51 protein-coding genes and 1 tRNA gene (1 of these 52 running past the window's edge) are annotated in these 57,671 nt (G+C 59.2%); 26 read left to right on the forward strand and 26 right to left on the reverse strand.

Annotated features, from left to right (window positions below; translation table 11 throughout):
* Positions 1–335: 335 nt before the first annotated feature.
* The 4 genes from ACIOWE_RS01530 to ACIOWE_RS01545 form a co-directional block, all read right to left on the reverse strand.
* Positions 336–872: a hypothetical protein gene (locus ACIOWE_RS01530; RefSeq protein WP_201238205.1), complete on the reverse strand. Its 537-nt coding sequence runs from the start codon at positions 870–872 to the stop codon at positions 336–338.
* A gap of 76 nt (positions 873–948) precedes the next feature.
* Positions 949–2,868, reverse strand: coding sequence for a PAS domain S-box protein (locus ACIOWE_RS01535; protein WP_401386500.1), 1,920 nt, complete (start codon positions 2,866–2,868; stop codon positions 949–951).
* Between the two features lie 5 nt (positions 2,869–2,873).
* Positions 2,874–5,189 (reverse strand): ATP-dependent DNA helicase, encoded by a 2,316-nt coding sequence (locus tag ACIOWE_RS01540; RefSeq protein WP_401386503.1) that lies wholly within the window; start codon positions 5,187–5,189, stop codon positions 2,874–2,876.
* A complete protein-coding gene (locus tag ACIOWE_RS01545; protein ID WP_401386506.1) occupies positions 5,186–6,838 on the reverse strand; it encodes a VRR-NUC domain-containing protein in 1,653 nt (550 codons plus the stop codon). Before ACIOWE_RS01545 ends, ACIOWE_RS01540 begins: the two co-directional genes overlap by 4 nt.
* Positions 6,839–7,032: 194 nt before the next feature.
* On the opposite strand from ACIOWE_RS01545, the gene ACIOWE_RS01550 reads away from it, so the two are divergent.
* The 3 genes from ACIOWE_RS01550 (at position 7,033) to ACIOWE_RS01560 (ending at position 7,931) form a co-directional block, all read left to right on the forward strand.
* The gene (locus ACIOWE_RS01550; RefSeq protein WP_201238209.1) at positions 7,033–7,257 is read left to right on the forward strand and encodes a YgdI/YgdR family lipoprotein; all 225 of its coding nucleotides are present in this window, start codon (positions 7,033–7,035) and stop codon (positions 7,255–7,257) included.
* A gap of 145 nt (positions 7,258–7,402) precedes the next feature.
* A complete protein-coding gene (locus ACIOWE_RS01555; protein WP_401386510.1) occupies positions 7,403–7,648 on the forward strand; it encodes a type II toxin-antitoxin system ParD family antitoxin in 246 nt (81 codons plus the stop codon).
* Positions 7,641–7,931 carry a type II toxin-antitoxin system RelE/ParE family toxin gene (locus ACIOWE_RS01560; protein ID WP_401386513.1) on the forward strand — a complete coding sequence of 97 codons (291 nt, stop codon included), beginning with the start codon at positions 7,641–7,643 and terminating at the stop codon, positions 7,929–7,931. The genes ACIOWE_RS01555 and ACIOWE_RS01560 overlap by 8 nt, the downstream gene beginning before the upstream one ends.
* 56 nt (positions 7,932–7,987) lie before the next feature.
* Here ACIOWE_RS01560 and ACIOWE_RS01565 read toward each other — a convergent pair.
* The 7 genes from ACIOWE_RS01565 to fdnG form a co-directional block, all read right to left on the reverse strand.
* A tRNA-Sec gene (locus tag ACIOWE_RS01565) sits at positions 7,988–8,083 on the reverse strand.
* Between the two features lie 6 nt (positions 8,084–8,089).
* Positions 8,090–10,006, reverse strand: a complete 1,917-nt coding sequence (gene selB / locus ACIOWE_RS01570; RefSeq protein WP_401386516.1) for a selenocysteine-specific translation elongation factor — start codon at positions 10,004–10,006, stop codon at positions 8,090–8,092.
* The gene (selA, locus tag ACIOWE_RS01575) at positions 10,003–11,406 is read right to left on the reverse strand and encodes an L-seryl-tRNA(Sec) selenium transferase (RefSeq protein ID WP_401386927.1); all 1,404 of its coding nucleotides are present in this window, start codon (positions 11,404–11,406) and stop codon (positions 10,003–10,005) included. The genes selB and selA overlap by 4 nt, the downstream gene beginning before the upstream one ends.
* Positions 11,407–11,466: 60 nt before the next feature.
* Positions 11,467–12,393 (reverse strand): formate dehydrogenase accessory protein FdhE, encoded by a 927-nt coding sequence (fdhE, locus tag ACIOWE_RS01580; RefSeq protein WP_401386519.1) that lies wholly within the window; start codon positions 12,391–12,393, stop codon positions 11,467–11,469.
* A 3-nt stretch (positions 12,394–12,396) separates the two neighbouring features.
* Positions 12,397–13,062 carry a formate dehydrogenase subunit gamma gene (locus ACIOWE_RS01585; protein WP_401386522.1) on the reverse strand — a complete coding sequence of 222 codons (666 nt, stop codon included), beginning with the start codon at positions 13,060–13,062 and terminating at the stop codon, positions 12,397–12,399.
* Positions 13,059–13,994 (reverse strand): formate dehydrogenase subunit beta, encoded by a 936-nt coding sequence (fdxH, locus tag ACIOWE_RS01590; RefSeq protein ID WP_401386525.1) that lies wholly within the window; start codon positions 13,992–13,994, stop codon positions 13,059–13,061. Before fdxH ends, ACIOWE_RS01585 begins: the two co-directional genes overlap by 4 nt.
* Positions 13,995–17,060: a formate dehydrogenase-N subunit alpha gene (gene fdnG, locus ACIOWE_RS01595; protein WP_401386528.1), complete on the reverse strand. Its 3,066-nt coding sequence runs from the start codon at positions 17,058–17,060 to the stop codon at positions 13,995–13,997.
* 335 nt (positions 17,061–17,395) lie between these two features.
* Between fdnG and ACIOWE_RS01600 the strand changes: the two genes are divergently transcribed.
* Both ACIOWE_RS01600 and ACIOWE_RS01605 read left to right on the forward strand, forming a co-directional pair.
* A complete protein-coding gene (locus tag ACIOWE_RS01600) occupies positions 17,396–18,550 on the forward strand; it encodes a MalY/PatB family protein (protein ID WP_401386531.1) in 1,155 nt (384 codons plus the stop codon).
* 146 nt (positions 18,551–18,696) lie between these two features.
* Positions 18,697–19,476 (forward strand): TSUP family transporter, encoded by a 780-nt coding sequence (locus ACIOWE_RS01605; protein ID WP_201238216.1) that lies wholly within the window; start codon positions 18,697–18,699, stop codon positions 19,474–19,476.
* Here the strand turns inward: ACIOWE_RS01605 and nudC are convergent.
* From nudC to ACIOWE_RS01625, 4 genes are all read right to left on the reverse strand, one after another.
* Positions 19,444–20,274, reverse strand: a complete 831-nt coding sequence (gene nudC, locus ACIOWE_RS01610; protein ID WP_401386534.1) for an NAD(+) diphosphatase — start codon at positions 20,272–20,274, stop codon at positions 19,444–19,446. The genes ACIOWE_RS01605 and nudC overlap by 33 nt on opposite strands.
* 6 nt (positions 20,275–20,280) lie before the next feature.
* The gene (locus ACIOWE_RS01615) at positions 20,281–21,093 is read right to left on the reverse strand and encodes a crotonase/enoyl-CoA hydratase family protein (RefSeq protein WP_401386537.1); all 813 of its coding nucleotides are present in this window, start codon (positions 21,091–21,093) and stop codon (positions 20,281–20,283) included.
* Positions 21,094–21,296: 203 nt separating this feature from the next.
* The gene (locus ACIOWE_RS01620) at positions 21,297–22,220 is read right to left on the reverse strand and encodes a magnesium transporter CorA family protein (RefSeq protein ID WP_401386540.1); all 924 of its coding nucleotides are present in this window, start codon (positions 22,218–22,220) and stop codon (positions 21,297–21,299) included.
* A gap of 7 nt (positions 22,221–22,227) precedes the next feature.
* Positions 22,228–23,802 (reverse strand): RimK family protein, encoded by a 1,575-nt coding sequence (locus ACIOWE_RS01625; RefSeq protein ID WP_401386543.1) that lies wholly within the window; start codon positions 23,800–23,802, stop codon positions 22,228–22,230.
* Positions 23,803–23,894: 92 nt separating this feature from the next.
* Between ACIOWE_RS01625 and rimI the strand changes: the two genes are divergently transcribed.
* Positions 23,895–24,995 carry a ribosomal protein S18-alanine N-acetyltransferase gene (gene rimI / locus ACIOWE_RS01630; protein WP_401386546.1) on the forward strand — a complete coding sequence of 367 codons (1,101 nt, stop codon included), beginning with the start codon at positions 23,895–23,897 and terminating at the stop codon, positions 24,993–24,995.
* A 137-nt stretch (positions 24,996–25,132) separates the two neighbouring features.
* Here rimI and ACIOWE_RS01635 read toward each other — a convergent pair whose 3' ends face one another.
* Together ACIOWE_RS01635 and ACIOWE_RS01640 are read right to left on the reverse strand one after the other, a co-directional pair.
* Complete coding sequence (locus tag ACIOWE_RS01635; RefSeq protein ID WP_401386549.1) at positions 25,133–26,278, reverse strand: PQQ-dependent sugar dehydrogenase; 1,146 nt, start codon at positions 26,276–26,278, stop codon at positions 25,133–25,135.
* Positions 26,279–26,329: 51 nt separating this feature from the next.
* Positions 26,330–26,647 (reverse strand): hypothetical protein, encoded by a 318-nt coding sequence (locus tag ACIOWE_RS01640; RefSeq protein ID WP_401386552.1) that lies wholly within the window; start codon positions 26,645–26,647, stop codon positions 26,330–26,332.
* A gap of 189 nt (positions 26,648–26,836) precedes the next feature.
* Here ACIOWE_RS01640 and ACIOWE_RS01645 point away from each other — a divergent pair, with 189 nt between their 5' ends.
* Entirely contained in the window at positions 26,837–27,697 is an 861-nt protein-coding gene (locus tag ACIOWE_RS01645; RefSeq protein WP_401386555.1) for a Ku protein, read from the forward strand.
* A 133-nt stretch (positions 27,698–27,830) separates the two neighbouring features.
* On the opposite strand, the gene lpxO is transcribed toward ACIOWE_RS01645, so the two are convergent.
* Positions 27,831–28,730 (reverse strand): lipid A hydroxylase LpxO, encoded by a 900-nt coding sequence (gene lpxO / locus ACIOWE_RS01650; RefSeq protein WP_401386558.1) that lies wholly within the window; start codon positions 28,728–28,730, stop codon positions 27,831–27,833.
* Between the two features lie 381 nt (positions 28,731–29,111).
* Between lpxO and ACIOWE_RS01655 the strand changes: the two genes are divergently transcribed.
* A complete protein-coding gene (locus ACIOWE_RS01655) occupies positions 29,112–30,698 on the forward strand; it encodes an ABC-F family ATPase (protein WP_201238225.1) in 1,587 nt (528 codons plus the stop codon).
* A 278-nt stretch (positions 30,699–30,976) separates the two neighbouring features.
* Entirely contained in the window at positions 30,977–32,164 is a 1,188-nt protein-coding gene (locus tag ACIOWE_RS01660) for an MFS transporter (protein WP_401386561.1), read from the forward strand.
* A gap of 133 nt (positions 32,165–32,297) precedes the next feature.
* On the opposite strand, the gene ACIOWE_RS01665 is transcribed toward ACIOWE_RS01660, so the two are convergent.
* Together ACIOWE_RS01665 and ACIOWE_RS01670 are read right to left on the reverse strand one after the other, a co-directional pair.
* Positions 32,298–33,335: a dienelactone hydrolase gene (locus ACIOWE_RS01665; protein ID WP_201238227.1), complete on the reverse strand. Its 1,038-nt coding sequence runs from the start codon at positions 33,333–33,335 to the stop codon at positions 32,298–32,300.
* Positions 33,336–33,571: 236 nt separating this feature from the next.
* Positions 33,572–34,183: an FMN-dependent NADH-azoreductase gene (locus tag ACIOWE_RS01670; protein ID WP_201238228.1), complete on the reverse strand. Its 612-nt coding sequence runs from the start codon at positions 34,181–34,183 to the stop codon at positions 33,572–33,574.
* Positions 34,184–34,310: 127 nt separating this feature from the next.
* Here ACIOWE_RS01670 and ACIOWE_RS01675 point away from each other — a divergent pair, with 127 nt between their 5' ends.
* Both ACIOWE_RS01675 and ACIOWE_RS01680 read left to right on the forward strand, forming a co-directional pair.
* A complete protein-coding gene (locus ACIOWE_RS01675) occupies positions 34,311–35,219 on the forward strand; it encodes a LysR substrate-binding domain-containing protein (protein WP_401386565.1) in 909 nt (302 codons plus the stop codon).
* Positions 35,216–35,575: an MmcQ/YjbR family DNA-binding protein gene (locus ACIOWE_RS01680; RefSeq protein WP_103302080.1), complete on the forward strand. Its 360-nt coding sequence runs from the start codon at positions 35,216–35,218 to the stop codon at positions 35,573–35,575. Before ACIOWE_RS01675 ends, ACIOWE_RS01680 begins: the two co-directional genes overlap by 4 nt.
* A 119-nt stretch (positions 35,576–35,694) precedes the next feature.
* Here ACIOWE_RS01680 and ACIOWE_RS01685 read toward each other — a convergent pair whose 3' ends face one another.
* Positions 35,695–36,123 carry a DUF1294 domain-containing protein gene (locus tag ACIOWE_RS01685; RefSeq protein WP_401386568.1) on the reverse strand — a complete coding sequence of 143 codons (429 nt, stop codon included), beginning with the start codon at positions 36,121–36,123 and terminating at the stop codon, positions 35,695–35,697.
* Positions 36,120–36,950: an undecaprenyl-diphosphate phosphatase gene (locus ACIOWE_RS01690; protein WP_401386571.1), complete on the reverse strand. Its 831-nt coding sequence runs from the start codon at positions 36,948–36,950 to the stop codon at positions 36,120–36,122. The genes ACIOWE_RS01685 and ACIOWE_RS01690 overlap by 4 nt, the downstream gene beginning before the upstream one ends.
* A gap of 303 nt (positions 36,951–37,253) precedes the next feature.
* Between ACIOWE_RS01690 and ACIOWE_RS01695 the strand changes: the two genes are divergently transcribed.
* The 9 genes from ACIOWE_RS01695 to ACIOWE_RS01735 all read left to right on the forward strand — a co-directional run bounded on the left by ACIOWE_RS01695 (position 37,254) and on the right by ACIOWE_RS01735 (position 45,588).
* Complete coding sequence (locus ACIOWE_RS01695; RefSeq protein WP_401386574.1) at positions 37,254–38,888, forward strand: methyl-accepting chemotaxis protein; 1,635 nt, start codon at positions 37,254–37,256, stop codon at positions 38,886–38,888.
* 286 nt (positions 38,889–39,174) lie between these two features.
* Positions 39,175–39,738: a nicotinamide riboside transporter PnuC gene (gene pnuC / locus ACIOWE_RS01700; RefSeq protein ID WP_401386577.1), complete on the forward strand. Its 564-nt coding sequence runs from the start codon at positions 39,175–39,177 to the stop codon at positions 39,736–39,738.
* Entirely contained in the window at positions 39,735–40,259 is a 525-nt protein-coding gene (locus ACIOWE_RS01705; protein WP_401386580.1) for an AAA family ATPase, read from the forward strand. Before pnuC ends, ACIOWE_RS01705 begins: the two co-directional genes overlap by 4 nt.
* A gap of 344 nt (positions 40,260–40,603) precedes the next feature.
* Positions 40,604–41,053: a hypothetical protein gene (locus ACIOWE_RS01710; RefSeq protein ID WP_201238236.1), complete on the forward strand. Its 450-nt coding sequence runs from the start codon at positions 40,604–40,606 to the stop codon at positions 41,051–41,053.
* Position 41,054: 1 nt separating this feature from the next.
* Positions 41,055–41,627: an adhesin gene (locus tag ACIOWE_RS01715; protein ID WP_401386583.1), complete on the forward strand. Its 573-nt coding sequence runs from the start codon at positions 41,055–41,057 to the stop codon at positions 41,625–41,627.
* 68 nt (positions 41,628–41,695) lie between these two features.
* Positions 41,696–42,700 (forward strand): heme utilization protein, encoded by a 1,005-nt coding sequence (locus ACIOWE_RS01720; protein ID WP_401386586.1) that lies wholly within the window; start codon positions 41,696–41,698, stop codon positions 42,698–42,700.
* A gap of 63 nt (positions 42,701–42,763) precedes the next feature.
* Complete coding sequence (locus ACIOWE_RS01725) at positions 42,764–43,444, forward strand: C39 family peptidase (protein WP_401386589.1); 681 nt, start codon at positions 42,764–42,766, stop codon at positions 43,442–43,444.
* Between the two features lie 44 nt (positions 43,445–43,488).
* Positions 43,489–44,235 (forward strand): hypothetical protein, encoded by a 747-nt coding sequence (locus ACIOWE_RS01730; RefSeq protein ID WP_401386592.1) that lies wholly within the window; start codon positions 43,489–43,491, stop codon positions 44,233–44,235.
* A gap of 45 nt (positions 44,236–44,280) precedes the next feature.
* On the forward strand, positions 44,281–45,588 hold the full coding sequence (locus ACIOWE_RS01735) for a hypothetical protein (protein ID WP_201238241.1): 1,308 nt from the start codon (positions 44,281–44,283) through the stop codon (positions 45,586–45,588).
* A gap of 89 nt (positions 45,589–45,677) precedes the next feature.
* Here the strand turns inward: ACIOWE_RS01735 and ACIOWE_RS01740 are convergent, their stop codons facing one another.
* Complete coding sequence (locus tag ACIOWE_RS01740) at positions 45,678–47,003, reverse strand: sigma-54 dependent transcriptional regulator (protein WP_201238242.1); 1,326 nt, start codon at positions 47,001–47,003, stop codon at positions 45,678–45,680.
* Between the two features lie 355 nt (positions 47,004–47,358).
* Between ACIOWE_RS01740 and ACIOWE_RS01745 the strand changes: the two genes are divergently transcribed.
* The 3 genes from ACIOWE_RS01745 to nhaB all read left to right on the forward strand — a co-directional run bounded on the left by ACIOWE_RS01745 (position 47,359) and on the right by nhaB (position 50,813).
* Complete coding sequence (locus ACIOWE_RS01745) at positions 47,359–47,625, forward strand: hypothetical protein (protein WP_401386596.1); 267 nt, start codon at positions 47,359–47,361, stop codon at positions 47,623–47,625.
* 282 nt (positions 47,626–47,907) lie between these two features.
* Positions 47,908–49,197 carry a hypothetical protein gene (locus ACIOWE_RS01750; RefSeq protein ID WP_401386599.1) on the forward strand — a complete coding sequence of 430 codons (1,290 nt, stop codon included), beginning with the start codon at positions 47,908–47,910 and terminating at the stop codon, positions 49,195–49,197.
* Between the two features lie 113 nt (positions 49,198–49,310).
* Entirely contained in the window at positions 49,311–50,813 is a 1,503-nt protein-coding gene (gene nhaB, locus ACIOWE_RS01755) for a sodium/proton antiporter NhaB (protein WP_401386601.1), read from the forward strand.
* Between the two features lie 124 nt (positions 50,814–50,937).
* Here nhaB and ACIOWE_RS01760 read toward each other — a convergent pair whose 3' ends face one another.
* The 3 genes from ACIOWE_RS01760 to gnd are packed head-to-tail and all read right to left on the reverse strand — an operon-like array spanning position 50,938 to position 54,256.
* The gene (locus ACIOWE_RS01760; protein WP_401386604.1) at positions 50,938–51,759 is read right to left on the reverse strand and encodes an HAD family hydrolase; all 822 of its coding nucleotides are present in this window, start codon (positions 51,757–51,759) and stop codon (positions 50,938–50,940) included.
* Positions 51,756–53,279: a glucose-6-phosphate dehydrogenase gene (zwf, locus tag ACIOWE_RS01765; RefSeq protein ID WP_401386607.1), complete on the reverse strand. Its 1,524-nt coding sequence runs from the start codon at positions 53,277–53,279 to the stop codon at positions 51,756–51,758. The genes ACIOWE_RS01760 and zwf overlap by 4 nt, the downstream gene beginning before the upstream one ends.
* Positions 53,276–54,256, reverse strand: coding sequence for a phosphogluconate dehydrogenase (NAD(+)-dependent, decarboxylating) (gene gnd, locus ACIOWE_RS01770; RefSeq protein ID WP_201238248.1), 981 nt, complete (start codon positions 54,254–54,256; stop codon positions 53,276–53,278). The genes zwf and gnd overlap by 4 nt, the downstream gene beginning before the upstream one ends.
* A 274-nt stretch (positions 54,257–54,530) precedes the next feature.
* On the opposite strand from gnd, the gene ACIOWE_RS01775 reads away from it, so the two are divergent.
* The 3 genes from ACIOWE_RS01775 to ACIOWE_RS01785 all read left to right on the forward strand — a co-directional run.
* A complete protein-coding gene (locus ACIOWE_RS01775) occupies positions 54,531–54,713 on the forward strand; it encodes a DUF6026 family protein (RefSeq protein WP_103302099.1) in 183 nt (60 codons plus the stop codon).
* Positions 54,714–54,926: 213 nt separating this feature from the next.
* Positions 54,927–56,675 carry a phosphoethanolamine transferase CptA gene (locus tag ACIOWE_RS01780; RefSeq protein WP_401386611.1) on the forward strand — a complete coding sequence of 583 codons (1,749 nt, stop codon included), beginning with the start codon at positions 54,927–54,929 and terminating at the stop codon, positions 56,673–56,675.
* Between the two features lie 147 nt (positions 56,676–56,822).
* Positions 56,823–57,671 carry the beginning of a TonB-dependent siderophore receptor gene (locus tag ACIOWE_RS01785; RefSeq protein WP_401386613.1) on the forward strand. Its footprint extends 1,398 nt past the window's final position, so only the first 849 of its 2,247 coding nucleotides appear in the window; the start codon lies at positions 56,823–56,825; the stop codon falls past the right edge of the window.

Here is a 57,671-nt window from a genome sequence, read left to right on the forward strand (position 1 = left end):
GTCTACTGGAGTAGACATCGTATCGCCCGAATCGACTTGAACTTGCAGATCGTGACGGCAGGTAAGAAGATCTAAAACCGTCCACCATGTCTCCGAACATGTGTCCACCATGTCTCCGGTACATACACTCCCCGAGGGAGAGGGAACTGACCGAGTTGCTTTTGATAGCTACATCGACCTGAACTTTCGGGTCGATCTGACGCTTGAAAAACACGAAGACGTGCAGCCTCGAAATACCGAGCCGAGCGCTGGCTGTGAGGAATATGCAAATCTGCTCCCTTTCCCCCTCTCCCTCTGGGAGAGGGCTGGGGTGAGGGGCTTTTGATCTTGAGCGTTCATCCGCCCGGATTGGTCACCTGGATAAACACCGCATAACTCCCCAGCAACACCCAGAACGTCGCAAAAATCCACGGCGTGCGCACCGAAAACAGCAGCGACTTGCGATAGCCTTTGTGGCTCGACTCCATCTCGCTGAACAACGGTGATTCGTCATACGCCAAACCCATCAATGGCTCGCTGAGCAGCAGATGACTCTGCTTGAAGTGCCAGTGATCAATGATGTCATACGCCGCGCGAATGCCCGGCCAGGCATTGAGCGAGCTGAGCAGCCCCAGCAGCGCCAGAAACGGTGGCACCACCAGCGTAAACAGCTTGCCCCACTCCGGGTTGAGGTTGGCCATGCACGACGCAAAGGCAATCACCAGAAACGACTGCGCCGCCAGATAGGCGTCGGTGCGATTGGCGAGGATGCTGGTTTCGTACTGGATCTCCCGGCGATAGAAATCCAGTCGTTCCTTGGGCGAACCGAACATCTTCGCGTCATGTTCGGCCTGGGTTTCTTTAGCGGTTGAGTGGGTCAGTATGCGAGGCAAGAGACGCATGCTCCGGGGCAGGGAAAACCTTTAGAAGCGCCCCGTTGCAGACTAGTTCAGCCGGATGTGCCCCCGTTCATTTCATCGCCTGGGCAATGATCTCCACCAGATTCAATTGCGTGAACGGTTTGGGCAAGCGCGGCAGTTGCGCGCCGAAGCCTTCCAGACGTTCGGCGTAACCGGTGGCGAGGATGATCGGCAGGTCCGGTTTGAGCAGGCGCACCGCGTGGGCCAGTTGCGCGCCGCTCATCTGTGGCATGGCCATGTCGGTGATCATCAAATCGATGACCTCGCCCTGATCGAACAACGCCAACGCTTGAGCGCCCGATGTGGCGCTGACCACGCGATGACCAAGGTCTTCGAGCAGCAGGCTGGTGCTGGTCAACACCAGCGAGTCGTCGTCGACCACCAGCACGCTCAGTCGTGGCACCACAACCGGCGCGGAAGGTGGGTACAAAGGTTTGACGGCGGCGCCCTCGACGGCCACCGGTATCCACAGTTCTGCCGTGGTGCCGTGATCTTTTTCGCTCTTGAGGATAAAACGGCCACCCAGTTGTTCGATAAAGCCGTGGACCATCGACAAACCTAGCCCGGTGCCTTTGCCCACGCCCTTGGTGGTGAAAAACGGATCCCTGGCCGAAGCCAGTGTTTGCGCGTCCATGCCTTCGCCGCTGTCGGCCAGACTCAGGCAGATGTAACGCCCTGCCGGCAGTTCCGAATGGGCCAGCTCAAGCACGACTTCGGGCTGTGCGGCGATGGTCACTACGCCGCCCTCAGGCATCGCATCACGAGCGTTGGTGGCAAGGTTGAGCAACGCCAGTTCCAGTTGGTTGGTATCCGCCAGGACCGGTTCCAGATCTGCGGGAAAGTTCGTCTCGATGCGAATCCCCGGGCCCATTGAACTGCGCAACAGCCCGGTGATGCCTTGCACCAGTTGCGGGATGTCGACCGACTCGGTCTTGAGTTCCTGGCGGCGGGCGAACGCGAGCATGCGCTGGGTCAGTGACACGCCACGCAGCGCGCCTTGGGTAGCGTTTTCCAGCAGACGGGTGATTTTCGGGTCGTCGCCAATGCGCTTCTGGACAATCTCCAGATTGCCGAGAATCACCGTCAGCAGATTGTTGAAGTCATGGGCGATACCACCGCTGAGTTGACCAATGGCCTGCATCTTCTGCGCCTGGGCCAAGGCCTCTCGGGTCTTTTCCAGGGCTACCTGGGCTTGATGGGCTTCGGTCACGTCGCGGGTGATCTTGGCGAAACCGAGCAAGGTGCCCGTCTCTCCGCGAATCGCATCAACCACCACATGCGCGAGAAACCGCGTGCCATCCTTGCGTACGCGCCAACTCTTGTTTTCGAAACGGCCTTCTTTAGTGGCAATCGCCAAGGCCCGTTGCGGCTCGCCGAGTTCACGGTCCTCGGGGGTGTAAAACACCGAAAAGTGCTGGCCGATGATTTCTTCCGGCAGATAGCCCTTGATCCGCTGCGCCCCCTGGTTCCAGTTACTGACGCGACCCTCGGGGCTGAGCATGTAGATCGCATAGTCGGTCACGCCCTGCACCAAAAGGCGAAACTGCTGCTCACTTCGCTTGAGGGTTTCCTCGGCCATCTTGCGATCGGTCAGGTCGCGGGTGATCTTGGCGAAACCGAGCAATTTGCCGTCGGGGTCGATGATTGGATCGATCACCACATGCGACCAGAAATTGGTGCCGTCCTTGCGCACCCGCCAGCCCTCACCTTCGAACCGGCCCTCGCGGATCGCCGTGTCGAGCGCCCGTTGTGGCAACCCGGCGGCGCGGTCGTCGGCGGTATAGAAGCGCGAAAAATGTTCGCCGAGAATTTCCGCCTCTTCATACCCCTTGAAGCGCTTGGCGCCGGAGTTCCAACTGGTGATGATGCCGTCCGGGTCGATCATGTAGATCGCATAGTCGACAACCGCATCGATCAACAGCCTGAAACGCATGTTCTCGATCGCTGCGGTCTTGTAGTTTTCGCTCATCACACTCACCGGCCACTGTCATGAGCAGAAGTATGGGGCAATCCGGCCAATTGGGAAGCCGCTTCGTTGTTGATGGTCCACCAGCGTGGCAACAATTGTTTTATCCGGCTCTCGGCAAAGCGGTCGTCAATCAGCATCACCACGCCGCGATCCTCGCGGGTACGGATCACTCGTCCGGCAGCCTGCACCACTTTCTGTACGCCGGGATACAGATAGGTGTAGTCGTAACCGGCGCCGAATATTGCCGCCATGCGTCGCTTCAACTGCTCGTTGACCGGGTTGAGTTGCGCCAGCCCCAGCGTGGCGATGAAGGCGCCGATCAAGCGTGCGCCGGGCAAGTCGATGCCTTCACCGAACGCCCCGCCCAACACCGCGAAGCCGACGCCCTGGCTGTCGGCGGTGAACTGATTGAGAAAAGCCTGCCGCGCCCCTTCGACCATGCCCCGCGATTGCTGCCACAGGGTGATCTGCGGATGGCGTTCGGCCAACAATGTCGCGACTTGCTGCAAGTAATCGAAACTGCTGAAGAACGCCAGGTAGTTGCCCGGCCGTTCGCTGAACTGGCGGGCGATCAGCTCGACGATGGGTTCCAGCGACGCCTGTCGATGGTTGAAACGCGTCGATATGCGACTGACGATCTGCACCTGTAGCTGCTCGGCAGTGAACGGCGATTCGACGTCGATCCACACCGTGTCGACCGGCGTGCCCAGCAAGTCGGCGTAATAGTGGCGTGGGCTGAGGGTCGCGGAAAACAGCACGCTGCTGCGCGCAGCTTTCAGGCGTGGGCCGATAAACGCGGCCGGCACCACGTTACGCAGGCACAACTGCGACAGCGGACGTTTGCGGTCGAGGTCGCGTTTGCTGATGTCGAACAGATAGTGCTCGTCGTACAACTCCGCCACTCGGCCGAACTGCAGCAGATCGAAATAGAAGTTCTGCAGACCGCTGTCGAGGCCTTGCGGATGATCGTTGAGGTAATCACCGATCGCGGCGCAACACAGGGAAATCGCCTGGAGCAGTTTTTCCGGCGCCTTGTCATAGGCCTGATACGCCGCCAGTTGCGGTGCGTGCAGCGCATTCCACTCCCGGTTGACCCGTTGCAGTGAATTTTTCAACGTTTGCGGTGCAGTTTTGCGCACGCTGCCGAGGGTGGCCTGATCAAGGCTGGCGCTGTACATCTGCCGACCACGCTCGACCAGGTTGTGCGCCTCATCCGCCAACACCGCGACTTTCCACTGATTGAGCTGCGCGAGCCCGAACAGCAGCGCACTGAAATCGAAGTAATAGTTGTAGTCGGCGATCACCACGTCCGCCCAACGGGCCATTTCCTGACTCAGGTAATACGGACACACCGAGTGCTGCGCGGCGACTTCGCGCATCGCCGCCTGATCAAGCAGGCTAACGCGGCTGGCCGCTTCACGGGCGGCGGGCAGGCGATCATAAAACCCTTGGGCCAACGGACAGGACTCGCCATGGCACGCCTTGTCCGGATGTTCGCAGGCCTTGTCCCGGGCGACCATCTCCAGTACCCGCAAGGGCAACGTGGCCGATTGATCGAACAACACCTGGCTGGCATCCAGCGCCAGTTTGCGTCCGGGGGTCTTGGCGGTGAGAAAGAACACCTTGTCCAGTTGCTGCGGCGCCAACGCCTTGAGCATAGGGAACAGCGTGCCAAGGGTTTTGCCGATGCCGGTCGGGGCCTGCGCCATCAGGCAACGCCCGGTGCTCACTGCCTTGAACACCGATTCCGCCAGATGCCGCTGGCCGGGACGAAAGTCCGCATGGGGAAACGTCAGTTGCTGCGCGGCACGATTGCGCGCCTCGCGATGGGCCATTTCCTGCTCGGCCCAATGCAGGAACAGCGTGCATTGCGCCTCGAAAAAAACCTGCAAGGTCTCGACGCTGAACGCTTCGACCAGACAGGTTTCCTTTTCGCTGACGATATCGAAATACACCAGCGCCACATTGATCTGCTGCAGATCGAGTTTGCGGCACATCAGCCAGCCGTAGACTTTCGCCTGTGCCCAGTGCAACTGGCGGTGATTGTCCGGTTGCTTGCTCAGGTCGCCACGGTAGGTTTTGACTTCCTCCAGGCAATTCTGCGCCGGATCATAGCCATCCGCCCTGCCCTTGACCTTCAACTGGCGGAATTCGCCTTCCAGCGCCACTTCGCTTTGATACTGGTCATTGCGCCGCGAGGCCACCGTGCGATGGCCGGCAATACCTTCCATTGCCGTCGGTGACGGCGTGAAGCGCAAGTCGAGATCACCGGTTTTGGCGGTGAACTCACACAACGCCCGCACTGCAATGCTGTAGCTCAAGCGCTCTGCTCCGCCCATTGCACGTAACACACGGCCACCGGCATCTGATGCTGGTGGCAGAACTCCAGCCAGCGCAGTTGGTTATCCTGCAAGCGGTCGCCCGGGCCTTTGACTTCGATCATCCGGTAGGTTTTGTCTTGCGGCCAGAACTGGATCAGGTCAGGCATCCCGGCGCGGTTGGCCTTGATGTCGAGCAGCAGGCGATTGAACCAGTGCTTGAGGTGTGCGGCGGGCAGGCAGGCCAGCGCTTGCTCCAGAAGTTGTTCATTCAGCGCGCCCCAGAACACGAACGGCGATTGCACCCCCCATTTCTCGACGAATCGGCCACGGATAGTGTCGGCATAACGGCCGTCGTCGAGTTCGCCGAGGCAGGCCTCGAAGCGTTCGGCGCGGCGTTGCTGGAAGTCTTCGTTGAGCAGATCCACCGGCCCGCGCTGGAACGGGTGAAAGAACGCCCCCGGCAGCGGTGCAAAAATCGCCGGCCAGCACAACAGACCGAACAGCGAGTTGATCAGGCTGTTTTCGACGTAATGCACCGGGCCATCCTCGGCGTGCAGATGCGCCTGCACATAAAACTCCACCGACAGCGCCGGATCGGTACGCGGCAAGTGCAGATCAAGACGCTCGACCGGTTTTGCCACGGCGCGCTTGAGCGGCGGGCCACCGAGTTTGCGCCGCAGCCGAGGCACAATGCGTTGCAGGCCTTGCTGTTCGGTGGCGCTTTCCGGCGCCTGTTCGGCGAGCGTGCCGAGTTCCAGGGCCAGGCCGTATTCGCCGCAGCGCTCCAGCACGCGGACCCTCCGCAATCGAGCGCCGGGGTAAGCGCATGTCCGGTAAATGCTCAGGGCCAGGGCAAACTCGCTGATGCGTTCGCAATATTGGCCAATCTGGAACAACAGCTTGCCGCGTCGGCGTTGCAGCCACGGGTTATCGAAATGCAAGGCACTGACTTGAGCAACGATGGGGTCCAGCGGCTCACCGGCCTCGAAACGCAATTGGCATTGGTGCAGGAACAGGCAGGCGTCGACGTCCTCACGGCTGCGCAGGCCTCGGGAATCGGCGCAGAACTCGACCTTTTCGTAGGTGAAGATGCCGAGGTCGGCGAGCACGAATTCCGACCAGTCCTGATACAGATTGCCGAAGAACATCAGACGCAAGCGGTCGCACAGGTCCATGATAGTCAGGCTGAACAGGCGATCGGACAGCATCGGCGCCCAGTCGCGCAGGCTTTGTGCCTGGGGAAATTGCTCGGCCAGCACTGGCAGCCAATCGTCCTTGCGGCCCTTGGGTTGCTCGATAAAGGTGCCGAACGCTTGCAGGATTTCGGCCTTGAGCAACACATTGAACAATTCTGCGATCGTCAGCGGCGCGTGCTCGTCGATCCAGCCGTGCCCCAGCAACGGCTGCGCCGCTTGGAGGATATCGCCGATCTCGGGATAGCTGAGCTTGCCCGCACGAAAGTGCAGGCCCTTGCGCATCACCATCCGCACCAGCAAACCCTGCGAGGCTTTAGGCAATGCCTTGAAGTCGCCGATAAACGCCTGTTCCGTTTCGCTCATCACATCGGCATAGCGAAGCTCAAGCCAATCAATGACTTGCAGGAAGTTGTTAAGGTAATAGAACGGATCGTCGAGGGGATTGGCAGTCACGGGAATTCAGGGCCATGGCGAGCGAGTACTGGTTATGCGTACAGATACCAGCTCTTCCCCACCCGGCGCAAACAGAAAAAGATCAATGGCATTTTTTCACCGGTCCATCGAACTTTTCCCGGCACAATGGCACCAACCGCGTTAGAACGCCGACAATGTTCGGTATCACATGGAAAGAGGAATTTGAGGTGGGTATGAAAATCAAGACATTGGGTATTCCTTTGGCAGTCGCCGCGCTGTTGGCATTGGGTGGTTGCTCGACCCAGACCGTGGTGACCTTGCAGAACGGCACCCAATACCTGACCAAGGACATGCCAAAGACCAAAACCAAGGATGGCTTCTATGAGTTCGAAGACATTTCCGGCGCCAAGGTAAAAGTACGCGCCGATGAAGTCGCCACCGTACGCAAGGAAGACTGACGGCTCATCGTCTGCGCAGGCATAGCCGAAGGTTGCGATGTTTTGCGTTTGATATGGCGGAAGGCAGCCGGAGGCTGGATGCTCGATACAGCACCAATAGTATGATAGTTTCCACGAGAGTCGATCATTCTCCTGGAGGCCGAGCATGGGTACCGTGCGAAAAACCATTACCGTGACTGACCAGCAAGACAACTGGATCAAAGCGCAGATTGAAGCAGGAAACTACACCAACGACAGCGAATATATCCGCGATCTGATTCGGCGTGAGCAAGAGCGCAACGCTGAGTTAGAGACAGTGCGGGCTGCTCTTCGGGAAGGTGAATCCAGCGGAAAACCTCGCTCTTTCGATCCCGTTGCATTCAAGCAAAGAATGTTGACGGCGCATGGGTGAATACCGACTGACACCTGCCGCCGAAGGCGACCTTGAGGCTATCTGGAGTTATACCGCACGTCAGTGGGGCCAGGATCAGGCCAGTCGCTACATTGACATCATGACTACAGCATTTGCGCAGTTGGCCGCGCATCCAAAAACAGCGCCAGCCTGTGATGCTATCCGCCCCGGCTATCGACGCTGCAGTGTCGAACGGCACACGATTTACTTTCGAATAACGGCGTACGGAATAGCGATCATTCGCATACTGCATGAACGTATGGAAGCGCAGCGCAACCTCTGAGTGTAAATGATTGCGCATTGGCTCTTGGCAAGGGGCCAAGATTTCTGCGTTTGATATGGCGGAAGGCAGCCGGAGTCGAACCTGCCCGGGAACGGATGCCGTCCCCAACCGGGTTTGAAGCCCGGCCGCGCCACCGGGCGCGATTGCCTTCCTTTAACTCAGGGGGCGCCGGGGTTGGCCAGCGCGTTGTCGTGGCGGATCAGTCGGTGTTCGCCGAGGCGTCGGGTCAGGCCGAGGCGGTCAAAGTATTCGAGAAACTGAATACAGCGTTTGCGTCCCAAGCCTAGCGCATCGCGGACGCTTGTCACCTGGATCTGCGGATTTTCCTGCGCCGTTTGCAGGAGCATCGCCGCCATTTGCCGCAATACGATGTCGGTGACAAACAGATCGCGCACCACTTGGTGAGTCAACCCCAGACGCGCCAGTTTGCGCAGCAACAGACGCACATTGGCATCTTCCTCACCGACGGCTTTGGCCAGATCGCGAACCCACGGTGGGTCGAAGCGGGCCTGTTCGAACAGCGGTTGCAGTTGTTGCCAGAGGATTTCGTCTGCGGCGCTCAGGCGTACCTGGTGATCCGGCAGGTGCAGCCATGGCCCGCTGGCGTTGATCGAACCGGCGGCGAGCAGTTCATCGAGCAGGCTGATGAACGTCGAGCGCTCCAGCGGCAACGCACTGAAACGCCGCAGCCGATCCCGGTCCGGGCCCATCTGGTCGGGCTCCAGTTCATGCAAGCGTGCCAGTTGCTCCAGCAAGGTGAATTTGAGCATGCCCCAACGTTGCACGTTGAATAGCAACGGGCCCTGGCGGGTGTCGATCAGGCGCACGTTTTGCGGCAATGACCAATCAGCGCGCGGGTAATTGAACTGGCGTTCCAGGCGCAACGGATCAAGCCCTGTCGCGCTGTGGTTGAGCAGCAGCGGCAAGGTGTGTTCGAGCGTCTGGTTGAGCGCCAGCGCTTGCAGTTGCGCCAGACGTTCAGGGCTGCGGCGATGCCTGGCCGGAGCAAACGGGTCGAGCACCTGACCGCCACCGAGAGTGCGTTGTGCGCTCTGGTCGCGCAGGATCAACCGATCACCCTTCACCGCATGCACCGGCGTGTTGATCAGCAATTGCGCGAACATGCGTTCGCCAGGGCTCAGTCGTGCACCTTCGAGCAATGCGACGCGGGCGATCACGTCTTGCGTGCCGAGGTGCAGGTGCACCGGGTGAAAGTGTTCGAAGGTGCGCTCGCCGGGCAGCAGTTGAAAGTCGATGTCGATTCGTTGGGTCGGCGCATGCAGCCACTCCGACAACAGCCATTGGCCGCGATGGATTTGCGCCAGTTCGAGTCGTTCGCCGCTCAGATTGAGGGCCACGCGTTGCCCGGCAAAGGCTTGCTCGGCGGTCTGATTCTGCGCATGCAGCCCGCGCACCCTTACCGATTTGCCGGACGGTCCGAGCGCCAGTTTATCGCCCACCGTCACCACGCCGGACAACGCCGTGCCGGTGACCACAATCCCCGCACCGGCCACGCTGAAGGCGCGGTCGATGGCCAGACGAAAGCCGCCTTCACGGTTGCGCTCATGCACTTGGTGTTGCGTCTGCAATAACGCTTCGCGCAACACATCGATGCCCTGCCCGCTGACGCTCGACACCGCCAATATCGCTGCCTTGGCGAATGGCCCCGGCGCCAACAAATTTGCGATCTGCTCACGCACCGCCGTCACCCTGCCTGGCTCGACCCGATCACACTTGGTGATCGCGACTAATGCCTGCGGGATGCCCAGCAGTTCGACAATCGCCAGATGCTCGCGGGTTTGCGGCATCACGCCGTCGTCCGCCGCCACCACCAGCAACACCAGATCGATGCCTTGCGCACCGGCGAGCATGTTGTGGGTGAATTTCTCGTGGCCAGGCACGTCGATGAAACCGCTGAGGCCGCCGCCGGGCGCCAGTTCTGCGTAAAGGTAACCGAGGTCGATGGTCATGCCGCGCTCGCGTTCCTGCGGGCGGCGGTCGCCGGTTTGCCCGGTCAGCGCTTGCAGCAGCGAGGTCTTGCCGTGGTCGATGTGCCCGGCGGTGCCGACGATCACGGATCGACCTGCAACTGCGCCAGCTGCGCCAGCCACGCGGGTTCGTCGTCGAGTTGGCGCAAGTCGAGCCACAGGGCATCGTCGTCGATGCGCCCGAGCACTGGAATCGGCAAGGTCCGCAATGCTGCTTCAAGACTCAGCAGATAGCGCCCGCGCAAGCGCTTCGACACTTGCGGACGCAAGCAAAGCGCCGCGCTGGGCAATCGCGCCACCGGTTGGCTGCCGCTGCCGATCATGCCCAGCGCCGGGATCGCGCTGACTGACCACGGCTCGCCCAAGGTCTGCGCCAACAACGGTTGCAGGCGTTGCGCCTGAGCGAGAATGTCAGCCTGCGGCCGGGTCAGCAGACGCAAGCTCGGCAAGCGCTCGGCCAGTCGATCCGGATCGCGGTACAGGCCGAGCACCGCCTCCAGCGCCGCCAAGGTCAGCTTGTCCACGCGCAGCGCCCGTTTCAGCGGATTCTTCTTGATCTTTGCGATCAGCTCTTTGCGACCCACGATCAACCCGGCCTGCGGCCCGCCGAGCAGTTTATCGCCGCTGAAGGTGACGATATCCGCGCCATCGAGCAGCGCCTGGCGCACCGTCGGCTCTGCCGGCAGCCCCCAGCGCGTCAGGTCGAGCAGGCTGCCGCTGCCCAGATCCTCCAGCAGCGGCAAACCATGACGGTGGGCCAGCTCGGCCAGTTCCGCCGTCGGCACCCGAGCGGTGAATCCTTCGATGCTGTAATTGCTCGCATGCACACGCATGATCAAACCGCTGCGCGGGCTGATCGCCGCTTCATAGTCGCGGGCATGGGTACGATTGGTGGTGCCGACTTCATGCAGACGCACGCCGGCGCGGGCCATGATGTCGGGGATGCGAAAGGCGCCGCCGATTTCGATCAGTTCACCGCGCGAGATGATGCCTTCCTTGCGTGCGCCAAGGCTGTTGAGCGTCAGCAGCACGGCGGCGGCATTGTTATTGACCACGGTGACGGCTTCGGCGCCGGTCAGTTCGCGGATCAGGCCTTCGATCAAATCATCGCGATCCCCGCGTTTGCCGCTGGCCAGATCGAATTCCAGATTGAGCGGATAACGGGCGGCCATTTGCACGGCTTCGATGGCTTCGTCCGGCAATAGCGCCCGGCCGAGATTGGTGTGCAGCACCGTGCCGGTGAGGTTGAACACCCGCCGCACCTGGCTGCGTTGCTGCTGCGCCAGACGTTCACCGACGCGGCCGGCGAGCACTTCGGGGCTGATTTCAATCGCAGACAATTGCCCGTTCAACACACTGGACCGCAGTTCATCCAGCAACTGGCGCAAACTGGCCAGCAGCGATTCACGCCCGTGACGCTCGAGTAAAGGCACACACGCCGGATGACGCAACAACCCATCAATGGAAGGTAACCGCAGGGACATCAGCCACTCCTGGAGACAGATCACTGCGCCCGGCAGTGAAAAAAAGAAGTGTAGACCCTGCTGTCATTCGTCTCCCGGGGCCAGTAACAGATTCGGTGCCAGGCGCTGAAAACCATCCTGGGCCAGACGCATATCCAGCAGCAAACTGGAGAGATCCGCCGACAACGCCTCGGCGTCGGCATCGTTTTCCAGATAGATCAGTTTCAGATAGCTGTTACAGCCCGGACAGACCTCCGCACGCAGCGGCGCCTGATTGGCCGCATGGCGATCATCCTCAAGGCTCAGGTAGTCGAGGCCTTTGCTGGATTCGCAATACACGCACTTGACCCGCACCACATGCCATTCGCAGGCGCACAGCGAACACACCAGATAGCGCAAGCCGTTGTGTTTGCCGCGATGACGGATCACCCCGGCCATCGCCGGTGAACCGCAGGCCGGGCATTGGCTGAGGCTGTCGCCGGGTTTCAGTTGCAGATTGGTCGCGCTGAGCAGCCAGTGACTCCACGCCGTTTGTAATGCGGCACCGAGAAACGGCACCAACGCCGCTGGCACCATGGTGTATTGGCCGCTGATCAAAGCGACCGCCCACGCGCGCAACTGGCCGGGACTGGCAACGCGCAACGTGGTCACGGCATCGACCACGGCGGGTTGCGCCAAGGGATCGTAGCGTTGCAGCAAGGCGTCGAGATAACGCTGCCAAGCGTCTTCGCGCACCAGCGTGTCGGCGGCAAACGGCGGCAAACCATGTTGCTGGCACGCCTCGATCCGTTGCTGATCGAACGGCGCGGTCAGCGGTGGATCGTCGAATACCTGCTGCTGAACCCGGCACAACCCGGCAATCAAGCGCAGATACTCGGCCAGCGGATGCCCTTCGGCCAGTTGCTCCAAACGTTGTGCACGCAAAGTGAAGAGGTTATGCGGTGGCAGATGCAGAAACGGCGGCGAACTGGCCGCCGCCTCGATTTCTCCGGGTTCAAGAATGGTTGCCAAAGGTCAGCCCTTTTTGGTGATCGGTCGCTCCGGCACGTCGTTCTGACGTTCATCGCGGGTGATTTCGCGGTACCAGAGTTCGTGGTGTTTTTTCGCCCAGGCGCGACTGACCCAACCATGCAGCATCGCGTCGATCGAACCCTTGATCCACAACCCGGCGTAGATGTGGATGATGATGCTGAGGATCAGCACAAACCCGGCCAGTGCGTGCAGCAGCATCGCCCAACGAATCACGGTGATGCCGAAGAACGCACTGAAATACGCCCGCCAGATCACCAGCCCGGTGAACAGCAATCCGAGCATGCACAGCAGTAAAGTCCAGAACAGCATCTTTTGCCCGGCGTTGTATTTACCCACGGGCGGCACGCTTTCTTCGTCGTTGACCAGCACCCGGTCGATGCGGCGCATCCACTTCCAGTCGTTGTCGATAAAGAAATTCGAGCGCCAGAAGCGAAACACCAGACCGAGGAAAAACATGAACATCAGCACGCCCATGAACGGATGCAGAATCCGCGTCCATGGGCCACCGCCGAACAGGTTGGTCAGCCAGAACATCGAGGGATGAAACAGCGCCAGCCCGGACAGCCCGGCCATGAAGAACAGAATCGCCACCAACCAGTGATTGGTCCGCTGGTTGGCGGTGTAACGCAGGATCGTCTTGTTGCTCATGGCCGGTCCTCCCCGCGTGGATCGAAGGTGTGCACCGCCGGATCAACGACATGCACCGAGGTGTCGGGCGCTGTCGGATGTTCATCCTCTTCGACGCGATTCGGCCCGATGCGCACGTAATGGAAGAACCCGGCCAGCACCGCCGCGCCCATGGCCAACAGGCCCAAGGGTTTGCTGATGCCTTTCCACAGGCCCACCAACGGGCTGATGGTCGGATCCTGCGGCAGATTGGCGTAGATTTTCGGTGTGTCGGCGTGGTGCAGCACGTACATCACATGCGTACCGCCGACGCCAGCCGGATCGTACAGGCCGGCATTTTCAAAACCACGGCTTTTCAGGTCGACGATGCGTTCGGCGGCGTGTTCCTTCATGTCTTCCTTGGTGCCGAAGACGATGGCGCCGGTCGGACAGGTTTTCACACAGGCCGGCTCCAGCCCCACCGCCACCCGATCGGAACACAAGGTGCATTTGTAGGCCTTGTGGTCCTTCTGCGAAATACGCGGAATGTTGAACGGGCAACCGGTGATGCAATAACCGCAGCCGATGCAGTGATCCTGATCGAAATCGACGATGCCATTGGCGTGCTTGATGATCGCGCCGGGACTCGGGCACGCCGCCAGACATCCGGGCTCGGCGCAGTGCATGCATCCGTCCTTGCGGATCAGCCATTCGAGGTTGCCGGCATCGGTTTCATGTTCGGTGAAGCGCATCAACGTCCAGGTTTCCGCGCTCAGATCCTGCGGGTTGTCGTAGGTGCCGTGGTTGTGGCCGACCTCGTCGCGCAGCTCGTTCCATTCCGAGCAGGCCACCTGGCAGGCCTTGCAGCCAATGCATTTGGTAGTGTCGATCAGCTTGGCCACCGCCTCCTGATTCCTTACCGACGGCGGCACAGTCGTGGTGGCCGAGCGGGCAATAATGTCTTGGCTGGCCATTTACAGTTTCTCCACGTTGACCAGGAATGACTTGGATTCCGGGGTCTGGGTGTTGCCATCGCCGAGGAACGGCACCAAGGTGTTGGTCAGATAACCGTGACGCGTCAGCCCGGTGAATCCCCAGTGCAGCGGGATGCCGATCTGATGCACGACCTGGCCGTTGACCTGCAACGGCCGAATGCGTTTGGTCACCACTGCCACCGCTTCGATAAAGCCGCGTTTGCAGCTGACGCGTACACGATCACCGGCAGCGATGCCCTTCTCTTTCGCCAGCACTTCGCCGATCTCGACAAACTGCTCGGGCTGAGCAATCGCGTTCAACTTGCAGTGCTTGCTCCAGAAGTGGAAATGTTCGGTCAGCCGGTAACTGGTGCCGGCGTACGGGAAGTCCTTGGCCTCGCCGAGGGTTTCCCAGACTGAATCGAAGATCCGCGCCGCCGGGTTGCTGGTGGCTTTCTTGTTTTGCGGGTGCAGCGGGTTGATGCCGATCGGCGTTTCGAACGGCTCGTAATGCTCGGGGAATGGCCCCTCGTTCATCTTGTCGACGGCGAAGAACCGCGCCACGCCTTCGGGGTTCATGATGAACGGGTTCATCCCGGCTTCCGGCGGCACGTCGGCCTTATAGTCCGGCACGTCGGTGCCACCCCAGGCCTTGCCGTTCCACCACACCAGCCGTTTTTTCGGATCCCACGGATTGCCTGCGACGTCCGCCGAAGCACGGTTATAGAGAATCCGCCGGTTGGCCGGCCAGGCCCACGCCCAGCCCTGATGCTGATGCATGCCATACGGGTCGGAATTGTCGCGGCGAGCCATCTGGTTGCCGGCCTCGGTCCAGCTGCCGGCGAAGATCCAGCAACCGGACGCGGTGCTGCCATCGTCCTTGAGCAAGCCGAACCCGGCCAGTTGCGAGCCGGCCTTGACGGCGGCGCCGGTCGCGTCGGTGAAGTCGGCGACAGCGTTGCCGTTGATTTCCTTGGCCAGTTCCTCCGGCGAAGGTTCGTCGGCAATCTTGTACGGCCACGACAGCTTCAGCAGCGGATCGGGGAATTTGCCGCCCTCGGCCTGATAACGCTTGCGCAGGCGCAGGAACAGTTCGGCCATGATGCGAATGTCGGTCTGCGCTTCACCCGGGCCATCGGCGCCTTTCCAGTGCCATTGCAGCCAGCGGCTGCTGTTGACCAGCGAGCCGTCTTCTTCGGCAAAACAAGTGGTCGGCAGGCGAATGACTTCGGTCTGGATCTCCTCGCTTTTCACATCGTTGTACGGCCCGACGTTGTGCCAGAACTCCGAGGTTTCGGTGGCCAGCGGATCCATCACCACCAGCCATTTCAACTTGGCCAGTGCGCCCATCACGCGATTCTTGTCCGGCAGCGCGGCAATCGGGTTAAAGCCCTGGCACATGTAGCCGTTGACCTTGCCCTGGCTCATCAGGTCGAACATCTTCAGGACGTCGTAGTTGGGAATGTCGAGTTTCGGCAAATGGTCGTAGAGCCAATTGTTCTCGGCCGTGGCATTGGCGCCGTACCAGGATTTCATCAGGCTGACGTGGAATTTGCTGTAGTTCTGCCAGTACGACAATTGCCCCGGACGCAGCGGTACTTGCGTGCGTTTCTTGATGAAGGTGTTGTAGTCCTGCTCGGTGTCGGTGCCCAGCGTCAGATAGCCCGGCAACGAGTTCGACAGCAGCCCGAGATCGGTCAGCCCCTGAATGTTCGAGTGACCGCGCAAGGCATTCACCCCGCCACCCGGCATGCCGACGTTGCCCAGCAACAGTTGCACCATCGCCGCGCTGCGAATGATCTGCGCGCCAATCGAGTGCTGGGTCCAGCCGAGCGCGTAGAGAATCGTCATGGTCTTGCCCGGTGTCGAGCAAGTGGCGATTTCGTCCCAGATTTTCTGCATGGCATCGACCGGCATGCCGCAGATCTGGCTGGCAAGATCGATGTTGTAGCGGCTGTAATGCTGCTTCATCAATTGATAGACGCAGCGCGGGTCTTGCAGCGTCGGGTCGACTTTGGCGAAGCCGTCCTCGCCCAACTCGTAACCCCAGCCGGACTTGTCGGTGTAGCTGCGCTTGGCCACGTCGTAGCCGCTGAAGATGCCGTCTTCAAAGCCATATCCGGCTTTGACGATGAACGACACGTCGGTGTAGTTGCGCACGTATTCGTGCTGGATCTTGTCCTCGGTCAGCAGGTAATTGATCAGGCCGCCCATGAAGGCGATGTCGGTGCCGGTACGGATCGGCGCGTAATAGTCGGCCACCGAAGCGGTCCGGGTAAAACGCGGATCAACGACGATCAGCCTTGCGGCGTTATGCGCCTTGGCCTCGGTCACCCATTTGAAGCCGCACGGATGCGCTTCTGCTGCGTTGCCACCCATCACCAGGATCAGATTCGCGTTGGCGATATCGGTCCAGGTATTGGTCATGGCACCACGGCCGTACGTCGGGGCAAGACTTGCCACCGTCGGGCCGTGTCAGACACGCGCCTGGTTATCGAACCCCAGCATGCCGAGACTGCGAATCACCTTCTGGGTGATGTAGCCCGCTTCGTTGGACGCTGCCGACGCGGCGAGGAAACCGGTGCTCAGCCAGCGATTCACCGTTTGCCCGTTGGCATTTTTCTCGATGAAGTTGGCGTCGCGGTCGATTTTCATCAGGTCGACGATGCGGTCGAGCGCTTCGTCCCAACTGATCCGCGTCCATTCACTGCTGCCGGGCTTGCGCGTTTGCGGGTAGAGCAAGCGGCCCGGGCTGTGAATGAAGTCCAGCAGGCCTGCGCCTTTCGGGCAGAGGGTGCCACGGTTGACCGGGTGGTCGGCGTCGCCCTCGATGTGAATGATGCTTTGCGCTACGTTCTTCGCTCCATCGCCCTGGCTGTACATGATCAAGCCGCACCCGACCGAACAATACGGACAGGTGTTGCGGGTTTCATGGGTGTGGGCAAGCTTGAAGTGGCGCACCTGCTCGGCGAAGGCCAGCGTCGGGGCCATGCCCAACGCGCCCAGGCTTGAGCCTGCAAGGCCGATACCGGCGACCTTGAAGAACTGACGACGGCTGAGATCCATCGTGCACTCCTGATCAGGTGGAACCCGGTACTTGAGCCGGGCTTTGTCTGGACAATCACGGTTGCGGCAAACGTGTGCCGACTTTTTCACTGTAGACAAAGACCCTACAGTCTGTGCGAAAACCGACCGTCGGCCGTTTGTCGGGCAATCTTTTGCGCTGGTACAAAAACTTGTGGGAGCTGGCTTGCCAGCGATAGCGGTGGTTCAGTCACCATCATTGTTGGATGTGCCGATGCCATCGCTGGCAAGCCAGCTCCCACAGGTTTTGTGTGCTCCAACAGGGTCATGGGCTTAGAATGCCCGGCAGGACCAATCCCGCCTTCACGAGACCGCGCATGACTTTCGATTTTGATCAGGTATTCGACCGCCACAACACTGGCAGCACCAAGTGGAGCCGCTATTCGGCTGACGTGCTGCCGATGTGGGTCGCTGATATGGATTTCGCCGCGCCACCGGTGGTGATCGAGGCACTGCAACAGCGTCTGCTGCACCCGCTGGTCGGTTACAGCGTGGCGCAGGACAACCTGCGCGAGGCCATTGTTGCCGACCTCTGGAACAAGTTCGCCTGGAAGGTCCAACCGCAGGAGCTGATTTTCCTGCCGGGCGTCGAGTCCGGTTTCAACATGGCGCTGAAGGCGTTGGTCCAGCCACAGCAGAACGTTGTCGTGCAAGTGCCGAACTATCCGCCGCTGCGTCATGCACCGGGCCACTGGGGTTTGAACAAGGTCGAACTGGAATTCGTCGCGCAGGCCGACGGCACCTACGCCACGCCGCTGGAGGTATTGCGCGACTCGCTGAACGGCGGCGGCGCGCTGCTGCTGAGCAATCCGCACAACCCGATCGGCAAAGTGTTCGGCCGTGAAGAGTTGCAAGCCGTGGCCGATATCTGCGTGGCGCAAGACGCCTGGATCATCTCCGACGAAATCCATGCCGAGTTGTGCTTCGACGGTCGCGTGCACATTCCGACTGCGTCGCTGAGTGCGGAAATCGCCCGGCGCACCATCACCCTGATGTCGGCCAGCAAGGCGTACAACATCGCCGGCCTCAAGACTTCGTTCATGATTATCCAGGACGCCGCCCTGCGCGAACGCGTCAACCATGCTCGGTGCGGCATGGTCGACAGCGTCAACCCTTTGGGCATGGAAGCCACCCGCGTGGCTTACAGCGAAGCCGGACCGTGGCTGGCCGAATTGAAAACCTATCTGCAGGCCAACCGCGATTATCTGGTCGAAGCGGTACGCAGCCGCTTGCCCGGCGTGAGCATCCAGGTGCCGCAAGGCACTTACCTGGCCTGGCTCGATTGTTCGGCACTGGATCTGGGCAATCCGCAGCAGTTTTTCCTTGAACAGGCCAAAGTCGGTTTGAGCGCCGGTATTGATTTCGGCGATCAGAGCCAGCAGTTCGTGCGCCTGAACTTCGGCTGCCCGCGTTCACTGCTGGAGGAAGGCATTGCGCGGATGGAGCGTGCATTGGCCAGCCGCCCTGCCTGAGACAACCAGATAGCGGTTGAGAGGGCTGGCCTCTTCGCGGGCTTGCTCGCGAAGGCGTCAGTCGACTCGCCGCAACACTTGGAAATGAGTAACATGGCTGCCCTTCCCGCAGCCCTACTCTGCGCCTTGCCGAATAAGCCGATTCCATGCCTTTCGAACTCAGCGTTGACCTGACCACCCTGGCCATTCTGGCCGTTGTCGCTTTCATTGCCGGTTTCATTGATGCCATCGCCGGTGGTGGTGGTCTGCTGACCACGCCGGCGCTGCTGACGGCCGGCCTGCCACCGCACCTGGTGCTGGGCACCAACAAGCTGAGTTCGACCTTCGGCTCGGCCACCGCCAGTTTCACCTTCTACCGACGCAAACTGTTTCATCCACGGCAGTGGGTGCACGCGATTGTCGGCACTTTGGTTGGCGCGCTGACCGGTGCCATCGTCGCTCATTACCTGCCAGCGGAATGGCTGAACAAAATGCTCCCGGTGATCGTCTTCGCCTGTGGCCTGTATCTGTTGTTCGGCGGCACGCCAAAAGCGCCGCTGGACAGCGACGCACCGATCAAGAAGAAATGGCAATCGAGCCAGGGTTTCAGCCTCGGTTTCTATGACGGCGTGGCGGGTCCCGGCACGGGCGCGTTCTGGACGGTCAGCAGCCTGCTGCTCTACCCGATCGACCTGGTCAAGGCCAGCGGTGTGGCGCGCAGCATGAACTTCGTCAGCAACATTGCAGCGCTGTCGGTGTTCGTGTTTTCCGGGCAGGTGGACTGGATCATTGGCCTGAGCATGGGCCTGTCGGTGATGGTCGGCGCATTCTTTGGCGCGCGCACCGCGATCAGCGGCGGCGCCAAATTCATTCGTCCGGTGTTCATCACCGTGGTGTTGGGTCTGACCGTGCGCCTAGCCTGGCAGCACTGGTTCAGCGTGGCCTAAGCGCCGCGCCACATAGACGTCGATCAGGTAACGGGCAATCGACTTTGACGCCGGCAACGGCGGCAGGTCGTGCACGTTGAACCACTGGGCGTCTTCGATCTCGTCTTCCTGACAGACAATCTCGCCACCGGCGTACTCGGCATGGAAGCCGAGCATCATCGAGTGCGGGAACGGCCAGCACTGGCTGCCCATGTATTGAATGTTCTTCACCTCGATCTGTACTTCTTCGCGCACTTCCCGAATCAGGCAGTCTTCAGCTGACTCGCCGGGCTCGGCGAACCCGGCCAGCGTGCTATAGACACCAGTGACGAAACGCGGCGAACGCGCCAACAGAATCTCGTCGCCACGGGTCACCAGCACAATCATGCTCGGCGAAATGCGCGGGTAACTGCGCAAGTCACACGGCTGGCAATACATCGCTCGCTCGCGTGGCACCTGGGTCATGGCCTGCCCGCAGTTGCCGCAGAAGCGATGTTCCCGCGCCCAGGTACCGATTTGCGCGGCGTAACCGAGCACTTTGTAAACCGTGTGATCGCCCTCGAGCATGAACGCCCGCAGGCCTTTCCAGTTGCACCCCGGCACCTCGCTGTGACTGCGCAGTTCCAGCAGATACACCGGCTCGCCATCGAGATGGCCGATGCCGTGTTCGGCAAGGATCGACAGGTCCTGACGCTTGAGCCATTCCCGCGGGAACAGCGCGCCGTTGTCATCGAACAGAAAACCTTCGGGGCTGCGTGCCACGGCCCAGCCGCCAGGTTGATCGGTGTCCAGTACTGCAGTGGTCCAGCGAGATGTCATGGTTTCTCAGTCCAGAAATTCGGGTTTCTGTTTGCTCATATGGGCGGCCATGGCCACGCGCAAGTCGGTGGATTGCAACATGGCGGCGTTCCAGGTGGCAACGTATTCGAGGCCGTCGTCGATACTATGATCGCGCATGTAGCTGATCATTGCCTTGGTACCGGTGACTGCTATCGGCGATTTGCCGGCGATGTCGCGAGCGATATCAAAGACGCCTTCAAGCAACACGTCCTTGTCGCTGAACACACGATTGACCAGGCCGATGCTGCGCGCCTCTTCGGCACCAAAGGTGCGACCGGTGTAAGCCAGTTCACGCAGCATGCCGTCACCGATGATCCGTGGCAACCGTTGCAACGTGCCAACGTCAGCGGCCATGCCGATGTCGATTTCCTTGATCGAGAATTGCGCGTCCTCGGCGGCGTAACGCATGTCGCAGGCGGCGATCAGATCGATTGCGCCGCCGAGGCAGTAGCCTTGAATCGCCGCAAGCACAGGCTTGCGGCAGTTATCGACGGCATTGAACGAAGCTTGCAAGGTCAGGATCTTTTTGCGCAGCAGGCGTGCGTTGCGACCGACGTCCTTGCCCAGTTCATTGGCAACGCCGGCGAGCATCATCAGGTCGATGCCCGAGGAGAAATGTTTGCCATTACCGCTCAGGACCACCACCCGGACTTCGTCGGTGTCATCGATCCATTGGAAGATCTCGATGATCTCGCTCCAGAACGCGGCGTTCATCGAGTTGATCTTTTCCGGACGATTGATCTGAACATGGGCGATGTTGTCGGCCAGTTCGACACTGAAGGCGGTGTATTGAGTCATGGCAGTGATCCTTTACCGGGCAGAAATTGAGGCCCGAACTATAACAAGGCATCACGGCGGCGGTTCGGCCAAATGCGGGACTGTCTTGAGTTTCGCTTTGCCTGTGCCGGCCTCATCGCGAGCAGGCTCGCTCCCACAGTGGAATGCATTTCAAAATGTGGGAGCGAGCCTGCTCGCGAAAGCGCCGGCTCAATCACCACATATCATCGAGCCAGACGCCTTAGCCCGAACAACATCCCCCCTGCCCCCAACAGCATCACCGCCAAAAACAGCGGATAGGAAATCCACCACGCTGTCCCCGCCGTCATCATGCTGAACTCCGACATGCCGCCAATGCTCGCAATCAGGTTCAACGGCAGAAACACCACATTGATCAACGTCAGCTTGCGCAGCAGGTTGTTCATGCTGTTGTTCATCAGGTTGCCACGCGCATCGATCAGCCCGGAAAACACCGTCGAGTAAATCTCCGCCTGTTTATAGCACTGGTTGTTTTCAATGATCAGGTCGTCGATCAGGCCAATCGCTTCGCTGCCGAAATGCTGTTTCTCGGCGTGGTTACGCAAACGCGTCAATACGGCGCCGTTGCTGTGCAAGGCGTTGATGTAATAGATCAGGCTTTCACTGAGGTTGAACATCTGCACCAGATGCTGGTTTTGCATCGAGGCGTTGAATTTCTGCTGCAACTCGCGGGCGACCAGTTTGATCACCTTCAAGTGCCCGAGGTAGTGATGGATATTGTTGAAGAGCAAATCCAGCAGCACATCCAGTGGCGTGTTCAATGGCTGGCGCGTACCGAGGCCGTGCAGCGGCGTGTCGTCGGTGGCGATCACCAGCAGTTGTCCCGGCGCGAACAGCAAACCGCAAGACGACACTTCGAAGGCCAGACTGCCGCCACCGGAATAGTTTTCCGGACGCTTCCAGATCAGGAACAGATGATCCGGGTGAAACTCGATCCGCGACACCTCGTCCGGGTCCAGCGCCGAGGCCAAGGCATGTTCATCGACTTTGTAGTGACTGTGCAGCAAATCGCGTTCGGCGGCGTCAGGGTTGCTGAACAGCATCACCTCGGCGTCCAGCCGTTCGACGCGCTGCAGGGCGCCGTGGCTCAGAGTAAAACTGCTGATCATCGGCGAGTCACCAGGCCTGGCCGCGACGTTTCAGCTCCAGCCGCCGCACAAACTCTTCCAGCACCAGTGAATACAGATCGTCCTGCAAATAAGCGTCTTCAATCCCGGCGTCGAGGTTCGGATTGTCATTAACCTCGATCACCACGACTTTATCGCCGGCCTGTTTCAGGTCGACGCCATAGAGGCCGTCGCCGATCAGGTTGGCGGTCTTCACGGCCAGTTCCACCACCGCTCGTGGTGCCTCGTGGATCGCCAGTGTCCGGCATTCGCCATTGACGTCCTGGCCCTTGGCCTTGTGGTTGTAGATTTGCCAGTGGCCCTTGGACATGAAGTATTGGCAAGCGAAGATTGGTTTGCGGTTAAGCACGCCGATGCGCCAGTCGTACTCGGTGTAGAAAAATTCCTGGGCCAGCAACAGCACCGAATGTTCGAACAATTGCGCCGTGGCTTCGAGCAGCGCCTGCTGGCTTTCCACCTTGATCACGCCTCGCGAGAAACAGCCGTCGGGGATCTTCAGCACCAAGGGAAAACCCAGGCGTTCGCCGACCCGCTCGAAGTCTTCGGGTCGCTCCTTGTAGAGAATCTCGGTGGCGGGCATGCCCAGTTGATGGCTGTTGAGCAGGTCGGTGAGGTAGACCTTGTTGGTGCAGCGCAGAATCGAGGCCGGATCGTCCATTACCACCAAGCCTTCGCTTTCGGCCTTCTTGGCGAAGCAATAGGTATGGTTGTCGACGCTGGTGGTTTCGCGGATCAACAGGCCGTCGTACTCGGCCAGGCGCGCATAATCCTTGCGTTCGATCAGTTCGACGTCGATGCCCATGGTCTTGCCGACCCGCACGAAATTCTCCAGCGCCTTGCTGTTCGACGGCGGCAACGCCTCTTGCGGATCGTGCAGAATCGCCAGGTCGTAACGCGCCACTTGCCGGGAGCGTGGCATGCGCCAGACTTTACGGCTGAAGCCATCCAGCGCGTTGGCGAACTGATCTTCCTGGTCGTCGCGCAACTTGTGCAAGGCACCGGATTTTATACCTTCGATGTGCCAACCGTTAGTTCGACGAAACTCAACTAACAGAATCGGACAAGGGAACACTTCAAACAACTGTCGGGCCAAATCCTGTAAAGGCTCGATATGCGTTCTGCCGAAATAAAGTGTCAGAGTGAATCCTTCGGTATCACTGTAGAGGTGATGACTGAGGGCTTTTTCCAGTGTTTTATCGAGATCGTCGAGTGCCAGTCCGTAGAGTGATTTTTTCGTCAGTTCGCTGATGGTGCGCACCGACGGAATCACCTTGTGCCCTCGGGCTTCGGCCAGCAGCGAGCAGTAATATCCGTGGCCCAGGTACTTGTAACTGCGACACAGGTTGATCACCTGCACGCGCTTGCCTGACTCGCTGTCTCGGGTTTGCTCCAGGTATTCCTGCGCCGTGATGATGTCTTCGCTGGGAAAATAAGACGCCCAGTCTTCCTTGCGTTCGACAATGATCAGCACTTGACTGGAGCTTCTAACCGTTGAGTTTAAATAAGTTGCCGCCGGCAAACTTTGCTCGGATACTTCGCGCCAATGACCCTGTACCGCTGACATAGAGATTGATCCGTTGGAGAACAAGACCATTTCTATTAAGCACGAAGTTTTTCGAAAGTCCCGTTTCGTTACGCAACTTTTACGGTGGTCATATGAGTGCTGTTTTTCGATTGGCGGTAGTTGAAGACCTGCCGGCATTGCTGGCATTGGAAATGCAATGTTTTACAACTGACCGGCTTACCAGCCGCAGTTTCCAGTGGATGATCACCAAGGCGCACGCACAGTTGCTGGTCGCCGAACGGGATGGTCAATTGCTCGGTTACGCGTTGGTGTTGTTCCATCGCGGCACTTCACTGGCGCGGCTGTATTCCATCGCCATCGCTGCCCAGGCGCGTGGCACGGGGCTGGGCAAGCAACTGCTGCAGCGCATGGAAACCTGCGCACTCGAACATGATTGCGCCTATCTGCGTCTGGAAGTGCGTACCGACAACCCCGCCGCTATTGCTCTGTACGAACGCAACGGCTACCGGCGCTTCGCGCTGATTCATGATTACTACGAAGACCACGCCGATGCATTGCGTCTGGAGAAACGCATTCTCCAGCACCGGGATTCGCGCAGTATCAAGGTGCCCTACTACCGGCAAACCACTGACTTCACCTGTGGTCCGGCGTGTCTGTTGATGGCCATGGGCGCGCTGCAGCCTTTGCGTTTACTGGAGCGCCGCGAAGAACTGCAAATCTGGCGCGAAGCGACCACCGTGTTCATGACCTCCGGCCATGGCGGATGCAGTCCGCAGGGATTGGCACTCGCGGCATGGCGGCGGGGTTTTCGCGTGCGTCTGCAACTGAGTCTGACGGGGCCGTTGTTTCTCGATGGTGTACGCGATGAGCATAAAAAAGACGTCATGCGCCTAGTGCATGAAGAGTTCACCGAACAACTGGACCAGAGCGACGTCGAGCGTGTGATCGGTGCGCCGCTGGATCTGCCGCGATTACTGGATGAGGGTGGACAACCGCTGGTGTTGATCAGCAGCTATCGCCTGACCCGATCGAAGTCTCCGCATTGGGTGGTAGTGACGGATTGCGATGCAGATTTTGTTTATCTGCATGATCCCGACGTTGATCACAGCCAGCATCGGCAAGCCATGGACTGCCAGCATGTGCCGGTCAGTCATGGCGAGTTTGAGAAAATGTGCCGGTTTGGGCGTGGGAAGCTGAGGGCTGCGGTGGTTTTGTACGCCCGCAATGAGTAGGTCAGGCATTAGTGCTTTTGTGGCGAGGGAGCTTGCTCCCGCTGGGTTGCGCAGCAGCCCCAAGGAAACTTGTGAGCGCTGCGCACTCAAGCGGGAGCAAGCTCCCTCGCCACAGGTTGTGTGTGTGAATTACAAATTTACTTCAGGCCAATCTTGTACAGCGAGCCATTGTCCTCATCTGTCAGCACGTACAGATAACCATCCGGTCCCTGCCGTACATCGCGAATGCGCTGTTTCAACTCGCCGAGCAAGCGCTCCTCATGCACGACTTTGTCGCCATCGAACTGCAAGCGAATCAACTCCTGACTCACCAGCGCCCCGATAAACACGTTTTGCTGCCATGCTGGGAAGCGGTCGGCATCGTAGAACGCCATACCGGTCACGCCAGGGGATTTTTCCCAGACATGATGCGGATCAACCGCGCCTTCAACACTTTTGCCTTTGGCTTCCGGGATCGGTTGCAGCGAATAGTTAATGCCATGGGTCGCCAACGGCCAGCCGTAGTTTTTCCCCCGCTCAATGATGTTTACCTCATCGCCGCCACGCGGGCCGTGTTCGTTTTCCCAAATCGTGCCGTTCCACGGATTGAGCGCCGCACCCTGCGGGTTGCGAATGCCGTAAGCCCAGATCTCCGGACGCACGCCGGATTGCCCTACGAACGGGTTGTCGTCCGGGACTTTGCCGTCTGCAAAGATCCGCACGATCTTGCCTTGCAGCTTGTCGAGATCCTGCGCGGTGGGCCGATCGTTGTTTTCACCCAGGGTGATGAACAGATAACCGTCACGATCAAACACCAGCCTCGAACCGAAATGGTTGCCGGTCGACAGCTTCGGTTCCTGACGGAAGATCACTTTGAAATCCTTCAGGGTTTTCAGGTCATCCGACAGATATCCGCGCCCTACCGCCGTCCCGGCCTTGTCGCCCGCACCGCCACCTTCGGCGTATGACAGATAAACCAGCCGGTCCTGTTTGAACTCCGGCGACAGCACGACATCGAGCAAACCGCCCTGCCCCTTGGCCCAGACCTTCGGCACGCCACTGATCGGCGCCGAGAGCTTGCCGTCCGCACCGACCACACGCAAATTGCCCGGTCGTTCGGTCACCAGCATGCCCTGGCGATCCGGCAGAAAAGCCAGCGCCCATGGATGTTCAAGACCTTGGGTGATCGTGGTGACTTCAAGGGTGCCCTGCTCGCTTTGCAGCTCTTTGGGGGCGGCGGCGAATACCGGCGCACTGATCAGAGCGCCGGCGCACAGGCTGGCTAGAAGAGTTTTACGCAACATGCACGATTCCTTTTGCTGGTTTCAAAGCTGGCAGCACCGCAGTACCGCCGTTCAACGGGTGTCAGTGCTTCGTGACGGTGGGTTGGGAATGAAGGTGGGCGGTGTACTCGGCACCGAACGAATGGGCTGGCCATTGCCAATACCGCGATTTTCGACGGTGGGCTGACGCGGCGTCGGCACGGTGTTCGGCCCGCGAATGGGCGGAGCGCTGGGCTGGGTGCCCTGCATGCTGTTGGGATTGGCCCGGTGAATCGGACTGTTGTAAGGGTTGTTGCTGTTGCCGGTCGGACTTTGCGCAAGCACAACGTCCGCATGAACCAGGCCGCCACTGAGTGTCAGGACGGCGATGCCAAGCATGAATCGGTTCATGGGGGTGCCTCTCGATGTGCAGGGAGTAGAGCCTTCGAGTCCACGCTACGCCCTGGGTTCGGATTTGTTAACCCGTGCCGCTTAAACAACATGTAACACGGCTTGACCAAGTCGTCTGAAACCGGCGCATTCACTGGAAACTTTCGCGCCGGCGCACAGGTCACCTGAACATCACGCGGAGAACTCACCATGGCTCGGGCAATCTGGAAAGGCGCGATCAGTTTCGGACTGGTACACATCCCTGTCGCGCTGGTTTCAGCGACGTCGTCGCAAGGCGTGGACTTCGACTGGCTCGACAGCCGCAGCATGGACCCGGTGGGCTACAAACGGGTCAACAAGGTCACCGGCAAGGAAGTCACCAAGGAAAATATCGTCAAGGGCGTGGCTTACGAAAAGGGGCGCTACGTGGTGCTCAGCGAAGAGGAAATTCGCTCGGCGCACCCGGTATCGACGCAGACCATCGACATCTTCTCCTTCGTCGACGCCGAGCAAATCCCGTTGCAGAACATCGACACGCCCTACTACCTCGCCCCGGACAAACGCGGCGGCAAGGTTTACGCGTTGCTGCGCGAAACCCTGAGCAAGACCAATAAAGTCGCCCTCGCCCGGGTCGTCCTGCACACGCGGCAATATTTGGCGGCATTGATGCCGCTGGAGTCGGCGCTGGTGCTGGTCAAGCTGCGCTGGCCGCAGGAAGTTCGTGGCCTCGATCAGTTGGAACTGGGCAGCGAAGTGACCAAACCACAGTTGGCCAAGGGCGAACTGGACATGGCCAAACGGCTGGTTGAGGACATGAGCGGCGACTGGAGTCCTGATGATTACAAGGACGAGTTCGAAGACAAGATCATGGCGCTGGTGGAGAAAAAGGCCCATGAAGGCAAGATCGAGGATGTCGAGTCGGTGGGGGGTGAGGAAGAGCGCAAGTCAGCCGATGTCATCGATTTGACCGAGCTGCTTAAACGCAGTCTGGGTGGCAAGGCACCCGCCAAGTCCAAGGCTAAAGCGACGACTAAAGCGGCACCGGCGAAGAAGACCAAGAAAGCGTCCTGAGCATGACAACTGAAGGATTGTCAGGCAACTGACAGGTTGCTTTTGCGACAGTCATCGCTGGCAAGCCAGCTCCCACAGTGGTCGGTGTGATGCGCACACCTCCAACCCTGTGGGAGCTGGCTCACAGCAATATTCAGATCAGAATGAAGATCGCCAACAAGCTACCGAAGATCGCCCACTTTTCCATGTAGTAGCGCTTGCGATTACGCTTTTTCAGCTGTTTACCACGCAAGCGGATCTTGTAGATCCGGGTAAACAAGCGGTTGATCCCACCCGTACGGTCACCGGCATCATTCGGCGCGCCGGCGGCGGACATCACGGTGCGGCTGAACCAGCCATTGAATGCAGCTGCCCAGCGGTACTTCATCGGCCGCTCAATGTCACAGAACAGGATGATGCGGTTCTTGTCCGTGGTGTTTTCTGCGTAATGGATGAAGGTTTCATCGAACATCACCGCTTCACCGTCACGCCAGTGATAGTTCTCGCCGTCGACATTGATGTAGCAACCGGCATCGTTCGGCGTTTCCAGGCCTAGGTGATAGCGGTAGGAACCGGCATACGGGTCGCGGTGACGCACCAGTTTCGAGCCGGGTGGCAGCTCGGCGAACATCGCGGCCTTGATCGAACCGATGCTCTGCACCAGTTCAGTGGTGCGCGGGCACAGCTTCATCGCCGACGGATGGCTCTCGCCGTACCACTTGAGGTAGAAACGCTTCCAGCCGCTCTTGAAGAAAGAGTTGAAGCCGACATCGTCGTACTGGTTCGAGCGTTTGATCTCACCGGCACGCAGCAAATTCTGACCTTCTTCGCGAATCTCCTGCCAATGTGCCTGCAACGGGCTGAGATCAGGAAACTCTGCTGGATTCAGATACGGCGTATTCGGCTTCTTCGAAAACAGGTAGAGGAAGCAGTTGATCGGTGCCAGAAAGGTCGAATGGTCGCTCAACTGTCGACCCAGTTTGTGGCGCACACGGCCACGCAAGTGAACGTATGCAATGGAAATGACATAAATAGCAGCAATGATGAGTTTCACGGAAATCGTCACACGTCAGAAGTGAACAAACTGCGCGCATGGTGGCCTGAAGCCCAGCGTCTGATGCAGTGGTCTGAGTACAAATGGCACGTCCTTGAGCCCGCGCCATCGTAGGGCGCTGGGTGAATGGATGGCATTTTAGCCACAGTTTGTAACCGATAGTGAACCTTCATCTGTGAAAATCTGTCCCGCGATTGCGCCAATCGGCGTTCACAGCGTCATCGCGCTATCGTTTAAAGAGCCAGACCAGTACAATCGCCGCCAAACTTTACGCGCCCCCCTTGGTTGATGACGGGAACTCCCCGCTTCAGCGCACTTTGACTCGGGCCCAGCGCTGCAGCCGCACCCTCGCTTTTTAAGAATGCTTCGCAGGAAAAACTCTTGATTTCTACAGCTAACATCACGATGCAGTTCGGCGCCAAGCCGCTCTTCGAAAACGTTTCGGTCAAATTCGGCGCGGGCAACCGTTACGGCCTGATCGGCGCCAACGGTTGCGGCAAGTCGACCTTCATGAAAATCCTCGGCGGCGACCTCGACCCGTCCGCCGGCCAGGTCATGCTCGAGCCGAACGTGCGCCTGGGTAAATTGCGCCAGGATCAGTTCGCCTACGAAGAATTCACCGTGATCGACACCGTGATCATGGGTCACGAAGAGCTGTGGAAGGTCAAGGCTGAACGCGACCGCATCTACTCGCTGCCGGAAATGAGCGAAGAAGACGGCATGGCCGTGGCCGAACTGGAAACCGAGTTCGCCGAAATGGACGGCTACACCGCCGAATCCCGCGCCGGTGAGCTGTTGCTGGGTCTGGGTATCGGCATCGAGCAACACTTCGGCCCGATGAGCGAAGTCTCGCCAGGCTGGAAACTCCGTGTGTTGCTGGCGCAGGCACTGTTCTCCGATCCGGAAGTGCTGTTGCTCGACGAACCGACCAACCACCTGGACATCAACACCATTCGCTGGCTGGAAAACGTCCTGACCCAGCGTAACAGCCTGATGATCATCATCTCCCACGACCGTCACTTCCTGAACAGCGTGTGCACGCACATGGCTGACCTGGATTACGGCGAGCTGCGTCTGTTCCCGGGCAACTACGACGAGTACATGACCGTGGCGACCCAGTCCCGCGAGCAACTGCTGTCGGACAACGCCAAGAAGAAAGCGCAGATTTCCGAGCTGCAATCGTTCGTCAGCCGCTTCTCGGCCAACGCCTCGAAAGCCAAGCAGGCCACTTCCCGTGCCAAGGCGATCGACAAGATCCAGTTGGCCGAGGTCAAGCCTTCGAGCCGCGTGAGCCCGTTCATCCGCTTCGATCAGAACAAGAAGCTGCACCGCCAGGCGGTCATGGTCGAAAAAATGGCCAAAGGTTTCGATGGCAAGACGCTGTTCAAGGACTTCAGCTTCCAGGTTGAAGCCGGCGAGCGCGTGGCGATCATCGGCCCGAACGGTATCGGTAAAACCACCCTGCTGCGTACTCTGGTCAACGAGCTGACGCCGGACGCCGGTAGCATCAAGTGGACCGACGCCGCGGAACTGGGCTACTACGCTCAGGACCACGCGCACGATTTCGAAGACGACGTCACGCTGTTCGACTGGATGGGTCAGTGGACTCAGGGCGAACAGATGATTCGCGGTACTTTGGGGCGCATGCTGTTCTCCAACGACGAGATCCTCAAGTCGGTCAAAGTGATTTCCGGTGGTGAACAAGGTCGCATGCTGTTCGGCAAGCTGATCCTGCAGAAGCCGAACGTGCTGATCATGGACGAACCGACCAACCACTTGGACATGGAATCGATCGAGGCGCTGAACCTGGCGCTGGAAAACTACCCGGGCACGCTGATTTTCGTCAGCCACGACCGTGAGTTCGTATCGTCCCTGGCCACGCGCATCATCGAGCTGAGCCCGAATGGCGTGACCGACTTCAGCGGCACCTACGACGACTACCTGCGTAGCCAAGGTGTAGTGTTTTAAAAGCAGCTATTAGTTTTTAGCTGCAAGCTGCAAGCAAAAGCCCTGTCCATGTGACGGGGCTTTTTGTATTCAAGAGATGAAGGAGTGGTGGTGCGGATAACTTCGCGAGCAGGCTCGCTCCCACAGGGGAACGCATTTCAAAATGTGGGAGCGAGCCTGCTCGCGAAGGGCCATCAGCAGCGATACCAATCCTCAGGAAAATAGTTAGCCTGCTTTCTTTTATCTGACACCCACGCCATGATGCGAGCTCTCCTACCGCCGCCCGCGAACGAGTTCTCATGTCTGCGCAGCAACAGCCACCGCAAAGCTCCATGGCGATCACCCTGCAGATCGTCTCCATCGTTTTTTATACCTTTATTGCCTTCCTCTGCATCGGCCTGCCGATCGCGGTATTGCCCGGCTACGTGCATGAGCAACTGGGTTTCAGCGCGATCATCGCCGGGCTGGTGATCGGTTCGCAGTATCTGGCCACGCTGCTCAGCCGACCGATGGCCGGGCGCATGTCGGACACCATCGGCACCAAACGGGCGATTGTTTATGGCTTGCTGGGGATTGTGCTCAGCGGTGTATTGACGCTGATTTCAACGCTGTTGCAAAGCTTCCCGCTGACCAGCCTGCTGATTCTGATCGCCGGGCGTTTGCTGCTTGGTATCGCTCAGGGCCTGATCGGTGTCGGCACCATCAGTTGGTGCATGGGTCAGGTCGGCGCTGAACACACGGCGCGCTCCATCGGCTGGAACGGCATTGCCTCGTATGGCGCGATTGCGATTGGGGCGCCACTGGGCGTGGTGATGGTCGCCGATTATGGTTTTGCCAGTCTGGGGATTGCGCTGACGGCATTGGCGGCGATCGCGCTGGTGCTGATCCGTAACAAACCGTCAGTGCCGGTGGTGCGCGGTGAACGCCTGCCGTTCTGGGCAGTGTTTGGCCGGATCGCACCGTTTGGCGCCAGTCTGAGCCTGGCGTCGATCGGTTACGGCACGCTGACCACGTTCATCACCCTGTATTACCTCAATCGCGGATGGAGCGGCGCGGCGTATTGCCTGACGGTGTTCGGCGTGTGCTTCATCCTTTCGCGCCTGATGTTCATTTCGGCGATTGCGCGATTCGGCGGCTTCACTTCGGCGATTGCCTGCATGACCATCGAAACCGTCGGGCTGACGCTGTTGTGGCTGGCGCCCTCTACCGCGTATGCGCTGATCGGTGCGGGGCTGGCCGGGTTTGGATTGTCGCTGGTATATCCGGCGCTGGGCGTCGAAGCGATCAAGCAAGTGCCCAACTCCAGCCGTGGTGCGGGGTTGAGCGCTTACGCCGTGTTCTTCGATCTGGCGCTGGCGGTAGCCGGGCCGTTGATGGGCGCGGTGGCGTTGAACCTGGGGTATTCGTGGATTTTCTTTTGCGCGGCATTGCTGTCGGTGACCGGGCTGGGATTGACCTTGCTGCTCAAGCGCCGGGCCAAGACCTGAGGCCTGGCGAAATCCTTGTAGGAGTGAGCCTGCTCGCGATAGCGCAGTATCAGTGTAGGAAATGTCGACTGGTACTCCGCTATCGCGAGCAGGCTCACTCCTACAGTGGATTAACGGTGTTTGTGGGATCGGGTTATTGATCGGCAGTTTGCATCCCCGCCCGCGTCGGTTTGCCCAGTGCATGCGCAAAGAACCGCCCGGCTTCGGAAATCAGGTTGCGATGGATGTCTTCGCGATCCACACCATCGGCGTCGGTGCACAGCGCCGGCATGGCGAGGATCTGCTCTTCAGTGCACGGCGCCATGAACACGAAGTGCCCTGCCCCGGCGAGTAACTTGAAGTCCGGTGCGGTCGGCAGTTTGCGCGCCAGTGCGGCAGCGTTTTTGTCGAACGCGACGAGTTTGTCGCCGTCGCCGCTATAGAGCAGCACCGGCACATGCACATCGGCCAGAGTATGACGGCCGAATTTCAGGCTCAACGGCGCCATCAACAACAACGCGTGTACGCGCGGATCGGCGACCGGTTGCAGATCATCTCGATCAACAATCAACTCGCCTTTGGTATTGCAGGCGTCACGGTCGTCCGGACGCTCCTGGCAATAGCGGCGCAGGCGATCCAGATCCGGTTGCGCGCCCGACAGAATCAGCGCCGTCTCGCCGCCTGCCGAATAGCCGATCACGCCCACCTGATCAGCATTGACGAACGGCGCCAGCATGCGGTCGCCAAGGGTCGCGGTAATCGCTTCGGAAATCTGGATCGGTCGGCCGTAGAGATTGCTCAGGGTGCCGAGGCGGCTGTGATCCTTGGAGTTGTCGCCGGGGTGAATCACCGCCACCACGACAAAACCTTTGCGGGCCAGCGAAGTGGCGAGATCGTGCAGCGCCAGGGGCGTGCCGGTGTTGCCATGCGACAGCATCAGCATCGGAAAGCGGCCCATGGCGACTTTGGTGTCTTCACCGGCTGCGACCGAATAGCCTTCGAGCAGGCTCATGTGCTCGCGGTCGCTGGAGGGATAGAACGCGATGGCGCGCATCGGTTGCAGATCCAGCGGATCGAGGAAGGTCATCTCGTGATAACCGACGCTCCAGACAGGGTGCAGCCCCGGCGCAGCTTGCACTGAATTCAGGCTGCCGAGCAGGCAAATCAGTAACGTTGCACAAAGACGCATCATGGGATGCCCCACCCTGTTGTTACTCAATCGAAAGATCCGTTGCGTTGTCAGGCCGGAACGCCGGGGATTCGGCGGTCCGTTACGACACTGCACTCAGACGCTGATCGTTTGACTGCATAACCCGGGCCAGATTATGTAACAGTCAGAAACAAAAAACTCCGTATTCGGCCCTTGCAGAACCAGAATACAGAGTTTTTTGGGTATTACCTGAACCTCAGCTGTTCTTTACGCAAGCCTTACGCAGCGGCGAACAGTTGCTCGCTGATTTTAGCTTGAGCCGCGGTCATGGCGTTGTTGCGCACTTCATCACCATACGCCAGGCCTTCGGCACGGACGATTTCGATGTCGGTGATGCCGAGGAAGCCCAGAACCAGCTTCAGGTATTCTTCGTGGGCGATGCCGCTGGCCTGCCCGGCATGGATACCGCCGGAGGTGGAAACAATCACCACTTTCTTGCCACCGCACAGGCCTTCAGGGCCGGCTTCGGTGTAACGGAAGGTCTGACCGGCAACGGCCACACGGTCGATCCACGCCTTGAGTTGGGTCGGTACAGTGAAGTTGTACATCGGCGCAGCAATCACTACGGCGTCAGCCGCGATGAACTCGGCCAGGGTCGAAGCGCTCAGCTCGGCTTCGTGCTGTTGCGCGGCGTTGCGCAGTTCAGCGGTGGTGCCGGCAGCGACCAGGGTAGTCGAGGAGAAGTGGCTGATGGCGTCGGCGGCCAGATCGCGGTAAGTCACCACGGCGCCCGGCTCAGCGGCTTGCCATGCTTTGACGACTTGGCTGCTCAACTGACGGGAAGCCGAGTTGTCGCCCAGAATGCTCGAATCGATATGCAGCAGTTTCATGTGGAATCTCCTGGAATGAATCGCCGGTGGCGACGGAATGGAGAGAATCCTACGCAAGAAACCAATGGATGATTAGACGGCGACAATGCGATAGTTTGTCCCACTGATAGAACAGTTGGAATTCCTGATGCAAGACCTCAACGATCTCTACTACTTCGCCAAAGTCGTCGAGGCTGGCGGCTTTGCGGCCGCCGGCCGATTGCTGGGCATTCCCAAGTCACGGCTGTCGCGGCGCATCGCCGAACTGGAAGAGCGTCTCGGCGCCCGCCTGCTGCAACGCACCACCCGCCAACTCAACCTCACGGCCGTGGGTGAGCGTTATCTGCGTCATTGCCAGGCCATGTTGCTCGAAGCGGAAATGGCCGACGAAGCCGTCGCCAGTATGTCCACCGAGCCACGCGGTCGCCTGCGCGTGTCGTGCCCGACCGGGCTGGCCCGCGAAATGCTGCCGTGGGTGATCAGCGATTTCCTCGGCAAATTCCCCCAGGTGCAATTGGAAGTCGTGCTGCTCAACCGTCGGGTGGATCTGGTTGCAGAAGGTTTCGATGTTGCCTTGCGTGTGCGGGAACTGGGCGACGAAGATCCGTTACTGGTCACCCGCCGTTTGCGTCAGGCGCAAATGGTCGTGGTGGCCAGCCCGACGTTTATGCAAGGGCAAGCGATCAATCATCCGCAAGACCTGAAAAACCTGCCGGTGCTGGGGGCGCTGGAGGCCGATCGCATGGTGCATGTGCGCCTGCTTGATCAGCAGGGCCACAGCTTCGAACTGAACATGGAAGCGCGTCTGGGCATCGACGATTTCGTAGTGCGCAAGACCTGCGTCCTCGCCGGTCAGGGTTTTACCCTGTTGCCGATGATGTATTGCGAAGCGGAGCTGGAAAGCGGCGCACTGGTGCAGTTGCTCCCCGAATGGTCGCTGCCCGGCGGCTGGCTGCAAGCGGTGTATCCGCATCGGCGTGGCGTGATGCCTGCCGTGCGTGCGTGGATCGATCACTTGGTCGAATCGTTCAATGCCTGTGGGGAGCGGTTGTTATGAAGAAGGGAAAGATGAGCGAAGCGGACGTTGCTGCGTTCTGCCTGGCGTTGCCGGGTGCGCGGGAAGACTACAAATGGGGTGGCGTGCGGGTATTTTCGATTGCTGGCAACAAGATGTTTGCCTTGCAGGGTTTGCGCGGTGACTCGCTGGCGTTCAAGGTCGACAAGGATCTGTTTCTCGGTCATTGCGACCGCCCGGGCATCCATCCTGCGCCGTATCTGGCCCGGGCACAGTGGATCATCATGCACCCGCCCTACCCGCTGGGCGCCGAGGAATTGCAGGGATTGCTGCAGCGCTCGCATCAGTTGGTGGTGAGCAAGTTGCCGAAGAAAACTCAGGTGGGATTACTGCTCTAACCCCAATCCCCTGTGGGAGCGAGCCTGCTCGCGAAAGCGGACTTTCATTCAACGATGATGTTGTCTGACACGGCCTCTTCGCAAGCAGGCTCGCTCCCACATTGATTCTTTGCAGCGCTTTAGAACAGGTTCAGCAGGTTCAAGCGGAGGAACAGTTGGTCGATCCAGAACACCTGGTGCAACAAAACGATGACCCAGAACAAAATCTGAAACGACACCTTGCGCGTCTTGTGCCGGAATACTTGCTGAGCAATCAACGCGCCCGGCCAGCCGCCCGCCAGTTCCACGGCATGGAGGATGTTTTCCGGCGTGCGCCAGGCATCCGCCCGGGCCTTGCGTTTGTCTGCCCAGTACAGAAAAAACGCCAACACGCTGACGATTCCATACGCCGCCAACGGCACCAGTGATATCCCGCGCAGCCACATCGACAGCGAGCCGAACAACGGCAAGGCGCAGACGATCATCAGCACCAGCAGTTTCAATTTCAGATACTGAATAGGGCCGCCCGACGGGCGACCTTCCGGGCGGCGTGCGCGTGAATCACTCATGGTTTTGCCGCTGCCCAGTCCACCCAGCCGAACTGCCACGTCGCCAGAATGAACAGACCAAAGATGATCCTATACCAGGCGAAAGCTGCGTAACTGTGGCTGGCGATAAACTTGAGCAACCCGCGCACCGCGATCATCGCGAAGATGAACGCGGTGACGAAGCCAATGGCGAACACCGGAAAGTCCGCCGGGACAAACAAATGGCGGTACTTGTAGCCCGAGTACACCGCAGCACCGACCATGGTCGGCATGGCGAGGAAGAACGAGAACTCGGTGGCGGTCTTGCGCGACAGGCCGAAGAGCAAGCCACCAATGATCGTCGAGCCGGAACGCGAGGTCCCCGGGATCATCGCCAGACACTGGGCGAATCCGACCTTCAATGCGTCTTTCCAGGTGATCTCGTCGACCGTTTCGGCGTGCACTTCATGCTGACGCTGTTCAGCCCACAACATGATGATCCCGCCTACAACCAAAGCCGTCGCAACGGTAATCGGGTTGAACAGGTATTCATGGATCAGGTCGGCAAAGATCACACCCAGCACGACGGCGGGCAAAAACGCGATCAGCAGGTTGGCGGTGAAACGCCGTGCGCTTGGCTGTGTTGGCAAACTAACCACCACATCGAGAATCTTGCGGCGGAATTCCCAGACCACCGCGAGGATCGCGCCGAGCTGGATGATGATGTTGAACGCCATGGCCCGTTCGCCGCCGAAATTCAGCAAGTCGGCGACAATGATCTGGTGTCCGGTACTGGAAATGGGCAAAAACTCCGTCAGCCCTTCTACAACTCCTAGTATCAGTGCCTGCAAGGCGGTCCAAAGATCCATCAATCCCCCAAAGAGCGATGCACACGGGCATGCTCCGATAGTATTTTTTTACGTTCACTGCGATCAGCGTAGCTGGTTTTGCTGTACCGATTCCGCGCGCACAGGATCCACACGGAAGGGTCAAAATTCCGTGAAATATCAACTTGGATTCAGGTTTTCACGCGCGGGGCCGAAATCCTAACAGACAAGCCTTAATAGCGCTGCCGCGTTATACGACTTGGGTCGCGTATGCCCGCTCACAAAATCGTGGTTGGATGCTGGCGGTCGTTTATTACAAGAAAAAGAATCCGGAGTGACAGCGTTATGAACAGCTTGCGCAGTGTGTCGATCAGCCGACGCTTGTGGCTCATTTTGGTGGTGGCGGTGGTCATGTTGCTGACCTTGGGCGTGCTGATGCTCCAGCAGATCCACGATGACCTGTATCGCGCCAAGGCCCAGAAAACCCAGCATGTGGTGCAGACCGCCAGCGGTTTGCTGACCTATTACCACGACCTGGAAACCGCCGGCACCCTGACCAAGGAGGCTGCGCAGAAGCAGGCGCTCACCGCCATCCGTGGTCTGCGTTATGACCAGAGCGACTATTTCTGGATCAACGACCTTACCCCCGTGATGATCATGCACCCGACCAATCCCAAACTCGAAGGCCAGAATCTCTCGGCGATTCGCGACCCGGATGGTTTCGCGGTGTTCAACGAAATGGTGGCGATTGCCCGGTCCAAGGGCGCCGGCATGGTCGATTACCGTTGGCCGAAACCCGGCGCCAGTGAGCCGGTGGCCAAGACTTCATACGTCAAACTGTTCGAGCCTTGGGGCTGGGTGCTCGGTTCCGGCGTGTATGTGGACGATGTGCAGGTCGAATTCCAGGGCCAGGTGATCAAGGCCACGGTCATTGGCCTGGCCATCGCCGTGATCATGGCATTGCTGGTGATCCTGATTGCACGCAGCATCGTCCGTCCGTTGCAGGAAACCGTGAACGCCATGGCCAACATCGCCAGCGGCGAAAGCGACCTGACCCGCAGCCTCGATACCCATGGCAAGGATGAAGTGACTGAGCTGGCTCATCACTTCAACGCCTTTACCGCCAAACTGCGCCGGGTGATCGGCGACTTGCAGATCTCGGCCAGCGCGCTGGGCCAGTCGTCCAGCGAACTCGGCAACGATGCGTCGCAGGCCCAGCAGCGCAGCCAGCAGCAATCGCAGCAGATGGAACTGGTGGCCACCGCGATCAACGAGGTGACCTACGGTGTGCAGGACGTGGCGAAAAACGCCGAGCATGCAGCCGCCGAAATGCGTGATGCCGAGGCGCAAGCGCAACAGGGCCAGATCAACATTGACGGCAGCCTGCAGCAGATCGACAAGCTGTCCGGCACCATCGATCAAGCGGTAGAGGTGATTCGCACATTGGCCGCCGAAAGCACGCAGATCGGCAGCGTGCTGGAAGTGATTCGCTCGATTGCCGAGCAGACCAATCTTCTGGCACTGAACGCGGCCATCGAAGCGGCCCGGGCCGGTGAACAGGGTCGTGGATTTGCCGTCGTGGCGGATGAAGTGCGCTTGCTCGCGCAGCGTACGCAGAAGTCGACGGCAGAAATCCAGTCGATGATCGAGCGTCTGCAAAATCACTCCGAGGCCGCGGTCAAGGTGATTGGTGACAGCAGCAAGGCTTCGCAACTGACCATCGAGCAAGCCGGACTGGCCGGCGCCAGCCTGAACGCCATCGGCCAGGCGCTGCGCAACCTCAATGGCCTGAATGCGTCGATTGCCAGCGCCACGTTGCAGCAGGCGCATGTGGTCGAGGACATCAATCAGAACGTGACCCAGGCCGCCGGTCTGTCGCACAGCACGGCCATCGCAGCCGAGCAGTCGAGTGCAGCCAGTGTGCGACTCGGCCAGTTGAGCGAACAACTCAACGGCCTGCTGCGCCAGTTCCGCGTCTAGCACCGCCCCACCATAAGAGTGAGCCTGCTTGCGATGGCTTTGTGTCAGCCAATATCTACCGTGCTGACATACCGCCATCGCTGGCAAGCCAGCTCCCACAGAGATTTGTGTAATGCCCAAGATGGGTGGGCATCGCACAAATCCTTGTGGGAGCTGGCTTGCCAGCGATGAGGTCGGAATATTCAACACCATTGTTGACTGTGCCGAAGCTATCGCGAGCAGGCTCACTCCTACAGGTTTTCTGGGTACAATCCGCCCCCTCCTCAACTCCCCCCAAGGAACCCACATGTCCGGGCTTGAACTGTTTGCCGCCGCCCTCGGTGTGATCGCCGTCTGGCTGACGGTCAAACAGAATCCGTGGTGCTGGCCGATCGGCCTGGTCATGGTGTTGCTCTATAGCTGGGTGTTCTTTGAAGTGAAGCTGTATTCGGACATGTTGCTGCAAGTGGTCTATGCCGCGCTGCAAGTCTATGGCTGGTGGCAATGGACGCGCGCCGGGACGATGCACGACGGACGTCAGGTCACGCGTCTGGACACTCGCTCGATCTTGTTGGGGCTGAGCGTCGGCGCCATAGGCAGCGTGTTGCTTGGCGCCGCCATGGCGCATTGGACTGACGCCGCGCAACCGTGGCTGGACGCGGCGCTGACCGGTTTCAGTCTGGTGGCGCAGTTGTGGATGGCGCAGAAACGCCTGCAATGCTGGGCGCTGTGGTTCGTCCTCGATGTGATTTTCGTCGGTCTGTTCCTTTATAAGGGCCTGTACCTCACCGCAGCGCTGTACGCCTTGTTCACGCTGATTGCGATTCAAGGCTGGCGCGAATGGCGCGCCGATCCGGCGTTGCGCACATGAAAGTAGTCGTTCTGACGGGCCCCGAGTCCTCCGGCAAGAGTTGGCTGGCCGCCGGCTTGCAGCAACGGTTCGGCGGGTTGCGGGTCGACGAGTACGTGCGCTGGTTTATCGAGCAGAACCCTCGCGACACCTGTCTGGCCGATATTCCCGAGATCGCTCGTGGGCAACTGCGTTGGGAAGATCAGGCGCGGGCGCAACGTCCGCCGCTGCTGATTCTCGACACCCACTTGCTTAGCAACATGCTCTGGAGTCAGACGCTGTTCGGCGATTGCCCAACGTGGCTTGAGCCGGAGTTGCTGGCGCGGCATTACGACCTGCACCTTCTAATGTCTCCCGAGCAGATCGACTGGACCGATGACGGCCAGCGCTGCCAGCCGGATCTGGATCAGCGCCTGGCGTTTTATCAGGCTACGCGCGAATGGCTGGAACGCCATGACCAGCCCTTCAAGATCATTCAAGGCAATTGGGCTGAACGCCAGGCGCGAGCCTTCGCAGCGGTAGAAGCACTGCTCGGGCAATAACCGGTCTTTGTGGGTCTGCTGACCCGGTTTTGGGGGCAAAGTGTCCGTTCCTGAAACACCTCCCCGCGTGCAAAGGGCCAGTTTCAGCGGATTGATCGCTTTGCCCCTGCCGTTGTTACGCTGCTGAAACACTGCGCCGCAAACCCTTGTCCCAGAGCATTGTTCAGCAAAAAGACAGGTCAGCGTCGCAGTGTCTGTTTCATCGCTGAAACAGCTTGTGTATCAAGTACGCGCTCTCTCCGCATAACTCATTGAAAATTCTAAACAATTAAAAAGCGGCACAGCTTTCGCTCTCTCCTTCACAACGCTGACAAGGGCAGCCCACTGAAGAAGGAATTGCAGCCGTGGGGAACTTCAATAAAAACCTGACCTGCCTCCTGCTGATCGGATCAGCAGCCAGTGCATTCATCAGTTTCAACGTTCAGGCCGAAGGCAATGGCGTGATCGTCCTCAACCGCGACGTCCAGCCGATCCCTATCGGTCGCAGCGGTGGCAAAGACCCCTACCCGACCACTGTCAACGCCAATCCTTCGGCACGCATCGATCAAGCGATGACCAGCACCGAACTGAATGACGGTGACTTTGCCAGTGTAGCCAGTGGCTCTTCGATTCGCGGCACCATGTCGACAACCGTCGGTGGCCTGCCGGGCACCAATGTTCTGACCAACCCCAACGGTCTGCCCGGCATGAGTGGCGGTCATGGCGGCGGCAACGGCAGTTCGATCTCCAACACCATCAATCGGTCGCTCAGTACCGGCCTTGCCCCGCTGACCCGCATGGCTGGAGGCCAATAAGATGAATCGCACCCTCCTTCTGCTTGCCCTCCTCGGCTGCACCACCGCCATGGCCGACCCCAGTTCAGTGGACAACGCCAACATTCAGAACACCGGCGTCCAGTATCGCGGCAACTACAACGTCAACCAGGCCGCCGGCGACCAGATGCAACAGACCAACGCCAAGGCGATTGCCATTGGCACCTCGGCCAGCGCCACCACCGTCGTCCGCCAGCACATCGACACACCGGGCAATCCGTCGACGAATGCCAGCGCAACCATTGGCGGCAACTCATTCAGTAATGGCAACGGGATCCTCGGTGTGAACCAGGGCGCCGGGGCCAACAACCAGATGGCCAACGTCACGCGCGTCAGCATCAGTGCTGCCCCGCAAAGCGTTGACGACAGCGCCCTGTCGCAACAGAACGTGGCGCTTTTACCGAGCTCAGGAGCAACTGGCACCTCACCCGGCAGTCGCCAGGTCACGACAAGTGATCAGGCCTTCACCGGCAGCCGAGGGGTAATCCAGGTGAACCAGAGTGCCGGGGTGGGGAACCGTATGGCTAACACCCTGAGCATCCGGGTCGCAGACTGACCCAAATAAAAAGCAGTGCAATTAGAAAGTACCAACACTTAACCAACTAATAAGCACGGAGTAACACCATGAAAACTCAAATGGCTCTGAAACCACTGGTTTTCGCTCTTGCAGCAGTAATGGCAATGGCGGCTCAAGCGGGCGGCAATGATCATGGTAACAATGGCGGCCACGGTCACCAGCCTCCTCCACCTAAAGGCCCAAGTCTTGAGGAACTCCTGCAAATTGGCGCTGGCGCCGGTGCTGCAGTGCTCGACGTGCAAAGCAGCGGCGGCAACGCCGTACTCAACCAGGGCACTCAAAACAACGCCAACATCAATGGCTCGCTCAATGGTGCCAACGGCAACATCGGTGCGAACAACACCGCAGGCGACGGCAACCAACAAGACAACGCCGCCGCACTGGCGACTGCTGACGAAAGCTTCATCTTCGGTACTGCGGTTGCTGCCTCCAGTGCAACTCAAGTTAACGCCAACAACGCTGTAGGCAACTACTCCAGCACTGCCAATGCCAGCATGAACAACGTCGGCAACAGTGGCTCCGGCAACATCGGCGTGAACAACAGCGCCGGCGACTTCAACCAACAGAAAAACAACCTCGCAATCGCCGTGTCCGGTGGTCGTGTAGCGCAGGCTGCTGCCGCTGCCAACCAAAGCTCCTCAGGTCTCTCTGTGGCCAACAACGGCACTCAAACCTACAAAAAAGATACCCTCACTGGCACTGTTGCCGCCGTCGGCGTGTTCGGCGCCGTTGGCGAAGCTACCATCAAAGATGACGATCACGGTCACAGCGGTGGCGGTTATGGCAACGACAGCAAAGGCCATGGCGGCAGCGGCGGTAGCAAAGATCAGAAAGCTACCTTCGAAGCCGTGGGTGTCTTCGGCCTGGCTGGCGTAACCACTCAACAAGTGATGACTCCAGACGGCTGGAAAAACCCAGTCACCAACAATGCCAACATGACCAACGTGGGCAACAACTGGTCTGGCAACGGTGGCTTCAACAACGCCGCTGGTGTTGGCAACCAACAAAGCAACTCGCTGTCCATCGCCGCAGGTTGCAAAGCCTGCATGTAATCGCGATCGAAACGAAAGCCCCGGAAACGGGGCTTTTCCTCAGTCCGCAAAGGCGTATCGATCATGCGTAAGACTGCCCTTTTCGCTCTGCTTTGCCTGTCCGGCCTGACTCAGGCTGCCCAGATGCCCGTCGCGGCCCTCCCCGGCGGCGTACTCGTCTACAAAAACGTGCAAAGCATTCGTGAGCGCAAGTTTGCCGACATTGTCGAACAGAAAACCGATTTCAGCTGCGGCGCTGCCGCACTGGCCACGGTGTTACGCCAAGGCTATTGGCTCGACGTCGATGAGGAGCACATCATCAAAGGCATGCTGGTCAACGCTGACCAGGACCTTGTTCGCACTCAGGGTTTTTCCATGCTCGACATGAAGCGCTACATAGAAAGCATCGGCATGCGCGCCAGAGGCTACAAGATTCCGCCGGAAAAACTCGACGCTGTAACAATCCCGGTGGTGGTACTGATGGAAATTCGCGGCTACAAGCATTTCGTGGTGTTGCAGCGTGCGGACAAGAATTGGGTTTACATCGGAGACCCGGTACTCGGCCACAAACGCTACGCCCATGATGACTTTGTCAAAGGTTGGAACGGCATTGTCTTCGCCATCGTCGGCCCCGGTTATGACAAAACCAATGCATTGCGCAGCCCGCCGACACCGCTGACGGCCAAGAACAAGCTGGATAACTTCAACCCTGTCAGAGATGCTGAGTTGATGGACTTCGGGTTCATACAGAGCGACTTCTTTTAATCGCCGATTATAAAGAATGGGGCTGGATGTCCCGGGAGCAGCAGATGAAAACCTCATACTGGCTGGCCGCCGCCTGCCTGGCAGCGAGCGCGTCAGGCTATGCCAATGCAGGATTCAAGCCTATAGAAATACAGGACCAGGAATTGTCCGAGCTACGTGGTCGTTATGTCATGCCGGGGCGGATTATCAGCTTCGGCATTGTCATGAGCAGTACCTGGCGCAACGCCAGCGGTGATCTGATCGGGGCTGCGACCTCGATGCAGCTTCAAGCAGCGACAATCAAACCAGAATTCTATGTGCAAACCATCAAGGAAACCGGCAACGGTAACGCCCTCGCGGCGGGCACAGGCACGATCACGGGTGGTGCGGGCCTCAACAGCAGCCAGGGCGTGACACAAAGCGTACGCGCCGCCGGCGACACCAATACTGCCACCAACAATGTGGCGATCAACGTCAAGGAAGCCAACCAGGCGCCAGCACTGCTGCCTCAACAAGGTCAGGCCCTGATGGCTGGCCAGACAATCGGCGCCAGCAACGCCGCCGGCAGCGTCGCGGTTTCGGCCACCGGCAGTGGCGTGCAAATGGCCATTCAGGCCTCAGGCAATCAAGGCACGGCCCTGCAACAAGTGGCCCAAGGTGGCTTGCTGCAGAACACCCGTTTGCTCGGCAGTGCCAACGTGGTCAATAACATGACCCAACTCAACGTTGTGTTGAACAATAACGGCATGAGCGCCGGCGCACTGGACTGCAACCTGACTCAACTCAGGGCACTACGCAATATTGGATATTGAACTACGCTGAGTCTCGATCATTGGGCTTAAAGGGACGGCTTATTCATGTATCGATCAGTATCACTGCGTGCCGCTGTATGTCTTAGTACGCTTCTACCGGCCGCGATGCTGCAAGCAGCACCCGACGCTGATGTGGAAACCCTGAAACAGGAACTTCTGGAGCTGAAGCAACGATACGAAGTACAACAAAAAGCCCTGGCGGTACTCGAACAGCGAGTCCGCCAGGTCGAAGATCAACCCGCCGCACCGCAACCCAAACGTCTGGCCAAGTCGCCAGCCGACCTCAAAGGCAATCCAAAAGTGGCTACCGGTACCGGGGCCGCAGCAGCGTCGGGGGGCGCAGCGGGAGGCAGTGGAGCATCTTATGGCCAGTCACTGGCCGACGATTCGCAACCGGCGCAGAGCGTATCCAACCTGTATGACGAGGCCAGCGGCTTCTTCGGCGGGGGCAAATTCAGCTTTGAAACCGGCATCACCTATTCGCGTTATGACACTCGCCAGTTGATTCTCAACGGCTTTCTGGCGCTGGACTCGATCTTCCTCGGCAATATCAACCTTGACCGGATCAAGGCGGATACCTGGACGCTTGATCTCACTGGTCGATACAACTTCGACAATCGCTGGCAGTTCGACCTGAACGTGCCGGTGGTCTACCGTGATTCGACCTATCAGTCCGGCGGCGGCAACGGCGGTGCGTCCAACGTCACCACCGAGCAGGACGTGACCCGCGACCCAACCATCGGCGACGTCAACTTCGGCATCGCCTACAAGTTCCTCGACGAATCGGCTAACACACCGGACGCCGTGGTCACCTTGCGGGTCAAGGCGCCAACCGGCAAGGACCCGTTCGGCATCAAATTGCGCCAGACCGATGCCAACTCCAACCTGTTCGTGCCTGACACCCTGCCGACCGGCAACGGCGTCTGGTCGGTCACACCCGGCATCTCGCTGGTCAAGACGTTCGACCCGGCGGTGTTGTTCGGCAGTCTGTCCTACACCCACAACCTGGAAGAGTCGTTCGACGACATCAGCTCGACCGTCAACCAGAAAACCCCGGGCAAGGTACAAATTGGCGACAGCTTCCAGATCGGTGCCGGTATCGCGTTTGCACTGAACGAGAAGATGAGTATGTCGTTCTCGATGTCTGACCTGGTACAGCGCAAGAGCAAGCTGAAACAGGATGGCGGGGATTGGCAATCGGTGGTGTCCAGCGACGCCAACGCCGGTTACTTCAACGTCGGTATGACCATTGCGGCCACCGACAACCTGACCATCGTACCCAACCTGTCCATCGGCCTTACGGATGATGCCCCGGACTTTTCCTTCAGCCTGAAATTCCCGTACTACTTCTAAAGCAAAAACAAAGATCGCAGCCTGCGCCAACTCCTACAGGTTTCAAATGTAGGAGCTGGCGCAGACTGCGATCTTTTGATCTATGTTTTTTACCGTATTTGATGTTTATGCAGCAGCCGATAAAACGTCGGCCGCGAAACCCCGAGCACTTTGGCCGCAACGCTAAGATTGTCACTGTGCCGGTTCAACACATCGCACAACGCCTGACGTTCAGCGCGGGTCTTGTAGTCCTCCAGCGTCCCCATCGGCGTGGCGATCGACTGCTGACTGATCAAGCCCAGATCACGCGCCTCAATCTGCCGACCTTCTGCCAGAACCAGACCGCGACGCACACGGTTGGCCAGTTCGCGCACATTCCCGGGCCAATCATGTTTACCCATCGCAATCAGCGCATCCTCACTGAAACTGCGCGGACGACGCCCGGTTTCATGGCTGTAGAAATGCGAAAAGTGGTTGGCCAGCATCGACAGATCGCCGTGCCGTTCACGCAACGGCGCAGTCACGACTTGCAGCACATTGAGCCGGTAGTACAGGTCTTCACGAAAACGTTTTTTCTCGATGGCGGCCTCAAGATCGACGTGGGTCGCCGCCAATACCCGCACGTCAACGGGGATAGGCTGACTGCCGCCCACGCGCTCGATGTGTTTTTCCTGTAGGAAGCGCAGCAGGTTGGCTTGCAACTCCAGCGGCAGATCACCGATTTCATCGAGAAACAACGTGCCACCGTTGGCCGCTTCAATACGCCCGACCTTACGCTGATGAGCGCCGGTAAACGCGCCCTTTTCGTGACCAAACAGCTCGGACTGGATCAAGTGCTCGGGAATCGCCCCGCAGTTGATCGCCACAAACGGCTTGCTGTGGCGCTGGGACTGACGATGCAGCGTACGCGCCACCAGTTCTTTACCGGTGCCGCTTTCACCGCGAATCAACACGGGCGATTCGGTCGGCGCCAGTTTGCTCAGCAGCTTGCGCAATTCGCGGATCGGTCTGCTGTCACCCAGCAGTTCATGCTCGGGCTGATCGACGTGAATCGTGCCCTGCCCGCGCAAGCGCGCCATGCCGAACGCACGGCCGAGGGTAACCTGCACCCGCGATACGTCGAACGGCAAGGTATGGAAATCGAAAAACCATTCGCAGACGAAGTCACCGACGTTCTGCAAACGCAGGACTTCCTGATTGAGCACAGCGATCCATTCGGTACCGCTGCGGCTGATCAGTTCCTTGACGGCTTCGGGGCGTTCGAGGTGAAAAGGCTGCAAACGCAGCAAGCCGACATCACAACTGCGGTCGGCGGCGTTTTCCAGAGTACAACTGTCGACATCCCATCCTATTGCGCGCAAACCGGGCAATAAGCGGTGACAGTCGTCGCAAGGGTCGACTACCAATAAACGTCTTAACGCAGGCGCTTCGCTCATGACTGTTCCTTGGCGCCAAATATTAGAAATGATTGTAAAAACAGTCATTTGGCAGACCCGACTGTAACATTAGCAAGATTTTGACAGCGCCTTGTATCGATTGCTTATAGGTGTACAAGTAAATTCGTTATATGTATCTGCTTGGTTAGTTAGCTATCGACTTAATCACTGGCAAAGACCTTTCAACAAGCTTTCAAAAACTCTCGAAAAACCGAGCCGATGAAAGAAAGTTGAAATTTCTTTGTTTCGAGTGTGACCTGCTCCCGGGTTGCGTGCATCAGTACAAGTAACCAGCCGAACGGTAAGCCCAACCGACGGCACATCACTTGATTGGGCACTAAAGAGAGAAGACCCCATGACCGCCCCGCTCCGTATCAACGAAGCTCTTTTGATTGCCAACCGCGCGTTCAAACCTTTCCAATGCGTGGCCTGGGCCCCACAAGACGGTAATGGCGAACTGAACCTGACCGTCCTCGATCGCACCAACTTGCACATCGGCCGCAAACAGATTCCACGCAGCGCCTACTCCGATCCGGCGCAACTGGAGCAACTGTTGCAACAGGCCCGCGCAGAACTGAGCGAAGAAGGTTACGCGCTGCAATCCTGGTCGATGTCGCACTGACGGCCGTACGCTGCGGATGACATTAACGTCATCCGCCCGCCGCTTGTTAGTTACTGTTTCTGATTAGCCCCCCGTTACATTTGTGCAACTTTTCGCAGCGCAGATCCGCTTAACTGCTTGGCAGGCTTGCTATTGGTTCGAAAAGACACTGTTCTGGCACAGTGTGACCTCCCACCTGTTAGTTCTTACAGTTGTACTTCTTGTTGTTCAGGTTTTGAATGTTTCGCTCATGCAGTTACCACCGGTTTCCCGGTCACGGTCAACTCGCAAGGAGATGCGTGCATGTCCACCCTGAACGCCTTTGCGCTGCCGACGTTTTTGAATAATGCCGGTCAACTCGACAAATCATTTGCTGCCACCGGAGTGGCTCAGGTGTATTTCGCCGGCAGTCTGTCCAGCCTGACTCAGGATGTCGCGCTCGACGCGCAGGGGCGGATTCTGGTTGCCGCCAAGGTCGGTGTCGCTGCGGGCAGCCGCTTCGGCTTGGCGCGTCTGCTGACGGATGGCTCTGCCGATCTGTGCTTTGGTGAGCAAGGCAGCGTGATCGATACATTTGCCCCGGGCTTCGAAGCCATGGCCGGCAAAGTACAGGCGCTGCCCGATGGACGAATCCTGTTGGCGGGCCTGCATTATGAAAACACTCATCGCACCCTGCCCGCTCTTGCCCTGTTTGATGCGCAAGGCAAACCTGATCAAACCTTCGGCGAGAATGGCCGCCAGGTGATCCGTCTGCCGGGAGATTTGTCCATGGGTACCCGCGACAGCTGGCTGCCGCCTGGCGTACCGGGCGCCGAAGCCTGCGATTTCGCCGTACAGGACGACGGGCACATTCTGCTGATCGCCAACCACCACTTTGAGCTTGCCGACCACGCCGGCATGCTGATTCGTCTCAAGCCTGACGGCAGCCTGGATGACACCTTCAACGGTCGCGGTTTCGTGATGATCCGCCAACTGCTGCTCAATACCTGGCTCAGCAGGCTGATGCTGCAGAAGGACGGCCGAATTGTCGTGGGCGGCTCGATCGATTTTCCCCAGGAAGGCCTGTTGGCGCGTTATCTGCCCAATGGCTGTCTGGATGAACGCTTCGCGGTGGACGGTTTTATGGCGTTCAAGGCCCACGGCAAAAGCGCTCAGGTCAGTCAGATCCTCGAATCCGCAGACGCCCTGCACTGTTTCGGCAGCAGCCACGACCCGATCCGTTGCCTGGCGTTCACCCTGCATCACAATGGCCGGGCGGATTTGCGCCGCAATGACGGCCAGCCGCAACTGTTGGAAATTGGCCCCAGCGGCTGTCAATGGAGCGCCGCCCAGTGCATGGCGGACGGACGGATCATCGCGGTGGGCGCCACCATTGGCGGCGTCGAGGCGGATTTCATTGTCGCCCGCTATTGCGCAGACGGGCGCCTTGACCAAAGTTTCGGTGAGGGCCGCGGCTGGTTGCGTACTCGCCTGGGGCGCAGCCTCGACACGGCAAATTCACTGGCCGTGCAAACGGACGACGCCATTCTAGTGGGGGGCTATTCGCTGGATGGCAACTACCGGGCGATGGTCGCGCGGTATCTCAATCTATAAACCCCACTTCCAGACCGGCAGCTCCTACACGGAGCCGTGTTCGCGTGGTTACAACTTGAATTTATTTGACACATCCGGCAACTTGCGCCCTTCTTAAAAACAAGGAGCAATCGATGTCCGGTTCAATGGCCCAGGCGTTCGCGCAAAATTTTCTCGGGCACTCGCCACGCTGGTACAAGGCGACCATCGTCGGATTTCTGATCCTTAATGCTGTCGTGCTGTTCACGGTGGGTCCGGTCGCGGCTGGCTGGTTGCTGGTGATCGAGTTCATCTTCACCCTGGCCATGGCGCTCAAGTGCTATCCGTTGATGCCCGGCGGTTTGCTGTTGATCGAAGCCCTGCTGCTGAAGATGACCACGCCGCAGGCGCTCTACGATGAACTGGTGCACAACTTCCCGGTGATCCTGCTGCTGATGTTCATGGTGGCCGGCATTTACTTCATGAAGGATCTGCTGTTGTTTCTGTTCTCGCGACTGTTATTGGGGGTGCGCTCCAAAGCGGTACTGTCGCTGATGTTCTGCTTTCTATCGGCTTTTCTCTCGGCGTTTCTGGATGCATTGACAGTCACTGCGGTGATCATCAGCGCGGCGGTCGGTTTTTACTCGGTCTACCATCGGGTGGCGTCGGGCAACGATCCGCGCCAGGACAGCGGCTTCAGTGACGACCAACACCTGCCGACACTTCATCACGATGATCTGAATCAGTTTCGCGCGTTCCTGCGCAGCCTGTTGATGCACGGTGCAGTCGGCACGGCGCTCGGCGGCGTCTGCACGCTGGTAGGCGAGCCACAGAACCTGTTGATCGGCCACGAAATGGGCTGGCACTTCGGTGAGTTTTTCCAAAAGGTCGCGCCGGTGTCGCTGCCAGTGCTGGCGGCAGGCCTGGTCACCTGCGTACTGCTGGAGAAACTGCGCTGGTTCGGCTACGGCACGCTGCTGCCGGATAATGTTCGTGCGGTGCTGGCCAATTACGCTGCCGAAGACAATGCCGAACGCACCCCGCGCCAACGCGCAGCGCTGCTGGTGCAAGGCGCTGCGGCGCTGATCCTGATTGGCTGTCTGGCGTTCCATCTGGCCGAAGTCGGCCTGATCGGCTTGATGGTGATTGTGCTGATCACCGCATTTACCGGGATCACCGATGAGCACCGTCTCGGCAGTGCGTTCAAGGACGCCATGCCGTTTACCGCGCTGCTGGTGGTGTTCTTTGCCGTGGTCGCGGTGATTCACGATCAACAGCTGTTTGTCCCGCTGATCGAGTGGGTGCTGGCGCTGCCGATCGATCAGCAACCGGGCATGTTGTTCATTGCCAACGGCCTGCTCTCGGCGATCAGCGATAACGTTTTCGTTGCGACGATTTACATCACCGAAGTGAAACAGGCATTCCTTGCCGGGCACATGAGCCGCGAGCATTTCGAGACGCTGGCGATTGCAATCAACACCGGCACCAACCTGCCAAGCGTGGCCACACCGAATGGCCAGGCAGCGTTTCTGTTCCTGCTGACGTCGGCGATTGCACCGTTGGTGCGCCTGTCGTACGGGCGGATGGTGTGGATGGCGTTGCCGTACACCGTGGTGATGGGCCTGCTGGGCTGGTACGCCGTGAGTTACTGGCTGTAACCAGCACTGAATAAACCTGTGGGAGCGAGCCTGCTCGCGAAGAGGGTGTGTCAGACAACAGATTAGTTGAATGACACACCGCTTTCGCGAGCAGGCTCGCTCCCACATTTGTTTTGGGGTGAATTCAGCGCGGCAGGATGTACTTGTCGATCGCCTGCGCTACGCCGTCTTCCGTGTTCGGCGCGGTCACCACGTCAGCCTGACGCTTCACCGCCTCCTCCGCCTGCCCCATGGCAATCGACAACCCCGCGCAATTGAACATCGCCGGGTCATTACCACCATCACCAATCGCCGCCGTCTGCTCCAGCGGGATACCAAGGTGCGCGGCAATGGTCGCCAGTGCGGTGCCTTTGTTGGCTTCCAGCGCCGTGACGTCCAGATATACCGGTTGCGAGCGCGAGACCTGCGCCATGCCATTGACCTTGGGCAGCAAACGCGCCTCCAGCTCAATCAGCAACTCAGTGTTGTTGCTGGTCGCAACGATCTTGTCGATGCGTTCGAGATACGGTTCGAAGCTCTCGACCACCACTGGCGGATAACCGAGGCCGTGCTGCTCGCGTGGCACCATCGGCCCATGTGGATCCTTGACCAGCCAGTCGCCGCCACTGAACACCCAGATTTCGACATCCGGTTGATCGGCAAACGTCGCCAGTGCAATCAGCGCGGTGGTCGCCGGCAGGTAATGGGCGACGAGCAAACTACCGTCCGGGTTGACGATCGTGCCGCCATTGAACGCCGCCGTCGGCAGATCGACGCCCAAGGCCTCGATCTGCTGCAACATGGCTTTCGGCGGGCGCCCGGTGGCGAGGCTGAACAGCACGCCCGCTTCACGCAGCGAACGCACCGCATCGAGGGTGCGCTGGCTCAGTGTGTGATCGGGCAGCAACAGCGTGCCGTCCATGTCGCTGAGCAGAAAACGGATCGGTTGTTTCGGCACGTCACTCATCCGAGGCCATGCCAGACGCGGCCATCGCGAGTCAGCAGATCTTCGGTGGCCTGCGGGCCATCTTCTCCAGCGGCGTAACCCTGGACACTCGCGTCCTGCTGCCAGGCATCCAGGAACGGTTGCACTGCACGCCAGCCGTTCTCGATGTTGTCGGCGCGCTGGAACAGCGTCTGATCGCCCGTCAGGCAGTCATAGATCAGCGTTTCGTAGCCGGTCGAGGGCTGCATTTCGAAGAAGTCTTTGTAGGCAAACCCAAGCTCGATGTTGGCCATGTTCAGCGCCGGCCCCGGGCGCTTGGCCAGTAGGTCGAACCACATGCCCTCGTTGGGCTGAATCTGGATGCGCAGGTAGGTCGGCTGTAACTCGTCGACTTCGGTGTCGCGGAACTGCGCATAAGGCGCCGGTTTGAAGCAGATGACGATCTCGGTGTCGCGCACACTCATACGCTTGCCGGTGCGCAGGTAAAACGGCACGCCGACCCAACGCCAGTTGTCGATCATCACCTTCAGCGCGACATAGGTTTCCGTGCTGCTGTCCGGCGCGACGTTGGCTTCCTGGCGATAACCGGCCAATGTCTTGCCACCGACTTCACCGGCGCTGTACTGGCCGCGTACCGAGTTGGCCCGCGCCTCTTCCACCGTCCACGGACGGATCGCGCCGACCACCTTGGCTTTCTCGCCGCGTACCGCATCGGCGCCGAACGCCGCCGGAGGTTCCATGGCAACCATGGCCAGCAACTGGAACAGGTGATTGGGCACCATGTCGCGCAGTGCACCGGTGTGTTCGTAAAAACTGCCACGGGTTTCGACACCGACGGTTTCGGCGGCGGTGATCTGTACGTGGTCGATGTAATGATTGTTCCAGAACGCCTCGAACAGGCTGTTGGAAAACCGGCTGACCAGAATGTTCTGCACGGTCTCCTTGCCCAGGTAGTGGTCGATCCGATAGATCTGCTTTTCCGACATCACCTTAAGCAGGCAGGCGTTCAATGCTTCAGCGGTTTGCAGATCGGAGCCGAACGGCTTCTCGATCACCACCCGTCTGAACGCTTCGGGGGTTTCTTCAAGCAAACCGGCGCTACCGAGTCGGCGCACCACCTCACTGAAGAAACGTGGCGCGGTGGCCAGGTAGAACACCGCATTGCCAGTGCCGCTGTCGGCGATTTTCGCCGCCAGCGCTGAATACGTGCTGTCGTCCAGAAAGTCGCCCTGGACGTAGCTGATACCTTTGGCAAGCTTGGCCCACAAGGCTGGATCAAGCATCTGATCGCCCTTGCCGACCTTCGCCGCCACTTCGGTACGGATGAAGTCTTCGAGCTTTTGCGCGAAGGCTTCATCGGTAATGGCGTTGTGGTCAACGCCAACGATCCGCAGGTTCTCGTCAAGCAAGCCGTCGCGACTGAGGTTGTACAGCGCCGGCATCAGCAAGCGCTTGACCAGGTCGCCGTGGGCACCGAACAGAAACAGCGTGGTCGGTGGTGCGGGTTCTGCCTTGGATTTCCTGCGGATCGTATGGGTCATTTCTTCGGTGTCTCCACATGGCCGCCGAAGCCGAAGCGCTGGGCCGAAAGAATCTTGTCACCGAACGTGCCCTGACCGCGCGAGCGGTAGCGCGAGAACAGCGAATTGGACAGCACCGGCACCGGCACCGCTTGTTCCATGGCCGCTTCGATGGTCCATTGGCCTTCGCCACTGTCGGCGACAGAACCGGAGAAACCGTCGAGCTTCGGATCGCTGGCCAGCGCGTCAGCCGTCAGGTCGAGCAACCACGACGACACCACGCTGCCACGACGCCAGACTTCAGCAATGTCGGCCACGTTCAGGTCGAAACGCTGATCTTCCGGCAAGCGCTCGCTGGACTTGGTCTTGAGAATGTCGAAGCCTTCAGCGAAGGCCGCCATCATGCCGTACTCGATGCCGTTGTGGATCATCTTGACGAAGTGCCCGGCACCGGCAGGACCGGCGTGGATGTAGCCGTGCTCGGCGCGGTGGTCATCGGACTTGCGATCCTTGGTGCGCGGGATGTCACCCATGCCTGGCGCCAGGGCGGCGAACAACGGGTCAAGACGGCTGACGGTCTCGGCATCGCCGCCGATCATCATGCAGTAGCCGCGCTCCAGGCCCCAGACGCCGCCGGAGGTGCCGACGTCGATGTAGTGCAGGCCTTTCTCGGCCAGAGTCTTGGCCCGGCGGATGTCATCCTTATAGTTGGTGTTGCCGCCGTCGATGATGGTGTCTCCGGCTTCCAGCAAGGTGCTCAGGGTGTTGATGGTGTCTTCGGTCGGCGCGCCGGCCGGCAGCATGACCCATACGGCACGCGGCTTGGCCAGGCCAGCAACCAGTGCCGGCAAGTCGGCAACGCCGGTAGATCCCTCGGCGACCAGGTTGTCGATGAAAGCGGTATTGCGGTCGTAAACAACGGTGGTGTGACCGTTGAGCATCAGGCGCCGCGCAATATTACCGCCCATGCGGCCCAGTCCAATAATCCCGAGTTGCATGTGCTGATGCTCCTTACTACAAATAAATGTGTGTCAAAGGTTATAGCCCAACGCGACTAATGGAGGTTAGTCCAGAGCGTCGAGGTGAAGTTTCCGGGCATTGTGCCCGATCCAGACAGATAACGCCTCGAATCGTGCCGAAGACACACCGACCATGAAAAATAAAAAAGTTCCATTCACAGCCAAAAGAAACCAAAATTGGCGCCGATAGTAAGTCAGCCACCCGCAATCGGGGGCGATTTACAGTTGAGACACGCCATTTGCGAGGTGAGCAATGGGCACAGTACACACAGCAATGCCGCCACAAACCCTGTACGTGACAATCCGTCGCGATGAATTGCGCCAGTTGAAAGACGAGCGCGACCAACTGAAACAGGAATTGGCGCAACTGCGCGCGATGACACTGGGTGCTCAGCCCAAGCCGCTGCCGGTTGTTCAGCGCCACCCGCACGCCTGATCTCCCCCGCCTGATTCGGGAACAGCACTCGCGGTTCCCGACACGCTGTACTTGTGACCGCTTGCGCACTGACAAGAGCGGTGATTAACAAAACTTTCACATTCGCTTCGTAATACTCCGCCTCCATTCTGGCCGTACCTGCGCGTGCGGCCTTTGTTCGTCGGCTCCATGGATGTTCCGGCGGTGGTTGTAACGAGACAGCTGGAGCGCCAAATGGCATTGTTCAAACGCAGCAAAACGACTGCGGCAGGTTTCGACTGGGCCGGCCTACTCTGGCTTTTTGTGTTCTTCTGGTACTTTTCCGGCATTACCCAACTGCTGATTCAGATTACCGGCACCTCCGGTTTCAGCGGGTTCCGCCAGGCGTTCTTCATGAGCGCACTCTGGCTGGCACCGATGCTGCTATTCCCCAAGCGCACCAAACTGCTGGCCGCCGTGATCGGCGTCGTGCTGTGGGCCTGCTCGATGGCCAGCCTGGGTTACTTCTTCATTTATCAGCAGGAATTCTCCCAGAGCGTCATCTTCATCATGTTCGAGTCGAACGTGTCCGAAGCCGGCGAGTACATGACCCAGTACTTCGCCTGGTGGATGGTGCCGGCGTTCCTTGCGCATACCGCATTCGCCTACTTCCTGTGGACGCGCCTGCGCCCGGTGTACATGCCGCGTGGCCGCGCCATGGTCGCCGCCGCAGCCATCGTGATTGCCGTGGTCGGCTATCCACTGGTCAAGCAGACCCTGCGCATGGGCAACTTCGCTCAAGGCTTCGAGAAGTTCGAGACCCGCATCGAACCGGCGGTGCCATGGCAAATGGCGGTGGCTTACCACCGTTATCTCGATACGCTGGCCGACATGCAGGGCATGCTGCACAGCGCGAGCAAGATTCCACCGCTGCATAACCTCAAGAATGCGTCGGCCAATGAGCCTTCGACGCTGGTGCTGGTGATCGGCGAGTCGACCAACCGTCAGCGCATGAGCCTTTACGGTTATCAACGCAACACCACGCCGGAACTGGACAAGCTCAAGGATCAGCTCGCGGTGTTCGACAACGTCGTCACCCCTCGCCCGTACACCATCGAGGCGTTGCAGCAGGTCCTGACTTTTGCCGACGAAGAACACCCGGATCTGTACCTGTCGACGCCGTCGCTGGTCAGCATGATGAAACAGGCAGGCTACAAGACCTTCTGGATCACCAATCAGCAGACCATGACCAAGCGCAACACCATGCTCACGACGTTTTCCGAGCAGGCTGACGAGCAGGTTTACCTGAACAACAACCGCAACCAGAACGCCGCCCAGTACGACGGCGATGTGATCGAGCCGTTCAACAAAGCCCTGACTGATGCTGCACCGCGCAAATTGATCGTTGTCCATCTGCTCGGCACGCACATGAGCTATCAGTACCGTTACCCGCCGACCTTCGACAAGTTCCAGGATCGAAATGGCGTCCCGGCCGGCGTACGTGATGATCAGGTGCCAACCTACAACAGCTATGACAACGCCGTGCTGTACAACGACTTTGTGGTGTCGAGCCTGATCAAGGATTACGCCAAGTCCGATCCTAACGGCTTCCTGCTGTACCTTTCGGACCACGGTGAAGATGTGTTCGACTCGGTCGGCCACAGCACACTGGGCCGTAACGAGAACAAACCGACGGCACCGATGTACACCATTCCGTTCATGGCCTGGGCGTCGCCGAAATGGAAGGCCAACCATGACTGGAACTTCGCCGGTGATCTTGACCGCCCGTACAGCAGCTCGCACCTGATTCACACCTGGGCAGACATGGCCGGTTTGAGTTTCGACGAGCTGGACCGCAGCAAGAGCGTGGTCAGCGACAGCTTCAAACAACGGCCATTGCTGATCGGTGATCCGTACCAGACCGAACAGCGTGCGCTGATCGACTTCAGCCTGATGAAGCCGAGAAAGCCTGACCCCGCACCCGCAGGCGTCGCGCAAAAGTAACACTGAGAAGGGGCCGAAAACGGCCCCTTTTTTCATGCCCGCAACATCGTCAAATAATAATGTTTCGCGTTTGATACTAAATCTCAGGCTCTCGCCTCGTCTTTGAACAAACGGATTTTTTCCCTCGAAGACAAGGAGTCGGCTGCGATGTTCGCGCCCATCACCCGTTCCATGACCCTCACGCTAGGCCTTTGTGGTGCAGCCCTGAGCCCCGATCTGCTGGCTGAATCCGCAGCGGAAAAGCCGCCGGAGCCTGCCGCCCCGGCACTTGAGCTGGCATCGACCAGCGTCACCGCCCAGGGTCTGGGCACCACCACTGAAAATAGCAACGCCTATACCACCGGCGCCATGAGCACCGCGACGCGAATGAACCTGTCGATCAAGGAAACCCCGCAATCGGTGTCCGTGGTGACGCGTCAGCAAATGGATGATTTCAAGCTCGGTACATTGTCCGAGGCCATGAGCCAGACCACCGGCGTGGTCGTGCAGCACATGGACTCGGACCGGGTCAGCTATTCGGCGCGCGGTTACTCGATCAACAACTTCCAGATCGACGGGATGCTCAACACCTTCGATCGCATGAAGACCGATGCCGACACGATCATTTACGACCGCATCGAAGTGGTCCGCGGCGCCACCGGCCTGACCACAGGCGCGGGCGATCCGTCCGCGACCATCAACATGGTGCGCAAGCGCCCGACCGCGCAGGGGCAGGCATTAGCCGGCGTCAGCGGCGGCAGCTATGACGATTACTACAGCTATGTCGATGTGGGTGGGCCGCTGGCCTTCGACGGTCGCTTGCGTGGGCGTACGGTGCTGGCCTACCGCGACAGTCAGTCGTTCCGCGATCACTACGCACTGCAACGTGAGGTCGGTTACGGGATTCTGGAGGCAGACCTGACCGATTCCACGGTGTTGGCGGTGGGTTATGACTATCAGGACAAACAGGTTCAGGGCACGGCGTGGGGCACACTGCCCTACTGGAATGCCGACGGC

It is taken from the genome of Pseudomonas sp. NPDC087598 (genome assembly GCF_044743525.1).
Taxonomy (GTDB): Bacteria; Pseudomonadota; Gammaproteobacteria; order Pseudomonadales; family Pseudomonadaceae; genus Aquipseudomonas.

Coding starts and splice junctions, on each gene's coding strand:
- ACIOWE_RS01535 (WP_401386500.1), bottom strand. CDS start 2,868: ATGAGCGAAAACTACAAGACCGCAGCGATCGAGAACATGCGTTTCAGG.
- ACIOWE_RS01550 (WP_201238209.1), top strand. CDS start 7,033: ATGAAAATCAAGACATTGGGTATTCCTTTGGCAGTCGCCGCGCTGTTG.
- ACIOWE_RS01555 (WP_401386510.1), top strand. CDS start 7,403: ATGGGTACCGTGCGAAAAACCATTACCGTGACTGACCAGCAAGACAAC.
- ACIOWE_RS01560 (WP_401386513.1), top strand. CDS start 7,641: ATGGGTGAATACCGACTGACACCTGCCGCCGAAGGCGACCTTGAGGCT.
- ACIOWE_RS01585 (WP_401386522.1), bottom strand. CDS start 13,062: ATGAGCAACAAGACGATCCTGCGTTACACCGCCAACCAGCGGACCAAT.
- fdxH (WP_401386525.1), bottom strand. CDS start 13,994: ATGGCCAGCCAAGACATTATTGCCCGCTCGGCCACCACGACTGTGCCG.
- ACIOWE_RS01600 (WP_401386531.1), top strand. CDS start 17,396: ATGACTTTCGATTTTGATCAGGTATTCGACCGCCACAACACTGGCAGC.
- ACIOWE_RS01605 (WP_201238216.1), top strand. CDS start 18,697: ATGCCTTTCGAACTCAGCGTTGACCTGACCACCCTGGCCATTCTGGCC.
- nudC (WP_401386534.1), bottom strand. CDS start 20,274: ATGACATCTCGCTGGACCACTGCAGTACTGGACACCGATCAACCTGGC.
- ACIOWE_RS01615 (WP_401386537.1), bottom strand. CDS start 21,093: ATGACTCAATACACCGCCTTCAGTGTCGAACTGGCCGACAACATCGCC.
- ACIOWE_RS01620 (WP_401386540.1), bottom strand. CDS start 22,220: ATGATCAGCAGTTTTACTCTGAGCCACGGCGCCCTGCAGCGCGTCGAA.
- ACIOWE_RS01625 (WP_401386543.1), bottom strand. CDS start 23,802: ATGTCAGCGGTACAGGGTCATTGGCGCGAAGTATCCGAGCAAAGTTTG.
- rimI (WP_401386546.1), top strand. CDS start 23,895: ATGAGTGCTGTTTTTCGATTGGCGGTAGTTGAAGACCTGCCGGCATTG.
- ACIOWE_RS01635 (WP_401386549.1), bottom strand. CDS start 26,278: ATGTTGCGTAAAACTCTTCTAGCCAGCCTGTGCGCCGGCGCTCTGATC.
- ACIOWE_RS01640 (WP_401386552.1), bottom strand. CDS start 26,647: ATGAACCGATTCATGCTTGGCATCGCCGTCCTGACACTCAGTGGCGGC.
- ACIOWE_RS01645 (WP_401386555.1), top strand. CDS start 26,837: ATGGCTCGGGCAATCTGGAAAGGCGCGATCAGTTTCGGACTGGTACAC.
- ACIOWE_RS01660 (WP_401386561.1), top strand. CDS start 30,977: ATGTCTGCGCAGCAACAGCCACCGCAAAGCTCCATGGCGATCACCCTG.
- ACIOWE_RS01665 (WP_201238227.1), bottom strand. CDS start 33,335: ATGATGCGTCTTTGTGCAACGTTACTGATTTGCCTGCTCGGCAGCCTG.
- ACIOWE_RS01670 (WP_201238228.1), bottom strand. CDS start 34,183: ATGAAACTGCTGCATATCGATTCGAGCATTCTGGGCGACAACTCGGCT.
- ACIOWE_RS01675 (WP_401386565.1), top strand. CDS start 34,311: ATGCAAGACCTCAACGATCTCTACTACTTCGCCAAAGTCGTCGAGGCT.
- ACIOWE_RS01680 (WP_103302080.1), top strand. CDS start 35,216: ATGAAGAAGGGAAAGATGAGCGAAGCGGACGTTGCTGCGTTCTGCCTG.
- ACIOWE_RS01685 (WP_401386568.1), bottom strand. CDS start 36,123: ATGAGTGATTCACGCGCACGCCGCCCGGAAGGTCGCCCGTCGGGCGGC.
- ACIOWE_RS01690 (WP_401386571.1), bottom strand. CDS start 36,950: ATGGATCTTTGGACCGCCTTGCAGGCACTGATACTAGGAGTTGTAGAA.
- ACIOWE_RS01695 (WP_401386574.1), top strand. CDS start 37,254: ATGAACAGCTTGCGCAGTGTGTCGATCAGCCGACGCTTGTGGCTCATT.
- pnuC (WP_401386577.1), top strand. CDS start 39,175: ATGTCCGGGCTTGAACTGTTTGCCGCCGCCCTCGGTGTGATCGCCGTC.
- ACIOWE_RS01705 (WP_401386580.1), top strand. CDS start 39,735: ATGAAAGTAGTCGTTCTGACGGGCCCCGAGTCCTCCGGCAAGAGTTGG.
- ACIOWE_RS01715 (WP_401386583.1), top strand. CDS start 41,055: ATGAATCGCACCCTCCTTCTGCTTGCCCTCCTCGGCTGCACCACCGCC.
- ACIOWE_RS01720 (WP_401386586.1), top strand. CDS start 41,696: ATGAAAACTCAAATGGCTCTGAAACCACTGGTTTTCGCTCTTGCAGCA.
- ACIOWE_RS01725 (WP_401386589.1), top strand. CDS start 42,764: ATGCGTAAGACTGCCCTTTTCGCTCTGCTTTGCCTGTCCGGCCTGACT.
- ACIOWE_RS01730 (WP_401386592.1), top strand. CDS start 43,489: ATGAAAACCTCATACTGGCTGGCCGCCGCCTGCCTGGCAGCGAGCGCG.
- ACIOWE_RS01735 (WP_201238241.1), top strand. CDS start 44,281: ATGTATCGATCAGTATCACTGCGTGCCGCTGTATGTCTTAGTACGCTT.
- ACIOWE_RS01740 (WP_201238242.1), bottom strand. CDS start 47,003: ATGAGCGAAGCGCCTGCGTTAAGACGTTTATTGGTAGTCGACCCTTGC.
- ACIOWE_RS01745 (WP_401386596.1), top strand. CDS start 47,359: ATGACCGCCCCGCTCCGTATCAACGAAGCTCTTTTGATTGCCAACCGC.
- ACIOWE_RS01750 (WP_401386599.1), top strand. CDS start 47,908: ATGTCCACCCTGAACGCCTTTGCGCTGCCGACGTTTTTGAATAATGCC.
- nhaB (WP_401386601.1), top strand. CDS start 49,311: ATGTCCGGTTCAATGGCCCAGGCGTTCGCGCAAAATTTTCTCGGGCAC.
- ACIOWE_RS01760 (WP_401386604.1), bottom strand. CDS start 51,759: ATGAGTGACGTGCCGAAACAACCGATCCGTTTTCTGCTCAGCGACATG.
- zwf (WP_401386607.1), bottom strand. CDS start 53,279: ATGACCCATACGATCCGCAGGAAATCCAAGGCAGAACCCGCACCACCG.
- gnd (WP_201238248.1), bottom strand. CDS start 54,256: ATGCAACTCGGGATTATTGGACTGGGCCGCATGGGCGGTAATATTGCG.
- ACIOWE_RS01775 (WP_103302099.1), top strand. CDS start 54,531: ATGGGCACAGTACACACAGCAATGCCGCCACAAACCCTGTACGTGACA.
- ACIOWE_RS01780 (WP_401386611.1), top strand. CDS start 54,927: ATGGCATTGTTCAAACGCAGCAAAACGACTGCGGCAGGTTTCGACTGG.